General features: G+C 65.6%; 41 protein-coding genes and 1 pseudogene (2 of these 42 running past the window's edge). 26 read left to right on the top strand and 16 right to left on the bottom strand.

Annotation, left to right across the window (positions count from 1 at the left end; genetic code table 11):
- On the top strand, window positions 1-2,501 hold the 3' portion of the coding sequence (locus HZR81_RS08340; RefSeq protein WP_500127810.1) for an EAL domain-containing protein. It extends 139 nt beyond the left edge of the window; 2,501 of the gene's 2,640 nt are visible here — the last part of the coding sequence; its start codon lies off the left edge, out of view; it ends in the stop codon at window positions 2,499-2,501.
- A 54-nt stretch (window positions 2,502-2,555) separates the two neighbouring features.
- On the opposite strand, the gene hemH is transcribed toward HZR81_RS08340, so the two are convergent.
- Window positions 2,556-3,581, bottom strand: coding sequence for a ferrochelatase (gene hemH, locus HZR81_RS08345; protein WP_500127811.1), 1,026 nt, complete (start codon window positions 3,579-3,581; stop codon window positions 2,556-2,558).
- Between the two features lie 82 nt (window positions 3,582-3,663).
- On the bottom strand, window positions 3,664-4,566 hold the full coding sequence (locus HZR81_RS08350) for a TIGR01777 family oxidoreductase (protein ID WP_500127812.1): 903 nt from the start codon (window positions 4,564-4,566) through the stop codon (window positions 3,664-3,666).
- A 315-nt stretch (window positions 4,567-4,881) separates the two neighbouring features.
- Here HZR81_RS08350 and HZR81_RS08355 point away from each other — a divergent pair, with 315 nt between their 5' ends.
- From HZR81_RS08355 to HZR81_RS08395, 9 genes are read left to right on the top strand one after another with little or no spacing between them, the layout of a single operon-like run.
- Complete coding sequence (locus tag HZR81_RS08355) at window positions 4,882-5,841, top strand: YbgA family protein (RefSeq protein WP_500127813.1); 960 nt, start codon at window positions 4,882-4,884, stop codon at window positions 5,839-5,841.
- Between the two features lie 2 nt (window positions 5,842-5,843).
- Window positions 5,844-6,779 (top strand): MerR family transcriptional regulator, encoded by a 936-nt coding sequence (locus tag HZR81_RS08360; RefSeq protein WP_500127814.1) that lies wholly within the window; start codon window positions 5,844-5,846, stop codon window positions 6,777-6,779.
- The gene (gene phrB / locus HZR81_RS08365) at window positions 6,776-8,206 is read left to right on the top strand and encodes a deoxyribodipyrimidine photo-lyase (protein ID WP_500127815.1); all 1,431 of its coding nucleotides are present in this window, start codon (window positions 6,776-6,778) and stop codon (window positions 8,204-8,206) included. The genes HZR81_RS08360 and phrB overlap by 4 nt, the downstream gene beginning before the upstream one ends.
- A complete protein-coding gene (locus HZR81_RS08370) occupies window positions 8,203-8,631 on the top strand; it encodes a nuclear transport factor 2 family protein (protein ID WP_200599693.1) in 429 nt (142 codons plus the stop codon). The genes phrB and HZR81_RS08370 overlap by 4 nt, the downstream gene beginning before the upstream one ends.
- Window positions 8,628-9,395, top strand: a complete 768-nt coding sequence (locus HZR81_RS08375; protein ID WP_500127816.1) for an SDR family NAD(P)-dependent oxidoreductase — start codon at window positions 8,628-8,630, stop codon at window positions 9,393-9,395. Before HZR81_RS08370 ends, HZR81_RS08375 begins: the two co-directional genes overlap by 4 nt.
- Before the next feature lie 2 nt (window positions 9,396-9,397).
- Window positions 9,398-10,645 (top strand): NAD(P)/FAD-dependent oxidoreductase, encoded by a 1,248-nt coding sequence (locus HZR81_RS08380; protein ID WP_500127817.1) that lies wholly within the window; start codon window positions 9,398-9,400, stop codon window positions 10,643-10,645.
- A complete protein-coding gene (locus tag HZR81_RS08385; protein ID WP_102841216.1) occupies window positions 10,642-11,457 on the top strand; it encodes a DUF1365 domain-containing protein in 816 nt (271 codons plus the stop codon). Before HZR81_RS08380 ends, HZR81_RS08385 begins: the two co-directional genes overlap by 4 nt.
- A complete protein-coding gene (locus tag HZR81_RS08390) occupies window positions 11,444-12,733 on the top strand; it encodes a class I SAM-dependent methyltransferase (RefSeq protein ID WP_500127818.1) in 1,290 nt (429 codons plus the stop codon). The genes HZR81_RS08385 and HZR81_RS08390 overlap by 14 nt, the downstream gene beginning before the upstream one ends.
- 28 nt (window positions 12,734-12,761) lie before the next feature.
- Window positions 12,762-14,258, top strand: a complete 1,497-nt coding sequence (locus HZR81_RS08395) for a methyl-accepting chemotaxis protein (RefSeq protein WP_500127819.1) — start codon at window positions 12,762-12,764, stop codon at window positions 14,256-14,258.
- Between the two features lie 8 nt (window positions 14,259-14,266).
- On the opposite strand, the gene HZR81_RS08400 is transcribed toward HZR81_RS08395, so the two are convergent.
- The gene (locus HZR81_RS08400; protein ID WP_161611968.1) at window positions 14,267-15,595 is read right to left on the bottom strand and encodes an oxygen-independent coproporphyrinogen III oxidase; all 1,329 of its coding nucleotides are present in this window, start codon (window positions 15,593-15,595) and stop codon (window positions 14,267-14,269) included.
- Window positions 15,596-15,911: 316 nt separating this feature from the next.
- Between HZR81_RS08400 and HZR81_RS08405 the strand changes: the two genes are divergently transcribed.
- The 5 genes from HZR81_RS08405 to HZR81_RS08425 all read left to right on the top strand — a co-directional run bounded on the left by HZR81_RS08405 (window position 15,912) and on the right by HZR81_RS08425 (window position 22,761).
- Window positions 15,912-16,670, top strand: a complete 759-nt coding sequence (locus HZR81_RS08405) for an SIR2 family NAD-dependent protein deacylase (RefSeq protein WP_500127820.1) — start codon at window positions 15,912-15,914, stop codon at window positions 16,668-16,670.
- Between the two features lie 388 nt (window positions 16,671-17,058).
- Window positions 17,059-19,617 carry a nitrite reductase large subunit NirB gene (gene nirB / locus HZR81_RS08410; protein WP_500127821.1) on the top strand — a complete coding sequence of 853 codons (2,559 nt, stop codon included), beginning with the start codon at window positions 17,059-17,061 and terminating at the stop codon, window positions 19,615-19,617.
- Window positions 19,617-20,000 (top strand): nitrite reductase small subunit NirD, encoded by a 384-nt coding sequence (nirD, locus tag HZR81_RS08415; protein ID WP_500127822.1) that lies wholly within the window; start codon window positions 19,617-19,619, stop codon window positions 19,998-20,000. The genes nirB and nirD overlap by 1 nt, the downstream gene beginning before the upstream one ends.
- Window positions 20,001-20,167: 167 nt before the next feature.
- The gene (locus HZR81_RS08420; protein WP_270053716.1) at window positions 20,168-20,980 is read left to right on the top strand and encodes a formate/nitrite transporter family protein; all 813 of its coding nucleotides are present in this window, start codon (window positions 20,168-20,170) and stop codon (window positions 20,978-20,980) included.
- 59 nt (window positions 20,981-21,039) lie between these two features.
- Window positions 21,040-22,761, top strand: coding sequence for a bifunctional protein-serine/threonine kinase/phosphatase (locus HZR81_RS08425; RefSeq protein ID WP_500127823.1), 1,722 nt, complete (start codon window positions 21,040-21,042; stop codon window positions 22,759-22,761).
- Here the strand turns inward: HZR81_RS08425 and HZR81_RS08430 are convergent.
- Entirely contained in the window at window positions 22,758-24,722 is a 1,965-nt protein-coding gene (locus HZR81_RS08430; protein WP_500127824.1) for a UvrD-helicase domain-containing protein, read from the bottom strand. The genes HZR81_RS08425 and HZR81_RS08430 overlap by 4 nt on opposite strands.
- A 207-nt stretch (window positions 24,723-24,929) precedes the next feature.
- Between HZR81_RS08430 and HZR81_RS08435 the strand changes: the two genes are divergently transcribed.
- The gene (locus HZR81_RS08435; RefSeq protein WP_500127825.1) at window positions 24,930-27,923 is read left to right on the top strand and encodes a PAS domain-containing protein; all 2,994 of its coding nucleotides are present in this window, start codon (window positions 24,930-24,932) and stop codon (window positions 27,921-27,923) included.
- 22 nt (window positions 27,924-27,945) lie between these two features.
- Here the strand turns inward: HZR81_RS08435 and HZR81_RS08440 are convergent, their stop codons facing one another.
- From HZR81_RS08440 to HZR81_RS08465, 6 genes are all read right to left on the bottom strand, one after another.
- Complete coding sequence (locus HZR81_RS08440) at window positions 27,946-29,907, bottom strand: PhoX family protein (RefSeq protein ID WP_500127826.1); 1,962 nt, start codon at window positions 29,905-29,907, stop codon at window positions 27,946-27,948.
- A 29-nt stretch (window positions 29,908-29,936) separates the two neighbouring features.
- Window positions 29,937-30,767: an energy transducer TonB gene (locus HZR81_RS08445; protein WP_500127827.1), complete on the bottom strand. Its 831-nt coding sequence runs from the start codon at window positions 30,765-30,767 to the stop codon at window positions 29,937-29,939.
- Entirely contained in the window at window positions 30,767-31,228 is a 462-nt protein-coding gene (gene tolR, locus HZR81_RS08450; RefSeq protein WP_014820404.1) for a protein TolR, read from the bottom strand. Before tolR ends, HZR81_RS08445 begins: the two co-directional genes overlap by 1 nt.
- 11 nt (window positions 31,229-31,239) lie before the next feature.
- Window positions 31,240-31,953: a protein TolQ gene (tolQ, locus tag HZR81_RS08455; RefSeq protein ID WP_172883470.1), complete on the bottom strand. Its 714-nt coding sequence runs from the start codon at window positions 31,951-31,953 to the stop codon at window positions 31,240-31,242.
- A 69-nt stretch (window positions 31,954-32,022) separates the two neighbouring features.
- Window positions 32,023-33,939, bottom strand: coding sequence for a phytase (locus HZR81_RS08460; RefSeq protein ID WP_500127828.1), 1,917 nt, complete (start codon window positions 33,937-33,939; stop codon window positions 32,023-32,025).
- Window positions 33,940-34,015: 76 nt separating this feature from the next.
- On the bottom strand, window positions 34,016-36,499 hold the full coding sequence (locus tag HZR81_RS08465; protein ID WP_500127829.1) for a TonB-dependent receptor: 2,484 nt from the start codon (window positions 36,497-36,499) through the stop codon (window positions 34,016-34,018).
- Window positions 36,500-37,594: 1,095 nt separating this feature from the next.
- On the opposite strand from HZR81_RS08465, the gene HZR81_RS08470 reads away from it, so the two are divergent.
- The 5 genes from HZR81_RS08470 (at window position 37,595) to HZR81_RS08490 (ending at window position 43,752) form a co-directional block, all read left to right on the top strand.
- A complete protein-coding gene (locus HZR81_RS08470) occupies window positions 37,595-38,509 on the top strand; it encodes a GGDEF domain-containing protein (RefSeq protein ID WP_500127830.1) in 915 nt (304 codons plus the stop codon).
- Window positions 38,510-38,516: 7 nt separating this feature from the next.
- The gene (locus HZR81_RS08475; RefSeq protein WP_500127831.1) at window positions 38,517-39,554 is read left to right on the top strand and encodes an AraC family transcriptional regulator; all 1,038 of its coding nucleotides are present in this window, start codon (window positions 38,517-38,519) and stop codon (window positions 39,552-39,554) included.
- Window positions 39,555-39,599: 45 nt separating this feature from the next.
- Complete coding sequence (locus HZR81_RS08480) at window positions 39,600-40,502, top strand: LysR family transcriptional regulator (RefSeq protein ID WP_500127832.1); 903 nt, start codon at window positions 39,600-39,602, stop codon at window positions 40,500-40,502.
- 101 nt (window positions 40,503-40,603) lie between these two features.
- Window positions 40,604-41,407 carry a formate dehydrogenase accessory sulfurtransferase FdhD gene (gene fdhD, locus HZR81_RS08485; RefSeq protein WP_500127833.1) on the top strand — a complete coding sequence of 268 codons (804 nt, stop codon included), beginning with the start codon at window positions 40,604-40,606 and terminating at the stop codon, window positions 41,405-41,407.
- Window positions 41,404-43,752, top strand: coding sequence for an FdhF/YdeP family oxidoreductase (locus tag HZR81_RS08490; protein ID WP_500127834.1), 2,349 nt, complete (start codon window positions 41,404-41,406; stop codon window positions 43,750-43,752). Before fdhD ends, HZR81_RS08490 begins: the two co-directional genes overlap by 4 nt.
- A 3-nt stretch (window positions 43,753-43,755) precedes the next feature.
- On the opposite strand, the gene HZR81_RS08495 is transcribed toward HZR81_RS08490, so the two are convergent.
- The 5 genes and pseudogenes from HZR81_RS08495 to HZR81_RS08515 form a co-directional block, all read right to left on the bottom strand.
- Window positions 43,756-44,145 carry a GFA family protein gene (locus HZR81_RS08495; RefSeq protein WP_125872660.1) on the bottom strand — a complete coding sequence of 130 codons (390 nt, stop codon included), beginning with the start codon at window positions 44,143-44,145 and terminating at the stop codon, window positions 43,756-43,758.
- Between the two features lie 127 nt (window positions 44,146-44,272).
- Window positions 44,273-44,977, bottom strand: a complete 705-nt coding sequence (locus HZR81_RS08500; protein WP_500127836.1) for a potassium channel family protein — start codon at window positions 44,975-44,977, stop codon at window positions 44,273-44,275.
- The gene (locus HZR81_RS08505) at window positions 44,967-45,374 is read right to left on the bottom strand and encodes a potassium transporter TrkG (RefSeq protein WP_500127837.1); all 408 of its coding nucleotides are present in this window, start codon (window positions 45,372-45,374) and stop codon (window positions 44,967-44,969) included. Before HZR81_RS08505 ends, HZR81_RS08500 begins: the two co-directional genes overlap by 11 nt.
- Before the next feature lie 54 nt (window positions 45,375-45,428).
- Entirely contained in the window at window positions 45,429-46,070 is a 642-nt protein-coding gene (locus tag HZR81_RS08510; protein WP_500127838.1) for a potassium transporter TrkG, read from the bottom strand.
- A gap of 132 nt (window positions 46,071-46,202) precedes the next feature.
- Window positions 46,203-48,609: pseudogene (locus tag HZR81_RS08515) on the bottom strand (PAS domain-containing protein).
- Between the two features lie 451 nt (window positions 48,610-49,060).
- Between HZR81_RS08515 and HZR81_RS08520 the strand changes: the two are divergent.
- The 5 genes from HZR81_RS08520 to HZR81_RS08540 all read left to right on the top strand — a co-directional run bounded on the left by HZR81_RS08520 (window position 49,061) and on the right by HZR81_RS08540 (window position 57,461).
- A complete protein-coding gene (locus tag HZR81_RS08520; protein ID WP_500127839.1) occupies window positions 49,061-49,735 on the top strand; it encodes a TIGR04211 family SH3 domain-containing protein in 675 nt (224 codons plus the stop codon).
- A 328-nt stretch (window positions 49,736-50,063) separates the two neighbouring features.
- Window positions 50,064-53,183 carry a transglycosylase domain-containing protein gene (locus tag HZR81_RS08525; RefSeq protein ID WP_500127840.1) on the top strand — a complete coding sequence of 1,040 codons (3,120 nt, stop codon included), beginning with the start codon at window positions 50,064-50,066 and terminating at the stop codon, window positions 53,181-53,183.
- Between the two features lie 179 nt (window positions 53,184-53,362).
- The gene (locus HZR81_RS08530; RefSeq protein WP_500127841.1) at window positions 53,363-54,460 is read left to right on the top strand and encodes an endonuclease/exonuclease/phosphatase family protein; all 1,098 of its coding nucleotides are present in this window, start codon (window positions 53,363-53,365) and stop codon (window positions 54,458-54,460) included.
- A gap of 71 nt (window positions 54,461-54,531) precedes the next feature.
- On the top strand, window positions 54,532-57,042 hold the full coding sequence (glgP, locus tag HZR81_RS08535; protein WP_500127842.1) for an alpha-glucan family phosphorylase: 2,511 nt from the start codon (window positions 54,532-54,534) through the stop codon (window positions 57,040-57,042).
- A 65-nt stretch (window positions 57,043-57,107) separates the two neighbouring features.
- On the top strand, window positions 57,108-57,461 hold the full coding sequence (locus HZR81_RS08540; protein WP_014596560.1) for a YgaP family membrane protein: 354 nt from the start codon (window positions 57,108-57,110) through the stop codon (window positions 57,459-57,461).
- Between the two features lie 75 nt (window positions 57,462-57,536).
- Here HZR81_RS08540 and HZR81_RS08545 read toward each other — a convergent pair whose 3' ends face one another.
- Window positions 57,537-57,671, bottom strand: partial view of a LysR family transcriptional regulator gene (locus HZR81_RS08545; protein WP_014596559.1) — the final stretch only. 759 nt of this gene lie beyond the right edge of the window; 135 of the gene's 894 nt are visible here — the last part of the coding sequence; the start codon falls outside the window, past its right edge; its stop codon occupies window positions 57,537-57,539.

A 57,671-nucleotide genomic window follows, 5' to 3' on the forward strand; every position in this document is an offset into this window, starting at 1 on the left:
GCATCATCGGCATGCTGATGACCAGCGTCAGCGAGACCGGCATCATTCTCGACGCGCGCACCGTGGTGCTGAGCATGGCCGGCCTGTTTGGCGGGCCACTGGTGGCTGCCATCGCCGGCACGCTGGCGGCCGCCTATCGCCTGTGGCTTGGTGGGCCCGGCGTAGTCCCGGGAATCGCCAATATTCTGCTGCCGATCGCGCTCGGGCTGGCCTACTGCTGCGCGTATCGCAAGCGCCTGTTCGGCATCGGCTTCTGGCAGCTGCTCGCCTTCGGCGTGCTGCTGCATCTGGGTGTGCTGGCGCTGGTAGCGTTGATGGCACCCGGCGACCTCGGGCCCGCTGCGGTGCGAGAAATCGCCGTGCCGGTACTGCTGGCTCTGCCCCTCGCGACCGCAATCCTCGGCGTACTGCTCAAGGACCTGCTCGAACGCAGCCAGATCGAACAGGCACTCAGGCTGAGCGAAGCGCGGCTGCGCGCCATCGGCCAGGCAATCCCCGATCCGCTGCTGGTGGTCGACGAGGACGGCCATTGCCTGGAGGTCATCTGCTCCGAACGCAACCTGCTGTATGGCGACGCCATCCGGCTGCGCGGCAAGAAGGTGCAAGAAGTGATGCCAGAGGCAGAGCAGCAGCGCTTTCTTGACTTCATCCAGCAGACGCTCGAAAGCGACACGCCTCAACTAATGGAATACAGCCTGCCGACACGGGTGGGTCAGCGCGTGTTCGAAGGCCGTGCGCTGCCTCTGGAGCAACCGCCAGGATACAAGCGCGCGGTGGTCTGGCTGAGCCGCGACATCACCGAGCTGTTCAACACCGAACTGGAGCGGCGGATTGCGGCGATTGCCTTCGAGTCCCAGCAAGGCATGCTCATCACCGACGCGCAGAACCGGATTTTGCGCGTCAACGGCGCTTTCACGCGTATCAGCGGCTTCACACCCGAAGAAGCCATTGGCAACACTACCGCCCTGCTCGCTTCCGGCAAGCACGGCCGCGAGTTCTACCGGGCGATGTGGACCAGCATCGAGACGACCGGGGCCTGGGAAGGCGAGGTTTGGAATCGGCGCAAGAGCGGCGAGATCTATCCCGAGTGGCTGACGATCAGCGCTGTGCGCAATTCCCTTGGCGAGGTGACGCACTATGTGGCCGCCTTCACCGACATCACCGATCGCAAGGCGGCCGAAGAGCGTATTCACAACCTCGCCTTCTATGACCCACTCACCGGCCTGCCCAATCGTCGGCTGCTGCTGGATCGGCTGCACCAGGCAATGGCCGCCAGCCGGCGAAACGGCGAACTCGGCGCCCTGATGTTCATCGATCTGGACAACTTCAAGAACATCAATGATCTGCATGGCCATCAGACCGGCGACCAGGTGCTGCGCCTGGCTGCCGAGCGCCTGCACAAAGAGGTTCGCGGCAGCGATACCGTGGCTCGACTGGGCGGCGACGAGTTCGTGGTAATGCTCGAGAATCTCGGCCCCGACCCGTTACAGGCGGCCTCGCAGGCCGAACACATCGGCATGAAGCTGCTCAGTTCGCTGGATTTACCGTACCGTATGGACAACCTCGGTCTCTACAGCAGCGCAAGCATCGGCGTGGTGCTGTTCGGCACGGAGAGCAGCACCAGCGACGAACTGATGAAACGTGCCGACATGTCGATGTATGAAGCCAAGATATCCGGCAAGAACGCCTTGCGCTTCTTCGACCCGCGCATGCAACTGGCCGTGCAGGAGCGTCTGCGCCTGGAGGATGAGATCCGCCAGGGCTTGAAGAACGGCGAGTTCATCCTGCACTTGCAGCCCCAGCTGGAACAGCACGCGGGCATCGTCGGCGCCGAGGCACTGGTGCGCTGGCAGCATCCGCAGCGCGGGCTGCTCGCGCCCGGTGCATTCATCGCCCAGGCCGAACACGCCGGGCTGATCCATGCGCTGGACCAACAGGTGCTCGGCAAGGCCTGCGAACAATTGGCACTCTGGGAGAAACAACCGGCGTTCGCCGGGCTTACCCTTTCAGTGAACCTGAGCGCGCATCTGCTCTATCAGGACAGCTTTGTCGCCAACCTGCTCGAACTGTTGCGAAGCAGCGGTGCCAATCCGTCCAGGCTCAAGCTCGAACTGACCGAAACCCTGCTGCTGGACAACATGCCCGAGGCGATCGCCCGCATGACGCAGCTCAAGCAGCACGGCATCCGCTTCGCCATTGACGACTTCGGTACCGGCTATTCGTCGATGAGCTATCTGCAGCAACTGCCGCTGGATCAATTGAAGATCGACCAGACCTTCATTCGCGGCCTGCCCGAAGATGCCAGCAGCCTGACCATCGTACGCGCCATCTGCGCCCTGGCAGCCGGGCTTGGGCTGGAAGTCGTCGCCGAAGGGGTCGAAAGCGAGGCCCAGCGGACAGTGCTGCTCGGCAACGGTTGTCACCGTTTTCAGGGTTATCTGTTCGGAAGACCGATGGCGATGGACGAGTTCGAGCGAATGTTCATCGATCACGTGGCCTGAGCGGCACCGCCGGGCAATAAAAAGGCGCCCGGGCGGGCGCCTTCTGGCACGGGCTCAAAGCGCGAGGGGCGCACGGCCGCAGAGCTTGACCAGTGCCTGCACCCAGGCTTCATGGGTATTCAGGCAGGGCACCAGCACCAGTTCGTCGCCGCCGGCCTCGGTGAACTGCTCACGCCCGCGGTCGCCGATCTCCTCCAGGGTCTCGATGCAGTCGGACACGAATGCCGGGCACATCACCAGCAGCTTCTTGACGCCCTGCTCGGCCAGTTCGTCCAGTCGCGTCTCGGTGTACGGCTCGATCCACTTGGCGCGGCCCAGACGCGACTGGAAGGACACCGACCACTGATCGTCGCGCAGACCGGCGCGAGCGGCGAAGCCCGCCGCGGTACGCATGCACTGTGCGCGGTAACAGCTGGCCAGCACTTCACCTTCGGCGCGCTGACAGCAGTCGTCGCCCTTCAGGCAGTGCGCGCCGGTGGGATCGCTCTTGTGCAAGTGCCGCTCCGGCAATCCGTGGAAACTCAGCAGCAGGTGATCGAACGGCTGCTCAAGGTGCGAACGGGCGCTGGCCACCAGCGCTTCGAGGTACTCGGGCTCTTCATAGAACGGCTGCAGGATCGACAGCTGCACGCCCAGATCATGTGTGCGGACGACCCGTCGCGCTTCCTGAATGACCGTGGTGGTGGTGCTGTCGGCGAACTGCGGATACAGCGGCGCCAGGGTGACCTGAGTGATGCCCTGGGCCGCCAGGCGCTTCAGTGTGCTTTCGATGGACGGTTCGCCGTAACGCATCGCCAGCTCCACCGGTCCCTGCGTCCAGTGCGGACGGACCGCCTCCTGCAGGCGTCGGCTGAGCACCACCAGTGGCGACCCCTCCGGCCACCAGATGGAGGCGTAAGCATGCGCCGATTGTTCGGGGCGCTTGATCAGAATGAGTGAAACCAGCAGGCGCCGCAGCGGCCAGGGCAGATCGACCACATAGGGGTCCATCAGGAACTGGTTGAGGTAGCGGCGTACATCGGCGACTTCCGTGGAGGCCGGCGAACCCAGATTGACCAACAACAACGCCTGCTCTGTCATGCAACTTTTCCAACGACTGATGATTAGGATTGACGCCCGGCTCCAAGCGGCAGGCGCGCTATTTTCACACAGGGCCTCGCGTTCAGCGATGCGTCAAGAGATCGGCAAGCGCCTGATCCAGCTCGGCGAAGCGAAAGCGGTAGCCTTCGTCCTGCAGCTTTTTCGGCAGCGCGTGCTGGCCACCGAGCAACAAACCCGCCAGCTCCCCGAGGGTCGCCTTCAGCACAACCGCCGGCACCGGCAAGCACGTCGGCCGATGCAGGCACCGCCCAAGGCTGCGGGTGAAGTCGGCGTTGCGCACCGGCGCCGGCGCGCAGGCATTGTAGGGGCCTTCAGCGGTCGGCTGCCGCAGAACAAAATCAATCAGACCGATTTGATCTTCGATATGGATCCAGGGCATCCACTGTCGGCCGCTGCCCAGACGCCCGCCCAACCCCAGCCTGAAAGCCGGTAGCAGCCGATTCAGGAAGCCACCGTCGCGAGCGAGGACCAGCCCGGTACGCACCAGCGCCACGCGGATGCCCAGCACCGACGCTTCCATCGCCCGCTCCTCCCAGGCGCTGCACAGCTGGCTGGCGAAATCCGCGGTGACCGGCTGATCGGCCTCCGTCAGGCGATGCTCGCCGCCGTCACCGTACCAACCGACTGCAGAGCCGGAGATCAGCACGGCCGGCTTCTGCTCACGCTTGCCCAGCCAGTCGACCAATTGCTCGGTCAACTTCACTCGGCTATCCCAAAGCAGCGCCTTGCGTGACTTGGTCCAGAGCCGATCAGCGATCGGTGCCCCGGCCAGATTGATCACTGCGTCCAGCTGCACCCTGTCGAGCTGTTCAAGACTGCCAACGCCCTGGACCTCGGCGCCGCACAGCCGGGCGACGCGATCCGGCGTACGGCTCCAGACCCACAGTCGATGCCCCTCCGCCAACCAGCGCCGGCAAAGTGCTCGGCCAATCAGTCCGGTACCGCCAGTCAACAAGATATTCATGGTGAGCTCCTGTGCGATGCAGCCGCGCCCAACGGACAGCTACATTCAGCATACACCTATACAGACGAATGAAAACGTACAGCACTTTAGCCCTCACACCCCTGCCTTTCGCCGCCTCAAGACCCGTCTTCCGATCAAGACCGGCCCTCGCCAAATCGCTCCAGCGAAGACGGGACGACGGCACCAGACGTGTTCGACGGTTACTTTGTACAGGAAAGACAGCTTACTTGTACATCTGATATTGACTTGTACAACACCTGCAATATGATGACCTCAAGTTGTACATCAATCCTGTTTGTACAAGTGAGGTACGTCATGCACACCACACTCCCCACGCCCAAGATCGGAATCAGCGCCTGCCTGCTGGGCAATCCGGTGCGCTTCAACGGCGGCCACAAGGAATCGCGTCTGTGCAGCGAAACCCTCGCACAGCACTTCGAATTCGTGCCGGTGTGCCCTGAAGTGGCTATTGGGCTCGGTACGCCGCGCGAGCCTATTCGGCTGGTAGGTGACACCGAAACGCCGCGGGCGGTAGGCACCGTTCGACCCGAGCTGGACGTGACCGATGCACTGGCCGCCTATGGCCGGCAGATCGCCGAACAGCCGCACGACATCAGTGGCTACATCCTGATGCAGAAGTCGCCGTCCTGCGGCATGGAGCGAGTGAAGGTCTATGCCGCCAACGGCCATACCCTGCCCGGTGGCGGCACCGGCGTGTTCGCCCAGGCGCTGATGCAAGCGCGGCCGGACCTGCCAATAGAGGAAGACGGCCGGCTGAACGATGCCGTGCTGCGCGAGAACTTCCTGACCCGCGTCTACGCCTACGCCGACTGGCAGCGACTGCTGCACGGTGGACTGACGCGCCGCGCCATCGTCGACTTCCACTCCCGGTACAAGTACCAGCTGATGGCCAGCAATCCGTTGCAGTACAAGGCCCTCGGCCGGCTGGTGGCGAACCTGGCCGAGCACGATCTGGACGAATTCGCCGCGCGCTACTTCAGCCAGATGATGCAGGCGCTGAAGAAGCCTGCCACCCGCGGCACGCACTGCAACGTGCTGTTGCATCTGAGCGGCTACCTGAAGGATGCCCTGGGCTCCGAGGATCGCCGCGAGATGCGCCACCTCATCGATCAATACCGCGCCGGGGTGATTCCGCTGGTGGTGCCGCTGACGCTGCTCAAGCACCACTTCCGCCGCCATCCCGATCACTACATCGCGCGCCAGGCCTACCTGCAACCGCACCCGGAAAGCCTCAGCCTGCGCAACGGAATCTGACCATGCTCGAACCACTGGACCAGAGCCAGATGACTGCGGACGGCCTGTTGCCGATCCGCGAAGTCGCCCGCATCACCGGTGTCAACGCCGTGACCCTGCGCGCCTGGGAGCGGCGTTACGGACTGATCGTGCCGTTGCGCACCGCCAAGGGCCATCGGCTGTACGAAGAGGCGCATATCCAGCGCATCCGCGACATCCTCACCTGGCTCAACCGCGGCGTGGCGGTCAGCCAGATCAAGCCGCTGCTGGGCACCAGCACGCCCCCGGAACTGCCTCAGGCGAACCAGTGGTCGGAGCTACTGGACGAACTGCTGCAGGCCATCGAACGCCTCAGCGAACGGCGGCTGGACGATGCCTTCAATCGCGCCATGGCGCTGTATCCGCCACGCACGCTATGCCAACACCTGCTGCATCCGTTGCTGGATCGGCTCGACCTGCGCTGGCAGGGGCAGTACGGCGCCGCGCTGGAGCGGGCGATGTTCAGTTCCTGGCTGCGCAGCAAGCTGGGCACGCGCATCTACTTCAACAACCGCCAGCAGGCCGGCCGGCCGCTACTGATCGTCAACCTCGACGAAGAAGCCTTCAGCCCCGATCTCTGGATAGCCGCCTGGCTGGTTTCCAGCACCGACTGCCCGGTGGATGTCGTGGAATGGCCGGTTCCGCTGACCGAATTGTCCCTGGCGCTGGAGCGCATGCGGCCACGCGGCGTGCTCCTGCACGCCAGCAAGGCGCTGCCTGGCGACTGCCTGCAGCGCCAACTGCCACGCCTGCTCGAACACAGTGCCGCGCCGCTGTTGCTGACCGGGCCGGCTGCCCACATCCACGCGCTTGAACTGCGCCGCCACCGCGAGCTGCTGCTGGCCGATCACCCGCTCGGCGCACTGCAGCAGTTGCATGAAGCCGGCCTGCTGCCCGGTAGTGAAGGACGTTCATCATGACCCAGCTGCTCTGGCTGCGCAGCGATCTGCGCGTCAGCGACAACACCGCGCTGGCCGCTGCGATGGCAGCCGGCCCGACCGTCGCCCTGTACCTGATCACACCGTGCCAGTGGCTCGCCCACGACGACGCCCCGTGCAAGGTGGATTTCTGGCTGCGCAACCTCGTCGCGCTATCCGAGCAGCTGCACGCACTCAACGTGCCATTGCTGATTCGTGAAGTGGACGACTGGACGGCGGCTCCCGATGCCCTGCTCAGGGTCTGTCAGCAGCTGGACGTGCAGGGCGTGCATTGCAACGACGAGTACGGCGCCAACGAGCAGCGCCGCGACCAGGCAGTGGCTGAGCGCCTACAGGGCGCCGGCGTCAGCCTGCGCCGGCATCTGGATCAGCTGCTGTTCGCGCCAGGCACGCTGCGCACTCAATCCGGCGGCTACTTCAAGGTGTTCAGCCAGTTCCGCAAGGCCTGCCTGGCGCGGCTGAGCGTTTCGCCACCACTCTGTATCCCGCGCCCGGCGGCTCAGCCACCCTTGCCCATCGTCAGCGATCCGCTACCCACGGCAGTGGCCGGCTTCCCGCCGCCGACCGATTATCTGCGCGCACTCTGGCCGGCCGGCGAGGCCTTCGCCCAGCGCCGCCTGGCCTCGTTCGTCGAAGACGACCTGGAGCAATACCACCAGAGCCGCGACTTGCCGGCCGAACCGGGCACCAGCCAGCTTTCGCCCTATCTGGCGGCCGGCGTGATTTCCATCCGCCAGTGTCTGCATGCCGCTCTCTGCTACAACCGGGGCGAACTGGACAGCGGCGCCAGCGGTGCCACGACCTGGATCAACGAGCTGCTCTGGCGCGAGTTCTACAAACACATCCTGGTGGGCTACCCACGGGTGTCAATGCACCGCGCCTTCCGCCCGGAAACCGAGGCGCTGCCCTGGCGGCGCGCCCCGTACGAGCTGGAAGCCTGGCAGCAGGGCCGCACCGGCTTTCCCATCATCGATGCCGCCATGCGCCAGCTGCGTGAAACCGGCTGGATGCACAATCGGCTGCGCATGATCACCGCCATGTTCCTCAGCAAGAACCTGCTGATCGACTGGCGTGAGGGTGAGCGCTGGTTCATGCGCCACCTGATCGACGGCGACCTGGCCGCCAACAATGGCGGCTGGCAGTGGAGCGCGTCCACCGGCACGGATGCAGTGCCCTACTTCCGCCTGTTCAACCCCACCAGCCAGTCGCAGCGCTTCGATCCGGACGGGCAGTTCCTGCGTCGCTGGCTGCCTGAGCTGCAACACCTGAGCAGCCGGGACATTCACAGCCCGGCCACGCATCACAACCTGTTCGGGGTCATCGAATACCCCACGCCAATCGTCGATCTGGGGAAAAGCCGCGCGCGCGCCCTGGATGCCTTCCGCAATCTGCCGGAGGGTCGGACATGAGCGGCTTCCTGCAACGTTTCGCAGAAGAATTCGCCCGCCTGAACGCGGGCAATCTCGAGCGCCTGGCGGACCTGTACAGCGCTGATGTGCATTTCACCGACCCGCTGCACGAGGTGTGCGGCCTGGATGAACTGCAGCGCTACTTCAGCGAGCTGTACGCCAACGTCGAGCAGCTGCATTTCGAGTTCATCGGCCACGATCTGGTCGCAGACGGCCAGGGTTATCTGCGCTGGGTCATGAGTTACCGCCATCCGCGGCTCAATCGGGGCCGGCTGATCAGCCTGGAAGGCTGCTCGCTGTTGCGCTGGAACGCCGAAGGCAAGGTCGAGCGGCACCGCGACTACTTCGATGCCGGTGCGCTCATCTATCAGCATGTGCCGCTGCTCGGCAGCGCCATACGCTGGCTGCAGCGGAGACTCGCATGAACCTGTCACGCCGTATCTGGCTGACCGGTGCCAGCAGTGGCATCGGCCAGGAACTTGCGCGCCAGCTGTTGGCCGCTGGTCATTGCCTGGCCCTGTCGGCGCGGCGCGCGGAACCACTCGAGGCCTTCGCCCGGCGCTATCCGGGGCAGGTCCTGGCGCTCCCCGGCGACCTCACCGATCTCGAGCAGGTACGTGCCATCGGCGCGGCCATCGATTCGCATTGGGGCGCATTGGACAGCGTGATCCTCAATTCCGGCACCTGCGAGTACATCGAGGTACAGCATTTCGAAGCAGCTCTGCTCGAGCGCGTGATTCAGACCAACCTGATCTCGGCCGGGTACTGCATCGAAGCCGCGCTGCCCCTGTTGCGCCGGGGCGTGCGGCCACAACTGGTCGGCATCGGCAGTTCGGTCACCTGGCTACCGTTGCCGCGGGCTGGCGCCTATGGCGCCTCGAAAGCCGCGCTGCGTTATCTGCTCGAATCCCTGCGCCTGGACCTCGCCGGCGAAGGGATCGACGTCACCCTGGTCAGCCCGGGCTTCGTCGACACCCCGCTGACCCGCCGCAACGATTTCCCGATGCCCCTGCGCTGGCCGGTCGAAAAGGCCGCGCGGCATATCGCCAGGCGCCTGGAGCGTCGCCCGCTGAACATCAGCTTCCCCGCTGTATTCATCGGCGGCCTGCGCCTGCTCTCACTGCTGCCCGCGCGCCTGCAACTCGCCCTGGGCCGGCGAATGGCCCGCTCGCAGCTCAAGGAAGGATAAGCATGAAGATCGCCATCATCGGCAGCGGCATTGCCGGCCTCACCTGTGCACACCTGTTGCGCCGCCAGCATCAGGTCACCGTGTTTGAATCGGCCAGCTGGATCGGCGGGCATACCCATACCGTCGACGTCCGCGTGCACGGGCAGGACTATGCCGTGGACACCGGATTCATCGTCTTCAACGACTGGACCTACCCTAATTTCATCAAGCTGCTGAGCCAGCTGGGCGTGAGCTACAAACCGACCGAGATGAGCTTCTCGGTAAGCGACCCGATCAGTGGCCTGGAATACAACGGGCACGACCTGAACACGCTGTTTGCCCAGCGCAGCAACCTGTTTTCACCGGCGTTCTGGGGCATGATCCGCGACATCCTGCGCTTCAACCGCGAAGCTCTGGATGACTATCGCAACGGTCGCATCGCCCCGCACCTGACGCTGGGCGCCTACCTGCAACTGGGCCGTTACAGTCAGCGTTTCATCGACCACTACATCGTGCCGATGGGCGCGGCAATCTGGTCGATGTCGCTGGCGGACATGCTCGCGTTTCCGATGGAGTTCTTCATTCACTTCTTCAAGAACCACGGGCTGCTATCGGTCAGCGCGCGGCCACAGTGGTACGTGATCGAGGGTGGTTCGAGGGCCTATGTAGCGCCACTGACCAAGGGCTTCAGCGAGCATATCCGCCTCAACTGCCCGGTCTTCGAGGTGCTGCGCGATGCCCATGGTGTGACGCTGCACAGTCCCGCGGGTGCCGAGCGCTTCGACAAGGTGGTCTTCGCCTGCCACAGCGATCAGGCGCTGCGCCTGCTGGCCGAGCCGAGCCGCGCCGAACGGGAGATCCTCGGCGCGCTCGAGTACGCCAGTAACGACGTGGTGCTGCACACCGACACCCGCCTGCTGCCCGAACGCCGCCGCGCCTGGGCGAGCTGGAACTATCGACTCGGCGGGCCGAGCGAGCAGCCCGCCGCTGTGACCTACAACATGAACATCCTGCAGGGTATCGAGGCGCCGGAAACCTTCTGCGTCAGCCTCAACCAGACCCAGGCCATCGATCCCGAGCTGATCCTCGCGCGCTTTACCTACGACCACCCGCAGTTCAGCCTGGCTGGCGTCGCAGCGCAGGCCCGCGCAGATGAGCTGCTCGGGGCCAACCACAGCTATTTCTGCGGCGCCTACTGGGGCAATGGGTTCCACGAGGATGGCGTGGTCAGCGCCCTGCATGTGGCCGGCGCCTTCGGAGAATCGCTGTGAGCGGCGTCATCGTACACAGCGCGCTGTACCGCGGCTGGGTGCAGCATCGCCGCTTCGCGCCCCGTGTGCATGCGTTCAGCTACCGCATGGGATTGCTGTACCTGGACCTCGCCGAGCAGGACGCCGTGCTCGGCCTGTCCGCCCTGAGCGGCCGCGGTCGGTTCGCGCCGTTGTCCTTCCGCGAGCAGGACTATCTGCCCGAGTACACCCGCCAGGGCATCGCCCTGGCCGATGCCGTGCGTCAACGTGTCAGCGAGGCGCTGGGTCGACCGGTCAGCGGTGCCGTGCGCCTGCTGACCCAGCCGCGCAGCTGGGGCCTGTGCTTCAACCCGGTGAGCTTCTTCTACTGCTTCGACGAGCAGGAGCAGCTGACTGCCGTGCTCTGCGAAGTCAGCAATACGCCCTGGCGCGAACGTTATCACTACGTGCTGCCGGCCAGCGGCAATCGCAACCTGCGTTGCTCGGTAGCCAAGACCTTTCATGTGTCGCCGTTCCTGCCCGGCGACCTGGAATACCGCATGCGCTTCAACCCGCCCGGCCAGCGCATCGGCGTGCACATGGAGGACTGGCAGGGCGACCGCAAGCTGTTCGACGCCACCCTTGGTCTGCAGCGCGAGGCGCTGACCCGCGGCGCCGTATACCGCTACCTGCTGGGCTTCCCCTGGATGACCGGCAAGACGTTGCTGGCCATCTATTGGCAGGCCCTGCGCCTGTTGCTCAAGCGCACGCCGATCTTCACCCACCAGCCCGCCGCGACTTCTTACGGGCTGGCCGTCACGCAACCCTCCGGAGACCGTCATGAAAAGCCCTAGCCTGACCGTCAAAGCCCGCCCGCTGGCCGGCGTGGGCCTGGCCAGCAGCCTGCTGCGCCGTACCGTGCTGAATCAGCTCGAGCACCTGCGTCACGGGTTGCTGCGGGTGCAAGATGGCGATGTCTGCCGGTTGTTCGGTGATCTGGCGAGCCCGCTCAAGGCGGACATCCATGTCACCGACAGTGCCGCCTGGGGCCTGATCGCCGCGCGCGGCTCGATCGGCGCCGGCGAAGCCTATATCCATGGCTACTGGCACAGCCCGGACCTCACCGCGGTGATCCGCCTGTTCGTCGCCAACCTGGATGTGCTCGACAACATCGAGCGCGGCAGCCTGGCACTGTTCGGCCAACCGGTGATCAAGGCCCTGCACTGGCTCAACCGCAACACCCGCAGCGGCTCGCAGCGCAACATCGCCGCCCACTACGACCTCGGCAACGAGCTGTTCGAGCAGTTTCTCGACCCGACCATGATGTACTCGGCGGCGATGTTCACCAGCCCCGAGCAGGATCTGGAGCAGGCACAGCTGCACAAGCTCGAGCGCATCTGCGAAAAGCTCGACCTGCAGCCCGACGACCACTTGCTGGAGATCGGCACCGGCTGGGGCAGCATGGCGCTGTACGCTGCGACCCACTACGGCTGTCGCGTGACCACTACCACCCTGTCGCGCGAGCAGTTCGCCTACACTCAGCGACGCATCGAAGAGCAGGGCCTGCAGGACCGCATCACCCTGCTGCTGAAGGACTACCGCGATCTCGACGGCCAGTTCGACAAGCTGGTATCCATCGAGATGATCGAGGCCGTGGGCCACGACTTCCTGCCGACCTACTTCCGCCAGTGCGCGCGGCTGCTCAAGGACGATGGCCTGATGCTGTTGCAGGCCATCACCATCCGTGACCAGCGCTATGAGCAGGCACGGCGCAACGTCGACTTCATCCAGCGCTACATCTTCCCCGGCGGCGCCCTGCCCTCGCTGCAGCGCATGCTCAACGTGGTGTCGCAGGACACCGACATGAACCTGCTGCACATGGAGGACTTCGGCGAGCACTACGCGCGCACCCTGCGCCTCTGGCACGAGAACTTCCGCCGCGCCCGCAGCGAGCTGGAGCGCCACGGCTACGACGACTACTTCTACCGGCTGTGGGAGTTCTACCTGTGCTACTGCGAAGGCGGCTTTCTCGAGCGCGCCATCGGTACTGCGCAGCTGCTGCTGGCCAAACCGGGCGCTCGTCGGAAACCGCTGTACGTAGCGTCAAGCACCAGCGCCGAGACCCGATAACACCTGTGCCTACCTACCGGAGTCTTTCATGAGCAGCGAGAGCGTCACGTTGCAAGCCTATTACCTCAAGGCCGACCGCATCATGCTCGGCGTCATCTGGTTTCTGGTGGCGTACGGCCTGGCGATCGCGGTGTTCTATGAAAACTGGGCCCAGGCCCTGGTGATCGGAGGCCTCACCGGGATCGCGCTCACCGCGCTGTACCTGCTCATTCCCGGCACACGCCTGCTGCGCTGCCTGATCGGCGCCGCGTTCATGGTGCTTGCCGCGCTACACATCAACCAGGCCCACGGGATGCTGGAAATGCACTTCGGCATCTTCGCCCTGCTGGCGTTCCTGGTGTACTACCGCGACTGGCTGCCAATCGTCATCGCTGCGGCGACCATCGCGGTTCACCACCTCGGCTTCTTCGCCCTCCAGCAACAAGGTGCCGGTGTGTACCTGATCCCCGAAGGCAGCTGGGCTGTGGTATTCCTGCATGCCTTCTATGTCGTGCTGGAGAGCGCGATCCTGATCTACCTGGCCATTCGCGCCAACGCCGAAGCCCGTGAGGGCGATGCCCTGCTGAGCACCGCCGGAGCCATCAGCGCAAACCCGGAGCACATCGACCTGCGTCACCGCAGCGAAGTCAGCGGGCCGGTAGCGCGCCGTTTCAACCTGCTGCTCGACCAGCTCGGTGCCCTGGTGGGTGCGGTGGTACGCGACACCGGCGGCCTCGGCGGCACCGCCACCAGCCTGAGCCAGGCGACACGCCAGCTTCGCGACGGTGCCAGCCGACAGCTCGACGAAACCGCCTACATCGTCGAAGCCATGCGGCAGATGGCGGTAGCCATCGATGACGTCGCCGCCCATGCCGACCGCGCCGCACAGGCCGCGCAAGGCGCCAGCCAGCAGGCCGGTCAGGGGCGCAGTGCAGTGAGCGGCGTGCGCAGCGAGATCGGCACCCTCGCCGAACACATCGAAGGCACCGAACTCGTGGTGCAGGAGCTGGCCACGCAATCGGCACAGATCGACCGGGTGCTGGAAGTGATCCGTACGATTGCCGAACAGACCAACCTGCTGGCGCTCAACGCTGCCATCGAAGCCGCACGGGCCGGCGACCAGGGTCGCGGCTTCGCCGTGGTCGCCGACGAAGTGCGCAACCTGGCGCAGAAGACCGCTGCCTCCACCATCGAGATCCAGGAAATCATCAGCCGCCTGCAGCACGGCAGTCGCAAGGCCACCGAGGCCATGCAGAACAGCCGCGCAAGCGTCGCCCGCTGTGTCAGCAGCAGCCAGCAGACCACCGCGCTACTGGATGCTATCGCCAGCGAGGTCGAAGCGATCAGTCGGATGAACGAGATGATCGCCGCGGCCACCCACGAACAGACTGCAGTATCGGCCGATGTCGGTCGGCACCTGCATAGCGTGCAGCAGGTCGCCGAGCGCAATGCCGACGGTGCCAGTCAGCTAGACAACGACGGCCGCCAACTGCATGAACTGGCCGCCCGTCTCGGAAGCCTGGGCGCCCGCTTCATCGTGCAGTGAGGCCGCGCTCAGCTGTGCCAGCCGCGCCCAGCCGAGCTGCCGATGGCTTCGGCGTCGAACTGTTCGAAGGCGGCAAATACCGCGGCCACCAGCAGGCGCGCATGGGACGGTATGCGTAGCCCGTAGTCGTTCAGCTCGATCACGCCATCGGCATGCAGTCGCCGCAGCGCGGGCCAGTGCCGCGCGTAGCGCTGGCGGACATCGACGCCGTGCTGTGCGGCGAGCGCCGCGAAATCCAGTTCGAAGGTGCAGACCAGACGCTCGAACAGCGCGCGGTGCAGACGGTCCAGATGAAGCGGGTGCAGCCCACTGGTGCTGGGCAGCTGGCCCTGCTCGATGGCTCGTTGATAGGCGGGCAGCGTATCGGCGTTCTGGCAGTACAGCTCGCCAATGCGGCTGATGGCACCGATGCCAATGCCGAGATGATCGCAGTCGCCATGCAGCGTGTAGCCGGCGACGTCGTGGCGCAACACGCCGATTTCCTGGCCCATGGCCAGGTCATCGTGCGGCAGAACGAACTTGCCCAGGCCGATGTAGCGATAGCCGGCCGCGCTGAGCTGCTCGACACCATGCCGGTACATCGCCAGGGTATCGGCAATCGAGGCCAACCCCAGACGGCTGCCGCCCACCGGCGCGACATCACGGTAATCGAACATCGTCACCTGATCGGGCGCGAGTTCGATGATCGAGGCCAGCTTGCGGGCGAAGCTCGCCAGTGTCTGCCAGGACCGGCCGTAGCCAAGATCCAGGTTCACCGAGCGATAGTGCAGCGCGTGTGCCGCCTCGATCACCGCACGAATACGCGCGGAGCTGCGGAAGTAGGCCACCGTGCCACCGTCGTCGGCGCGCAGGTCCGGAACGCTGACGCTGAGTTGGTTGAAGCCCAGCTCATGCAGGGCACCGATCAATGGCCAGTCGGCGTGCGCCAACTCGATCTCGGCGGTGAAACTGGCCGCGCCACTCTCGGCCAGCTGGAAGCGGGACTTGAGCACGCCGACCAGCCGGCGCAGCGCCGCGATACCCAGCGTGCCAACAGACAGGTGCAACTGCTCGACCTGCTGGGACGGCCCGACATGGCAGGCAAGCTGTTCGATCTCATGCTGCAGGCTCAGCTGATACGCAGCCGCATCGTCGGCCGGCAGGGCTGCCCCGACGGGCTGCCGGACCGACAGCGACAACGGCCGACCGGCGCGCCGACTTTCTCGCAGCGCGCGTAGCAGGTCCAGCGGCGCGATGCGGTCGGTGAAATCGAATACGGCCGGATAGCCGCATTGCAGCTGACCGATCTGACCGTAACGTTGCACCAGGCCGTCGTCCCAGTTCACTGAGCCAAGCATAAGAGCCTCCCGGCATCGAATAGCGCTTTTGCAGCCGTTGAAGTTTCATCGCCAGCCGCATTGCCACAGCTGGTGCCTACGCCGGTGGTGGCGTTTCAGGCCAGCGCAACAACGCTCACGGCCGCCTTGGACGCATCATCCGTGAGCCGCCACGGGCGGCGTTGACCCCCGTCAAGTAGGTGACAAATGGCGCCAACCGTCTGCCGGACGGTCAGAAAGCCGGCGACACCCCACCCATTCGGCGCTGGCCGGCGGGCTTTGGGAAACGCGCGGCAGGTGGTATTGGTAGCCCCTTCTCTGCTGACAGGAGCCGAACATGCAAGCAACCGAGCTGCCAGCGGCGCTGGCTGCGGCGACCCGTGTCGTCGTCTTCACCGGGGCCGGCGTCTCTGCCGAAAGTGGCATCCCGACCTTTCGCGACGCGCTCAGTGGGCTGTGGGAGCGCTTCGACCCCGCCGCGCTGGCCACACCCGATGCCTTCCGTCGCGACCCCGCGCTGGTCTGGGGCTGGTACGAATGGCGGCGCATGCAGGTGGCCAAGGCACAACCAAACCGGGCGCATCAGGCTATTGCCGAGCTGGCCCGCCATGTGCCGCAGCTCACGCTGATCACACAGAACGTCGACGACCTGCACGAGCGCGCCGGCAGCCGCGAGGTGATCCACCTGCACGGCAGCCTGCACCGGCCGCGCTGCTTCGACTGCGCCCGCGAGCCGGCCGAGCCGCTGCCCGTGCCGGACGAGCCGGAAGGCGGGCGTCGTCTCGAGCCGCCACGCTGCACTCATTGCGGCGGATCGCTACGGCCGGGCGTGGTCTGGTTCGGTGAGAGCCTGCCGGATGATGCTTTGCGCGCCGCCTTCGCCGCCGCACAAGACTGCGACCTGTTGCTCTCGGTCGGCACCTCCGGAATGGTCTACCCCGCCGCCGAGGTGCCACATCGGGCGCGCGACGCCGGCGCCACGGTGGTGCATATCAACCCGCTGGGTGACGCGCCGCAGGGCCGCCGCGAACACCTGCTCGCACTGCCCGCCGGGCAGGCATTACCGCAGCTGCTCCGCGAGGCCTTCGGTAGCTAAGGCAGCATGCAGATCGCCCCAAAGCAGTGAGCGTATAGCGCCTGTCGCACCGAAGTGGTTCAGCCGCCTCGTGCGGCAGGCTGCGAAACACCCCCCCAGACAAACCCGCGCGGGCCCGCCAACTGTGGCCTGCAGCGGTGCACCAACGCAGCTGGCACGCAACCTGCTAAATCCCTTGCAACAGCTGCCATCACGGCAGCACGTCCCAGGCGGTCACCGACGACCGCCCGCCAGCAGGCACGGGACCGGGTGACGCAGGCAACGACGCCAGGCCAATCGCCCCCACACATATTTGAAACCAGGCAAAGGCGCCTGGAGCTGATACCAGCTCCAGGCGCCTTTTTGCGTTTTGCCGGCCGCGTGCCGCAGCCGCTCGAGAGGAAAGGCTATGAGTTCAACCGTCACCCCGCTCAAGCACGAGACATTGGTCATCGTCGGTAACGGCATGGTCGGGCACCACTGCATCGAACAGCTGATCGAACAGGACGCCCTCGCCCGCTACGACGTGCACGTCTTCGGCGAGGAACAGCAGCGCGCTTACGACCGCGTGCACCTGTCCGAGTACTTCGGCGGCCGCGATGCCGAATCGTTGGCGATGTGCGAAGCCGACTACTACAGCCACCACGGCGTAAAGGTCCACCTGGGCGAGCAAGTGCTGGAGATTGACCGCGAGCGCAAGGAAGTGGTGACCGGCAGCGGTCGCCAACCCTACGACAAGCTGATCCTGGCCACCGGCTCCTACCCCTTCGTACCTCCGATTCCAGGTGCCGAGGGCAACTCGCGACTGGTCTACCGCACCCTCGAGGATCTTGATGGCATTCGCGCTGCCGCCAGGGGCGCACGCCGCGGGGTGGTGGTCGGCGGCGGCTTGCTCGGCCTGGAGGCGGCCAACGCGCTGAAGTCGCTCGGCCTGGAAGCCCATGTTGTCGAGTTCGCCCCACGCCTGATGCCGGTGCAGCTGGACGATGCCGGTGGCGCGGCGCTGAAGGCGCGCATCGAGGCCCTCGGCGTTGGCGTGCACCTGTCGCGCGCCACCCAGGAAATCGTCGCCGGCGAGCAACACGCCTACCGCATGGTTTTCCAGGATGGTGAGTTTCTTGAAACCGACCTGATCGTGTTCTCCGCCGGCATCCGCCCGCAGGACGCCCTTGCCCGTACCTGCGACCTGGAGATCGCCCCGCGCGGCGGCATCGTCATTGACAGCGAATGCCGCACCTCGGACCCGGCGATCTTCGCCATCGGCGAATGCGCCAGCTGGAACGGCAGCGTGTTCGGCCTGGTCGCGCCGGGCTACAGCATGGCGCGCAGTGTCGCCGCGCAGCTGGCCGAGAAACCGCATGAGCCCTTTTACGGCGCCGACATGTCGACCAAGCTCAAGCTGCTCGGCGTGGATGTCGGCTCCATCGGTGACGCCCATGGCGCGACTACGGGCAGCCGGAGCTACCGTTTCATCGACGAGGCGACCGCCAGCTATCGCCGTTTGGTGGTGTCCGCCGATGGCAAGACCGTGCTCGGCGCGGTGCTGGTCGGTGACAACAGCTACTACGACACCCTGCTGCAGTACGCGCAGAACGGCATCAAGCTGCCGGCCGATCCGTCCGCGCTGATCCTGCCGCAGACCGAGGGCGCTCCGACCCTTGGCCCGGATGCCCTGCCGGCCAGCGCGACCATCTGCTCCTGCCACAACGTCAGCAAGGGCGCGGTGTGCTGCCAGGTCGACGCTGGCGTCACCGACCTCGGCGAGCTCAAGGCCGCGACCAAGGCGGCCACCGGCTGCGGCGGCTGCAATGCCCTGCTCAAGCTGGTGTTCGACGCCGAACTGGCAGCGCGCGGCGTGGCGGTGGACAAGAGCCTGTGCGAACACTTCGCCTACACCCGCCAAGAGCTCTACGGCATCGTCCGCGTCGAGGGCATCCAGAGCTTCGCCGAACTGCTGGCCAAGCATGGTCGCGGGCATGTCGGTTGCGACATCTGCAAGCCGACGGTGGGTTCGATCCTCGCCTCGTGCTGGAACCAGCCGATCACCGATCCGGCGCTGATTCCGCTGCAGGACACCAACGACACCTTCATGGCCAACATGCAGAAGAACGGCACCTACTCGGTGGTGCCGCGCATTCCAGGCGGCGAGATCACCCCCGAGGGGCTGATTGCCATCGGCCAGGTCGCGAAGAAATACGACCTCTACACCAAGATCACCGGGGGCCAGCGCATCGACCTGTTCGGCGCCCAGCTGCACGAGCTGCCGGACATCTGGGGCGAGCTGATCGCCGCCGGTTTCGAGACCGGTCACGCCTACGGCAAGAGCCTGCGCACGGTGAAATCCTGCGTGGGCAGCACCTGGTGCCGCTACGGCGTGCAGGACAGCGTCGGCATGGCGCTGCGCCTGGAGGACCGCTACAAGGGCCTGCGTGCGCCGCACAAGATCAAGTTCGCCGTATCCGGTTGTACCCGCGAATGCGCCGAGGCGCAGAGCAAGGACATCGGCGTGATCGCCACCGACAAGGGCTGGAATCTCTACATCTGCGGCAACGGCGGCATGCGCCCGCGGCACGCCGATCTGTTCGCCACCGACCTCGACGACGAAGCGCTGATCCGCACCATCGACCGCGTGCTGATGTTCTACGTGCGTACCGCGGACAAGCTGCAGCGCACCTCGGTCTGGCGCGAAAGCCTGGAAGGCGGCCTGGACTACCTCAAGGCCGTCATCCTCGACGACAGCCTGGGGTTGGCCGCCGAGCTGGAAAGCCAGATGCAGCACGTGGTCGACAGCTACCAGTGCGAATGGGCCAACGCCATCAGCGACCCGGAAAAGCTCAAGCGCTTCCGCACCTTCGTCAACGACGGCCGCGGCGACCCCGACATCCATTTCGTCAAGGAGCGCGGCCAGCGTCGGCCGGTACGCGCCAGCGAACTTCACCTGATCCCACTTACCCAGGAGGTGCTCTGATGAGCCAGTCCAACGTCGTTCGTCTCGACTCCCGTTCCGCAGCCCCGGCGGCCTGGCAGGCACTGTGCAGCCGTGCCGATCTGGTCGCCAATTCCGGTGTAGTAGCCTGGCACGAAGGCGCCCAGGTGGCGCTGTTTCACCTGCCCGAAAATGCTGAAGGCGAGCAGCTGTTCGCCATCGACAACCGGGACCCCAAGTCTGGCGCCAACGTCATCGGCCGCGGCATCGTCGGCAACCTCAAGGGTGAGCTGGTGATCGCCTCGCCGCTGTACAAGCAGCACTTCCGCCTGGCCGATGGCAGCTGCCTGGAATACCCCGAACAAAGCCTGCGGGTCTGGCCGGTACGCCTGGAGGGAGACGTGGTGCAAATAGCCGTCGGCTGATTGCCATCGTTCACTCGCGCGGCTCCCCGCTCCCAAACCGGGCCGATCCGTGGGAGCGGTCTTGGCCGCGAACCTGACCTCGATTCCCCAGCAATTCACATCGCTCAGCCAGCGCCTCGCGACCGCCGCCGGGGCCTGGCCCCTTACTGCCATTCAGAGAGACCGACATGTCCTACATCATCCCCTCCGAGTTCGTCACCAAGATGGTGGACGCCGGCGAATCGAAGATCTTCATGTCCACCCGCGACACACTGATCCGAGCCTTCATGGCTGGCGCCATCCTCTCCCTCGCCGCGGTGTTCGCCGTGGCCGTGACTGTGCAGACCGGCTCGCCGCTGGTCGGCGCGATGCTGTTTCCGGTCGGCTTCATCATGCTTTACCTGATGGGCTTCGACCTGCTCACCGGTGTATTCATGCTCACCCCGCTGGCCCTGCTCGACCGTCGTCCTGGTGTGACCGTGAATGGCATCCTGCGCAACTGGAGCTGGGTGTTTCTCGGCAACTTCGCCGGTGCGCTGGTGGTCGCCTTCATGATGGCCTTCGTCTTCACCATGGGTTTCTCCACCGAGCCGGGGCCGATCGGCGAGAAGATCTCGCACATCGGCGAGGACCGCACACTGGGCTACGCAGAGTTCGGCGCGGCGGGCTGGGCGACCATCTTCCTGCGCGGCATGCTGTGCAACTGGATGGTCTCGATGGGTGTCGTCGGCGCGATGATCTCCACCTCGGTCAGCGGCAAGGTGATCGCCATGTGGATGCCGATCATGCTGTTCTTCTTCATGGGCTTCGAGCATTCGGTGGTGAACATGTTTCTCTTCCCCTCGGCGATGATCATGGGCGGCGACTTCTCGGTGATGGATTACATGCTGTGGAACGAGATCCCCACCGCTTTGGGCAACCTGGTCGGCGGCCTGGCCTTCACCGGCCTGACGCTCTACACCACCCATGTGCGCACCGCACCCAAGCGCACCGTCTACTGACCCTGGAGTGAACGAAGGCCCCGGCTCGCATGCGCGCCGGGGCTTTTGCGCAGATAAACATGCCCAGCCAACTCGCCATTTCCCTCGGCCAGCATTCGGACCGCGGACGCAAACCGGCCAACCAGGACTTTCACGGCGCCTGCGTGCCGGCTGACGCCCTGCTCACCAGCAAGGGCATCGCCATCGCGCTGGCCGATGGCATCAGCAGCAGCGAGGTCAGCCATATCGCCAGCGAAACCGCAGTGGCGAGCTTTCTTTCCGACTACTTCTGCACCTCCGACGCCTGGTCGGTGAAGCAGTCGGCGCAGCGGGTGCTGGTGGCGATCAACTCCTGGCTGCATGCGCAGACCCGCCACAGCCCGCACCGCTATGACCGCGACCGCGGCTATGTCTGCACCTTCAGCGCGCTGGTGCTCAAGTCGGCCAGCGCGCACCTGTTCCACGTCGGCGATGCGCGCATCTATCGACTGCGCGACGGCGGCCTGGAACAGCTGACCGAAGATCACCGTGTGCGCGTTTCGGCGGATACCAGCTACCTCGGCCGCGCGCTGGGCATCGACCGGCACCTGGAGATCGACTACCGCACCCTACCGCTGGCGGTCGGCGATCTGTTCCTGCTCGCCACCGATGGCGTCTACGAGCACATCGGCGCACGGGAGGTGGCGCAGCTCGTTGCCGAGCATGGGGACGAGCTCGACCTGGCGGCGCGCCGGATCGTCGAGCGGGCATTGGCCAATGGCAGCGACGACAACCTCACCGCACAGCTGGTGCGCATCGACAGCCTGCCGGAGCAGGCCGTCGACGACGTGCAGCGGCAACTCGGCGAACTGGCGCTGCCGCCACTGCTGGAGCCGCGCATGCAGTTCGACGGCTACCGCATCGTCCGTGATCTACACATCAGCAGCCGCAGCCATGTGCATCTGGCCGTCGACGAAGCCAGCGGCGCGACCGTGGTGCTGAAGACACCGTCGATGGATCTGCGAGGCGACGCGGCCTATCTGGAGCGCTTCCTGCTGGAGGAGTGGATCGCCCGCCGCCTGGACAATCCTCATGTGGTCAAGGCCTGTCCGCCACCGCGGCAGCGCCGCTACCTGTACACGGTGAGCGAATTCATCGATGGCCAGACGCTGGCGCAGTGGATGCTCGACCATCCACTGCCGGACCTGGAAACGGTGCGCGGCATCGTCGAGCAGATCGCCCGCGGCCTGCGCGCCTTTCACCGCCTGGAAATGCTGCATCAGGACCTGCGCCCGCAGAACCTGCTGATCGACGCCACCGGCACGCTGAAGATCATCGACTTCGGCTCGACACGGGTTGCCGGGCTGACCGAGCGCAATGCGCCGGGTACGCAGGACAACCTGCTCGGCACCGCCGCCTATACCGCCCCGGAGTACTTCCTTGGCGAGGCGGGCTCGCCGCGTTCGGATCAGTTCTCCCTCGCGGTGATCGCCTACCAGCTGCTCAGCGGTCGCTTGCCCTACGGCGCCGACGTCGCCAGGGCACGTACCACTGCAGCGCAGAAACGCCTGTGCTATCAGCCGCTGCGCCATGCGCAGCGCGATATCCCCGCGTGGATCGATGAAGTGCTGGGCAAGGCGCTGCATCCCGACCCGGCGCGGCGCTATGCCGAACTGTCGGAGTTCGTCTTCGAGCTGCGCCAGCCCAACCCGGCGTTTCTCAACCGGGCCCGCCTGCCACTGCTGGAACGCAATCCGCTGCTGTTCTGGAAGGGCCTGTCGCTGCTGCTGGCCGGTACAGTCGTTGCACTGCTGCTGCGCTAGCCGCGCGGGCGCAACAGTGCCGTCGCGCCCTGCGCCTTGCGCGTGTACCAGAGCACCCGGCTGACGCCGCGGGTGATGGCCACATAGGCCAGGCGCAGACTCTCGTCGGCCATCGCCTGGTCATAGCTGTTGCGAAAGAACCCGCAGTACGCATACAGCGCATTGCGCAGCGGGTGCGGCTGCACCGGGGCGCAGTCGTCGATGATGATCGCCACCTCGGCCTGCAATCCCTTGGCGCGGTGGATGGTGTAAGCCTTGACCGGCAGCTTGCGGTCCAGCTGCGCCTGAATGGTCCGCAGCGGCTCGTTGCGCCGGCTGAGCAGCAGCACGGCAGTGCGTTCGCGGCTTTGCCGTTCGGCCACATGGGCGCACTGCGCGTTGATCGCCTCGATCAGCTTCGGCAGGCCCTTGTTCAGCTCGAAACCGGTGACCAGCTTTACCCCGTGGTCGCCGGGCTGCGTCGGTTTGCATGGCCGGCTGGTCTTGGCCTGTTTGAACTGAACGCCGGCCAGCACCGCCTCGCCATCGCGAATTACCGGCTCGATGGAGCGGTAGTTGGTCTCCAGCAGCAGCGTCTCGCTGCCCTTGGCGCCGCGCCGCGGGAAGTACTTGTCGAAGTCCATGAACAACTCCGGCGAACTGCCGCGCCAGCCATAGATCGACTGCCAGTCGTCACCGATGGCCATCAGACTCGGGCCGACCTTCTGTCGCGCCAGCTGGCGATGCAGCGCTTGTAGCCACTGGACGATCTGCGGGGAAATGTCCTGAAATTCGTCGATCAGCAGGTGCTCGAACGGGGCAAGGCTGGCCTGTGGCATGTCCGAGCCTGAGCCCAGGCGCTCGGTGAGCTGCTGAAAGGCCTCGTTGAAGGTCATCAGCCCCTGCTCTCGCAACGCCGCTCTGAAGTAGCCATGAAAGCTCACCAGCGCCTCGATGAAATCCTTTTCACGCGACGCGCACTGCAATCTGGCCGCTTGCAACTGGTCGATGCGAATGCCGATGCTCTCGATAAACCCAGCCTGGGCGTAGAAGGCCTCGTACAGCGGCAGTGGCGTGAACTCGCCGGCCAGGGTGAAGGCATCCCCTGGCGCTTTCGGGGCAGCGCGCTTGCCCTGCTCGCTCTCGGTTGGCGGCGCAGGCAAGTCGAGCAGCCGATGCACCCGTTCGCGGAATGTCGCCTGCTCGGCGTAGCACTGCTGATAGGCCTGCTTGAGCAGGCGAACTTGCGCCGGACGCAGGCGTGCGGTGGCCAGCGGGTTGTCCAGCTCGTCCGCCGCGGCGGCCTTGTCGTCCAGCTGCTCGAACCACACCGGCCGGGCCAGCACCTCACGCGCCAGCTGCGCCATGGCCGAATGGAAGGTGCGCACGCACTGGCGAGCCTGCTGCGCATCGAACGGCACCTGCCAGCAGCCGAGCACCCGCACCAACTGTTCGCGCAGCTGCGCGCAAGAGGCATTGGTGAACGAGATGACCGTCAAGCGTCCGGGCTCGACGCCCATGTGGCAGAGCATGAACACCACCCGCAGCAGCAAGGTGGTGGATTTGCCGGAGCCGGCGCCGGCGAAGATTCGCGTCACCGGGCTGCGGCTGAGGATCATCGCCCATTGCTCTTGCGACGGTGCGCTGATGATTCCGGCAGCCACCGCCTGCTCGACGCGGTCACGCATCGCCTGGACCTGCGCATCCTCAACCTTCAGTTGCGCAGCCGCATAGATGCCCTGAGCGGCGGCCTTGCGCGGCTTGGCGGCAGCACGTGCCGGCCCTTCCGACTTGCTCTTTGATTTGGTGGCAGGTTTGCCCCTGCGTTTGCTGGCCGTGGCCTTGTTCGCCTTGCCGGGCGCACCGCCCCAGCGACGAAACAACAGCTCGCCCTCATCACGCAGATGGGCCGAGGTACGTGGAAAACAGCGCTGCAGCACCCCGGCGACCAGAGCCCTGTAACGCTTGACGGCAGAAAACATCGGAAATCACCGTGGGCATTGCATATCGTTGATATGGTACGGGTTTTTCCCTGTACGCTGGCCGCTGCAAGGACGAACAGCAGCGAATGGCACCAGTAATCGCCTGCCTCGCCGGCACGACTTCCCGGGCAATCGGCTGTCCGAGCTGAACCAGCTCTCGCCGGTACAGCCCTGCCCTGTCTTCACACCGGATACGGATCGCTACTGATGGACCCAGCAGCAAACCTCGCGCCTGACGACTCGAGCCTCGCATTTCTCCCCGCCGGCGGTGCGCTCGGCGCGCTGATTCGCCGCTTCGACTGGTCGCAGACGGCGCTGGGACCCCTGGCGGAATGGCCGTCGAGCCTGAAGACCGTCACGGCCATGCTGCTGCTTTCGCCGACGCCCATCGCGCTGCTCTGGGGCGAGCGCGGCGTCATGATCTACAACGACGCCTATTCAGAGCTCGCCGGCAGCCGACATCCGCAGTTGCTCGGTTCTGAAGTACGCGAGGGCTGGCCGGAAGTCGCCGAGTTCAACGACAACGTGATGAAGGTCGTCCTGGCTGGCGGCGCGCTGTCGTACAAGGACCAGGAACTGCTGCTGTACCGCAGCGGCCGTCCCGAGCGCGCCTGGATGAATCTGGACTATTCGCCGGTGTTTGATGATCAGGCCCGGCCGGCCGGCGTGATCGCTCTCGTGGTGGAAACCACCGAGCGGGTAATGGCCGAGCGCGAGCTGCAGCGCCAGCAGGCACGCCTGCAACAGATGTTCGAACAGGCACCGGGGCTGATGGCGATGCTGCGCGGCCCGGAACATGTCTTCGAGATGACCAACCCGGCCTATCTGCGGGTAGTGGGTGAACGCGATGTCATCGGCAGGCCGGTACGCGAAGCGCTGCCGGAGGTCGAGCGGCAGGGCTTCATCGACATTCTCGACCAGGTCTATCGCAGCGGCACGGCCTTTGTCGGCTCCGGTATCCGCGTTGGCCTGCAGCGCATCCAGGGAGAGGCGGAGGAAGAGCGCCTTCTGGATTTCGTCTTCCAGCCGGTGACCGATGCGAATGGCGATGTCTGCGGCATTTTCGTCGAGGGTCATGACGTCACCGAGCGCGCCGAGGCCGAACAGGCCCTGCGCGAAAACGAACAACGCCTGCGTTTCCTCGACGCACTGGCCAAGGAAACCGCCCGCAGCGTCGACGCCGACGCCATTCTGGCCACCACCACACGCATGCTCGGCGAGCATCTGGGCCTGTCCAGTTGCGCCTACGCCGACATGGAGCCCGACCAGGACAGCTTCACCATCCGCGGCGACTGGTCGGCGCCGGGCTGCATGAGCATTGTCGGCCATTACCAGCTCGCCGCGTTCGGCAGTCTGGCGGTACAGAAGCTGCGCGCCGGCGAAGCCTTCATCGTCGACGATCACCTCGCCCGCCTGCCCGCCGCCGACGCGGCGACCTTCCAGCAACTGGATATCGCCGCCACCATCTGCCTGCCGCTGGTCAAGGAGGGCCGGCTGACCGCGCTGATGGCCATTCACGACCGCGTGCCTCGCGTATGGAGCGCCTGCGAGCTCGCCCTGCTCAGAGAAGTCACCGATCGCTCCTGGGCGCACATCGAGCGTGTGCGCTCTGCGGCAGCGGTCAGGCAGCGCGAGCAGTGCTTCCTGGAACAGCTGGAAGCCAAGGTCGCCGAGCGCACCGCAGCGCTGGCCCGCAGCGAGGCGAACATTCGTGCGGTGCTGGAAACCTCGCACCTGTACATGGCGATGCTCGCACCGGATGGCGCGATTCTCTATGTGAACGCCACGGCGCTGGCGGGCATAGGCGCCCGCTTCAACGAACTGGCCTACCTGCCATTCTGGGAATCGCCCTGGTTCGCCGCGACACCCGGCATGCCAGAGAGGGTCCGCGAGATGACGCGGCGGGTGGCGGCCGGTGCCACCGAGCGCGTGACCATGACCCTGAACATGCCGCAGGGCGTACGCGTCTTCGATTTCTCCGTGCGCCCGGTCACGGGCGAGGACGGCAGTATCTTCGCCCTGGTACCCGAGGCGCTGGACATCAGCGAACGGGTGAATGCCGAACAGGCACTGCAGCAGCTGCACAAGATGGAGGCGCTGGGCAACCTCACCGGCGGTATCGCCCACGACTTCAACAATCTGCTGATGGCCGTGCTCGGCAGCCTCGACCTGCTGCGTCGGCGCATGCCCGCCGACCCCGCGCTGCTGCGCCTGGTGGACAATGCCAGGGCCGGTGCCGAGCGCGGCGCTTCGCTCACCGCGCGCATGCTCACCTTCGCCCGCAAGCAGGAACTGCACAAGATGCCGATCGACCTGGCGCAATTGATCGCAGGCATGAAGGAACTGCTGCACAGCTCACTCGGCCCGACCATCCAGCTGCAGGTCGAGCTGCCGACCCGGCTGGCGCGGGTGAAGACCGATCCCAACCAGCTGGAAACCGCCCTGCTCAACCTCGCCGCCAATGCGCGTGACGCCATGGCCGGCGTCGGCCACATCCGCATCGCCGCCGAAGAACTGACCTTGACCGAGGAGCAGAACGGCTTGCCCGCCGCACGCTACGTGCGCCTGGAGCTCAGCGACAGCGGCGCTGGCATGGATGAAGCGACCCTCAAGCGCGCGGTCGAGCCCTTCTTCACCACCAAGGGTGTCGGCAAGGGCACCGGGCTCGGGCTGTCCATGGTCCATGGGCTGGCCGAGCAATCCGGCGGCCGTCTGGTGCTGCGCAGTTCGCCCGGCGCGGGCACCACCGCCGAGATCTGGCTACCGGCCCTGGCGGCGGATAACGCGCCTGCATCGGCGCCTGTCTCCACGCCGGCACCCGATGAAAGCCCCCGGCGCACGACGAAGCCGCTAACCCTGCTGGCGGTGGACGACGACGAGCTGGTGCTGTTCAGCACCGCCGGCATCCTGGAAGCAGCCGGACATCGAGTGCTCAGCGCTCGTTCGGCCGGCGAAGCGCTGGACCTGCTACGGGTCAACCAGGTCGACATCCTGGTCACCGACCACGCCATGCCGCTGATGAGCGGCGCGCAGCTGGCGGCCGTGGTGCGGGAAACGCGCCCGCAGCTGCCGGTTCTGCTGGTGTCCGGTTACGCCGAACTGCCCTCCACCACACCGGCGCTAGCGTTGCACCGGCTGGCCAAGCCCTTCACCCCGGACCAGCTGCTCGACGCCATCGAGCAGCTGCGTGGCAGCTCTTGAACAGATGGCGCCGGCGTGATCGTCAGCTGCCGATCACGCCGCCGTCATCCTTGGTGATCAGCACCGTGGACGAGCGCGGGCGTGACTGGCCGTCGCTGGCCGGGAAGCTCAGCCCCGGGTGCTGCACGTTGATCCACATGGCGCGGTAGTCCGGACTCCAGGTGATGCCGGTGATCTCGCAACCCCGCGGCCCGACCAGGAAACGCCGCACCTCGCGCGTTTTCGGATCGGCGCAGAGCAGCTGATTTGTGCCCATGGCCTGCATCACCGATTCGTCATCGTCGAAATCGGTTTCGATCCACAAGCGCCCGTCACGATCGAAGGCCAGCCCGTCCGGCGAGGAAAAGCAGTCGCCGTCGATGGTGCCGATCAGGTTGGCGGCAACCGGCCGGCCCTGGGCATCGCGCGCACCACGACGCTCGCCGGCGAGCAGGAAGACTTCCCACTGGAAACGCGTCGCCGCGGGGTCGCCGCCCTCCTCCTGCCAGCGCAGGATCTGCCCGTGCAGGTTGTTCGGTCGCGGGTTGGCCTTGTCCAGCGGCTGCTTGGTGCCGCGCCCGTCATTGTTGGTCAGGGTGACGTAGACCTCGCGGGTATTGGGATGCACCGCGACCCACTCCGGCCGGTCCATCGGCGTCGCGCCGGCGCGGTCGGCGGCGGCGCGGGCATTGAGCAGCACCTCGGCCTGGCTGGGGAAGCCGTTTTCCGCAGTCAGGCCATGCTCGCCGTGCACCAGCGCCAGCCACTGGCCACTGCCGTCGGCATCGAAACGCGCGACATACAAGGTGCCCTCATCCAGCAAGCGGCGGTTGGCCGCATCCGCACCGGGCACGAAACGGCCGCTGGGGACGAACTTGTAGACGTACTCGCCCTTGGTGTCGTCGCCCGAGTAGAAGGCCATGCGCCCATCCTCGCCCAGCGACAGCACCGAGCACTCGCGGCAGTAGCGGCCGAAGGCGGTGCGCTTGACCGGCGTGCTCTGCAGGTCGAACGGATCGACCTCCACCACCCAGCCGAACCGGTGCGGCTCGTTGACGAAGCCGCCATGGGGGTGACCGGCCTGGGGCGTGGCATCGAAACGCGGATCGACCGTGCCCCAGCCGTAGAGCTTGCTCATGCCGCTGCCGGCGATGCCGTAGCGGTTGTGCGAGACGCGCGCGGCAAGGTCGTCGGCGTCGTGGTTGACGAAGTAGTTGTGCCAGTTCTCCTCGCAGACCAGATAGGTGCCCCAGGGCGTAAAGCCGCTGGAGCAGTTGTTCAGCGTACCGAGCACCGTCCTTCCTTCCGGGTCGTCCATGGTCTGCATCGCTGCATGGCCGGCCAGCGGCCCGGCGATGGCCATCGGCGTCATGCCGGAAATGCGGCGGTTGTAGGGTGAATCCATTACTCGCTGCCATTGGCCCTGCGCATCCTTGCGCACCTCGATGACGCTCAACCCGTGGGCCGCCTGCTCCTTGCGCACCTGGTCCAGCGGGCGCCGGCCGTCGACCACGCTGATGCCGTCGGGATGCAGCGTCGGGTTGACGTATTCATGGTTGATGGCCAAGAGACCACGGCTGTCAGGCGCGTCGGGGAACGGGAAGAAATGCATGCCGTCGTGGTTGTCGCCGGCCTGTTTGAGCTGGGCGTGCCAATCGTCGCTGGCATCCGGCTGCCACTCGGGTGCGTCGGCATGCACCGGATCGCCCCAGGAGAAGAACACCCGGGCGCTGTAGCCCGGCGCCACTTCGATCCGGTCGAAATGCGGGTCGAGCTGGGTCGGAATGCCCTCGAAGCCGAGCAGCGAGTCGCCCCGGGTTGCGGCTCGCGCGCCGGCCATTCCGCCGCCGAGAAAGGCGATGCCGGCCAGGCCGAGTCCACCCTTGAGCAGCCCGCGCCGGCGTTGATCGATCGCCTGCTGCAACGGCAGGTTGCCGCTCGGATTGACCGGCTGGTCGTCATGAGCGCCCACGCTCGCGTGAAAATCAGTGAAATCCTGTTTCATCGAAAACGGTTCCTGAGTTCGTAACGGCATCACTCGATGCGGTAATGGAAAGTGTTCTTTACGTCGGGCACGGCAACCGCGCGACCGTCGACGATGCGCGGCTGGTAGCGAAAGCTCTTGGCCGCGGTGAGTGATGGGCGGATGAACAGCGGATGGCAGTCGCCGACCACTTCGGGCGAGCGCACTCGACCCTGCACATCAACCGTGTAGCTGACCGTGCAGGAACCCTGAAGCCCGGAGTCCAGCGCCCGTTGCGGGTAGACCGGCGGCTTCTTGGTAATCGGCAGGTATTGCCGGCTAGCTGCCTCGGCCGCTGCAGCCTGTCGTGCGCGCTCAGCCGCTTCCGCGCGCGCCGTTGCCTCGGCTTCGCGCGCCGCCTGCAACCGTGCCTCTTCCTGAGCCATCCGTTCCCGCTCCTGTGCCTGTTCCTGGCGGCGTTGCTCGTCGCGCTGACGCTGCTGTTCGCGCTGGCGTTGCAACTGCTCGCGCTGCTGCTTCAGCTGCTCGGCCTTGCGCTCTTCTTCGGCGCGCTTGAAGGCCAGCTCGGCCTGCTCGAGTCGCTGCTGCTGGGCGTAGGTATCGACCTGTGGCTCGCGCGGCGGCGGTTCGACCGCGGGCTCGACGGGCGGTTCGACCGGCGCTGCGCTCTCGGTTGGCGCCGGCGGCGGCAGACTGATCAACTGGGTCTGCATCACCTGGGTGGCGACCGGCATTTGCAGCGCTGGCGACCAGCTGCCGAGCAACAGCGCGAACAGTCCGGCGTGCATCCCGAGGGTCAGCAATGCAGCCCCAGCCGGCCCCATCCACTGGCGCGGGACAACTTCGCTGCCGTGCGCGGCGGGCGTGCTGAAGGTCATCATCACGGCTGCTCGACTCCGGCCGGCGCCTCGGTGATCAGGCCCAGGTTGACCACGCCGCCGCGTTGCAACTCAGCGATACCGGCGACCACGCGACCGTAGTCCGCCGCCTCGTCGGCACGGACATAGACCTGGGTGTCGCCGCGCTCGGCGATGATCGCGCCGACCTTGGCCTGCAGCTCGGCCAGGTCGACGGCGCTGTCGGTCTGGTTGTCGATGTCCAGCTCGCTGCCCAGATTCCAGTAGAAGCCGCCATCGGCCTTCACCGAGAGCGTGAGGATCTGCCGCTCGTTCTCCACCGGCAGCGCTTCGGCTGCGACCTTGGGCAGCTCGATCTTGACGCCCTGCACCAGCATCGGCGCGGTGACCATGAAGATCACCAGCAGCACCAGCATCACGTCGATGTAGGGCACCACATTCATTTCCGCCTTGGGCCCGTGTTTGTGCTGTGGCCTGACTAGCATGGCTGTCCTCCTCAGGCGGCTGCGGCGACGTTGGGTGAAGCGGCGTGCAGGCGCCGATGCAGGCGCGCCTGCAGCTCGTTGCCGAAGGCGTAGTAACGGCCGACCAGCGTCTGCCCACGGGCAGCGAAGCGATTGTAGGCCATCACCGCGGGAATCGCCGCGAACAGGCCGATGGCCGTTGCGATCAGCGCTTCGGCGATGCCCGGCGCGACGGTCGAGAGCGTCGCCTGCTGCACCTGGGACAGGCCGAGGAAGGAGTTCATGATTCCCCACACGGTGCCGAACAGGCCGATATAGGGGCTCACCGAACCCACGGTCGCGAGAAACTGCAGGCCCTTTTCCAGACGCTCCTCCTGCTCGGCGACGGCCACGTAGAGGCTGCGCTCGACACCCTGCGCCACCACATCCGGCTCGATCCCCGGCTGGCGTTGCAGCTGGGCGAATTCGCCGTAACCGGCGAGGAAGATGCGCTGCAGCGCGGCCTCGTCCGGCAACGGCTGCGCCTGACCTTCGCGATAGAGCTGGGCGAGATCGCCGCCCTGTCGGAAGCGCTGCAGGAAGCCGCGCTGCAGCCGTTCGGCGCTGCGCAACGCCACGCTGCGACGGATGATCAGGTACCAGCTCGAAACCGAGGCCAGGACCAGAATCATCATCACCGCCTGCACCACCAGGCTGGCTTCGCTGATCAGGCCCCAGACGGACATGTGCTCGAGAGTCGTTTGCATGAATCGTTTCCTCCTGCCCCGACTGGGGCAGCTGCTATTGGATGGCGGGCCGGTTACCGGGCGATGACGTCAATCCAGCCCCAGCGCATCGGCGACCGCCGACCAGGGCAGGTACTTGTAGTTCTGCGTGCCTTCGGGCATGCGCTTGCGGCCGTCCTGCACCACCAGCATTCCACGGTTCCAGATGCCGCCGAGGTCTGCCGAGGTGACTTCCAGCCCATCGGTCTCGGACGCGCCGTCGATGCCGCGTTCGGCGTTCAGGCCGATGCGGAAGGCGCCGCGCACGGCATAGGGCGCCAGGGCATCGAGCACCACGTAGCTGTCGTTGCCCTGGCTGGAAATCACCAGGTAGTCGCCGCGCTCGCCGTGGTAGATGGCCAGACCTTCGATGTCGTCGTAGACCGGCCCGCCGACACCGATGACCTGTTCCGGCATTGCCGGCACTTCGGCGCGGGCATCGACCGCCCACACCGCGACGTCTTCCTCACCGACGAACAGCCGCTCGCTGCGGTCGTCGGCCACGCAGCCCTCGGGCTGACTGTCCAGCTTGAAGCGCCGCACCAGCTCGCCACGCGGCTGGCCGGAGCTGCCATCGAGGCGGTACTGCAGGAAGGTGCCGTCCTTGTCGTTGGCGATGGCGTAGGTGGTGCCCTGGCGATCCTGGAACATGCACAGGCCATAGATTTCGCTCAGCGGAGTGGCGACCTCGCCGACATCGCGGAGCACCCCGCTCGCCCGGTCGATGGCGAACAGGTGCAGGCTGTTGTGATCGCGATTGCTGGCCACGGCCAGGTCCACGCGCTTGCTGCCGAGGCGGAAGCCGCTGCGCACATCGACGTTGTTCAGCCGGCCGGCGCGCAGGTCCTGCACCTGCCTGCCGTCGAGGTCGTACACCACCAGGCCGCCCTTCTTGTCGGTGCCGAGCACGCGGCTCCCAGCCGGATCGCGAGGATGGACCCAGATCGCCGGATCATCGGCGGCATCACCCAGACTCGGCACCGGGCCGGTCTCAACTGCGGCCGGCAGGCTGACGATCGGCTCGGGCTGCGACAGCGCGGTCGGCTGCCAGTCCAGACGGGCCGACTGCAGGCCACGTTCGTCCGCCAGCAGCAGCTCGACGCCCTCAGCACTGCGGCGGGCGCTGATGCGCTCCGGTTCGTCGAAACCGTCCAGTGCGATGACCTCATCGGCTTGCCAGCCGGCTTCGTTCTGCCGGTACAGATGCAGCACCGAGGCTTCGGGATCGAGCGCCAGCAGTCCGCCCGGCACCAACGTCATGCCCGCTGCGGCACGGGCCAGGCTGCCGAAAGGCTGGCGCAAATCGACCGGCTCGCGCTGCAACGGCGCCTCGGCGTCGGCCGGGTAACGCCAGAAGCCGACGGACTCCTCGTTGACATAGAGCTGCCCACTGGCATCGTCCGTCTGGCAGAAGGCGCTTTGCGGCGGCAGGCTGAGCCCGCGCACCCGCCGCGCCTCATCGAGCAGACGGCCCTGGCTGCCGACCAGCCATTGCTCGCCGACACCCTCCTCGCCGAGCAGGAACAGGAAGTCGTTGCGCGCGCTGTCGCGGTACAGGCACAGCCCCTCGATGGCGAATGCGGTGCGCGGCAGGTATAGCGGCTGGCTCCAGGCACGCGCGGCATTCAGGCCGATCAGCATCGCTTGCTGGCGCTTGCGCTCGACCGTGGCAAGCAGCAGGCCCTGGCGGTCGACGCGATGGTCCAGTCCTTCGAAGCGCCCGGCGTGGCGCGCCAGGCTGTTACCGGCGGCGTCCAGCAGCTGCAGGCCCTGGTCATCGACCTGCACACAGTCGGCACCGGCCCAAGGGGTGTCGCCGTTTAGCAGCTGGGCATACTCGAGGCCGGCCAGCAGCGGTTCACTGATGTTCAGCTGGGCCGACTTCGCCGGCGTATCTGGTTGCGTGGACTGGCAGGCCGCCAATGCGATGCACAGGCCGAGCAACAGGGTTTTGGGTAATGCGTTCATGGTGTATCCATTCAGGCTGCCGCGGGCCGGAGCCCGGCCGTAAAGGGGAACGGCGGGCACCGGAGCGGCATAGGGGTCAGAAGTGGGTCAGGGTCAGGCCGAGCTTGTAGGTCGGGCCGTACTCTTCGTACTGGGCGTTGTAGGCGTGGCGACCGCTGTAGACGTAGTAGGTCTCGTCCGTCAGGTTCAGCGCCTCGAAGGTCAGCTGCAGGCTCGGCGTGATGAAGTAGCCGGCCTTGAAGTCAACGAACAGCTGATCGTCGACGTAGAGGTCGTGCGCCTCGTCGTCGATACCGGCCACCTCGTAGAGGTAGTCCGACTTGTAGTTGGCAGCCAGGCGCAGGTTGAGCCGGTCGTTCTCCCAGCCGAGCATCAGGTTGCCAACCGTATCGGAGTGGTTCGGCAGGTCGATGCTGCGCTGCATACCCTGCCCCTCGATGTCCGCGTCGGACTGGCTGAAGGTGGCGTTGGCGCCCAGCAGCAGGCCATTCCACGGCGCCGGCAGCCAGTCGAGCTTCTGCGAGTAGGCCAGCTCCAGGCCGTAGAGCTTCGCGCTGCTGCCGTTCTGGAAGCTCAGCGCTTCGTCGAACGCGGCCCACTGGCCGGTGCCGGCCAGATCGGTGTTGTAGATGAAGTTGTCGATGTCCTTGTAGAACAGATAGGCAGACACCACGCCGGCGCGGCCCATGTAGTGCTCGATGCCGAGGTCATAGTTGATCGACTCCAGCGGCTTGAGATCGGGGTTGCCGAACTCGGCGTCGTCACCGTCGATGACGAAACCGGGCGCCAGTTGGCCGAAGGTCGGGCGCACCACGCTGTTGGTCCAGGCGGCGCGGATCATGGTGTCGTCGGTCAGTTGGTAGCGCACATGCAGGCCGGGCAACCAGTGGTGGTAGTCATTGCTGCTGGAGATGGACTCGAACTGACCGTCGCGCAGCCCGGTGCCCTTGGCGCTGAAGCGCGTGCCTTCGTAGCGCAGGCCGGCGATGACGCGCCAGCGGTCGATATCCACGGTGTTCATCAGGTAGGCGGCGTTGATGTCCTCGTGCATGTCGAAGTCATTGATGCGCGACTCCTCCTCATCGTAGAACTCGCTGGCATCCAGACCGCCAATCGCGCCCTCGATGGCCGAGGCGCTGATGCCCGGGCCGAAGCGGCCGAGCGCATAGTCGACGTTGCCGCCCTGGAAATCGGCCAGGGTCAGGTCGTCGAAATCGTCGTATTTCCAGACCTCGTTATCGTTGTCCTTGTGCCGGCGGCTGAGCTTGCCGCCGAACTTGGCCTGCGCGGCGTAACCCTGGATGTCGTACTCGCGCGCCAGGTCCAGACGGATGTTCTTCTCGCGGTCGCGGGTGTCGCTTTTCTCCCACTCCACTTCATCCAGCTCGAAGGACGCCGGGTCGTAGAAGGACGAATCGATCGTCAGGCGCGGCTTGCGGCTACTGGAAAAGCCGGCATCGGCGAAATTACCCTCGAAGGTCGCGCTGGCGATACCGCCCGGATTGCGCTCGCGCGACTGGCTGTAACCGGCCTGCCCGCTCAGGGTCCACAGGCCCATCATGCGTTCACCGCCGAACACGTAGGACTGCACGGTCTGGGTGTCCTCGCGGGACTTCAGCTCGCGCCAGCCCTCGGCGTCACCGGTCTCGCCCGGCAGCTGCGAATCCTCGAAGGCGACACCGGCGGCGTTACGCGTTTCGGTGTCCTTGAAGCGGCTGTACAGCGTGCGCAGGTAGTAGCTGCTGACATCGTCCGGCTTGTAGTCGAAGTTCAGCCCGAAGCCGGTGCGCTCTCGGGTGATCTCGTAGTCGCGCTGCTCGAGTTCCTCCAGCCGCGCGCCGTCGTCGGCGAAGTCCCACTTGCCGCCGGTCTCGACGTTGTCCGAGCCGAAGTCGCGCTCCTGCCAGCTGACGGCCGCGGCGACACCGAAATTGTCGACGCCATCGCCCAGGCTGAAGCGGTCGCTGATGGCGCCGGAGAATTTCGGGCTGGTCTTGTCGACGTTGTCGTCATAGCTGCCCTCGCCGCTGAGGCTGTAGAACAGCCCGTCATGGTCGAAGGCCGACAGGCTCTGTACCTCGATGGTGCCGCCCAGGGAATTGGCATCCATGTCCGGCGTCAGCGTCTTGACCACCGACAGCGACTGCACCAGCTCCGATGGCAGCACGTCGAGCGCCACGGCACGGCGATCGCTCTCCGGCGATGGGACCAGCGTGCCGTTGATGGTGACGCTGTTCAGATCCGGCGCGATGCCGCGCACGCTGACGAAGCGCCCTTCGCCCTGGTCGCGCTCGACCGAAATGCCCGGAATGCGCTGCAGCGCCTCGGCGGCGTTGTCGTCCGGCAGCTGGCCGATGCCGTCTGCATGCACCACGCTCTTCACGCTGTCGGAATTGCGCTGGTCCTTCAGTGCTTCGTCGATGCTGACCGCCTGGCCGATGACTTCGACGTGCTCCATGACAAGCGGCTCCTCGGCCCACGCCGAACCGGCGCTGACGGCCAGGGCCAGCAGGCTGATGCGGAATCCTGCATGGCGGATGCCGCTGCGGTATGTGCTCATGAACAATCCCCCGAACGGTGTTTACCGGGTCCATCCCGGAACTGCAGCGGACGGTAGGTGGGGGATATGGCGGTTCTGTGACAGGGGATTTGGGTAGGGGTTGGAAAGGTGGGTTTTGGGGGATTTTGGAGGTGGGGTTGAGCTGATATGACCTGTTTTCAAAGCGAGCTGCGCGCCAGAGCCGTTTTTTGAAGGGGGCGAAAGATCCTGTTTCGCCCTGCTGGGCGAGTCACTTTTTCCAGACGCGCCTGCCCGGCCGGGAAAAAAGTGACCAAAAACGCTTTGCCACTGCATACGGCCCCGCGCTACGCGCGGGGTTCGTTCGCTACATCGCTGCTCCAGGGGTCGGCGTACAAGGGCCATCCATGGCCCTTTAAGCCTTTCGCCGCATCCATGCGGCTCACCCCCTTACACAGCGATTCCGCTCACCCTCCTGAAGGGGCGTCGGGTGTCGCCTGATGGTCACTGCAAGTAAAAGCCGGGGAGCACTCCTTGCAATCCGATCCAAGCTCCTACGAGGAGAACCTGCGCCAATCATGGCGCTGGAAAACCAAAGTTTGACCTCCAGCACCGGAGCGTGGGATCCACAAACCAGTTGATACCGCGCCGCTTCGGGACATTGCACTGACTAAACAGCAACGCCAATCGCCCCTTTCAGGAGGCTGAGTGCAATCGTTGCGTAGGGGAGCGAGCGGCATGCATGCCGCGAGAGGCGTAAAGGGCCATGGATGGCCCTTGTACGCCGGCCCCCGGAGCAGCGATGGAACGAGGGGAGTCGAGCGCAGCGAGACCCGGATGGTGGGGCAAGACCTTTTGGTTCCTTTTGGGGCGACTGCCAAAAGGAACTCGCCCAGCAGGGCGAAACCTGAATCGCCAGGCAACTCGGCAATCGGCATCGACTCGATGCCAGCAAGCCCCTCGTCCAGAACTGATCCAAATCCAGCAGGGCAAACCACATCCCTAATCTCACCCAGCAAATCAACCAAACCAAAAAAACCCTGAGCCAATTCAACCCCCACCCCATTCATCCAACCGTCACATCCATCTGTTTCCGTGCCCTCACGCACTGGCGCGATCCCTCGCCACGGAGACCCGATGAAATCCCTGCTCAAACTCCACACCCTCACCCTCCTCGGCCTCGCCCTGGCCGCCAACGTCGGTCTGCAGCTGCTGCTCGCCGTCGGCACGGTCAAATCCTGGGGCGAGATCGACTGGATGGACGTCGTCGGCGAAGGCGGTTGCGCAGCCCTCGCCCTCGCCTGGCTGATCATGCTGCTGCACAGCCGCCCGGCCGGCCGGGTGACGCGGTTGCTGGCGCTGGGTCTGGCCTGTATCTGTTTTTCCTGGTGGATGGACCTGCTCGATGAGTTCATCCAAATCCCCGCCGGCATCGCCTGGGACAACTGGCTGGAAACCGCGCCCATGCCGGTGGGTCTGTTGCTGCTGACCTTCGGCATCTACCACCTGAACCAGGAACAGCGCGCCATCAACGCGCAGATGCACAAACGCGAGCGGCTCTTCCGCGAGCATCGGCTGTTCGACAACCTGACCCCGCTCGGCACCGCCGAATACCTGCGGCGGCAGCTCGATCAGGCCCTGCGCCAGGCTGCCGACGAGCAAAGGCCGCTGTCGCTGTTGGCGGTGGACCTCGACGAGTTCAGCCGGGTCAATCAACGCTACGGCCAGGAGGAAGGCGACATGGTGTTGCAGGCCGTGGCGCAGTTGCTGGTGCTCAACCTGCGCCATCAGGACCTGCTCTGTCGCCTGGCCGGGGATCGCTTCGTCGTGCTGCTGCCCGATACCGCCGAACAACAGGCGCGGCAGCTTGCCGAGGAGTTGCAGACCGCCGTCGCCAGCCTCGCGCACAAGACCCGCCAGCACGGCGAACGCCTGCATCTGCGCGCCAGTACCGCAGTGGTAATGGCCTTCGACGACGATGCCGAGCAGTTGCTCAAACGGCTCAACCTCGGTTTGGCCAAGGCCAAGCAGTCACTGCCACGCTGCGCCTGAGGCGACCATGGAAAGCCCGTTACGCTGGTACGAATGGGACACCCGCTTCATCGCCGCCCACCACCAGCCGGCGGTGTTGCTCGACCTGGCGCTGTCGCGCGGTATCGACAGCCATGCGCTGCTGCGCGGCAGCGGGCTGTTCTACGAGGACGTCGCCAGCGGTCGTGCCCGCGTCAGCCCGGAGCAGCTGCTGACGCTCATCGGCAACACCGATCGCTTGTTGGGTGCTGCGGACAGCAGCTTTCTGTTCGGCCAGCGCTTGCTGCCCGGGCATTACGGCGATGTCAGCCTTGCCTTGGCCAACGCCGGCAACCTCGAACAGGCGCTGGAGCGGCTTAGCCAGTTCCGCGCCCTGCTCTGCCCGCTGCTGGCGCCAAGGCTGCTGCTGGACGAGCAGCAGCTGCACATCTATTGGCTGGACAATGGCAGCGCCGGCCGCCACCAACGGTTTCTCATCGAAGCGCACCTGACTGCCATCGTCGCGCTGTGCAAGCGCGGCAGCGGCCTGCGCCTGCCCTGGCGCTTCCAGTTTGCCTACCCGCAACCGCGCCATGTCGAGCAGTACTGGGTGCACCTGGGTGACGCGCTGCAGTTCGACCGCCACCTGACCCTGCTCAGCCTGCCTCGCGAGTACCTGCATCAGCCCTGGCCGGATGCTTCGGCCACGGTAGGCCAGGTCGCGCAGCAGGCCAGCCAGCAGCAGATCGAGGCGCTGGAAGGCCCCTGTGCGTTTCTCGATGCGTTCTACCAATACCTGCATGACAACATCCGCGAGCCGCTCAACCTGGAGCGCGTCGCGCTGGCGTTCGCCATGAGTCCGGCAACGCTCAAGCGCAAGCTGGCCAAGCACGGCACGCATTTCCAGGAACAGCTCGATCTGGTGCGCACGCACGTCGCGCTCTACCTCTATCAGGCCCGCGGCCTCGGCAATGAGGCCGTGGCGCGGCACCTCGGCTTCAACGACACCACCAACTTCCGCCGCGCCTTCAAGCGCTGGACCGGCGTGGTGCCCAGCGGGCTGCAGCCGCTGTTCGACGCCCCCTGACGGCGTGCTAAGGTGCCGCCCGCACTACCTTCGAGGCGAGCGGGCATGGATATCAAGCAGCTGAAGTTTCTCGTGGCGCTGGATGAAACGCGTCATTTCGGTCAGGCCGCGGCGCGCTGCCATGTCACCCAGCCGACGCTGTCGATGCGCCTGCGTGGTCTCGAAGACGAACTCGGCCTGCAACTGGTGATCCGCAGCCAGCGCTTCGAAGGCTTCACCGCCGAAGGCGAACGCATCCTGGCCTGGGCGCGCAGCCTGCTCGCCGCACAGGACGGCCTGCTGGCCGAAGCCGCCTCCTGCCGTGGTCAGCTGGTCGGCACCTTGCGCCTGGGCGTGGTGCCGCTGGCCGGTTTCGACCCGATGCAACTGGTACAGGCCTTCGGCGAGCGCCACCCGAATCTGCGCTTCGAGCTGTTCGCGTTGAGCAGCGATCAGATTCTCGAACGGCTCAATCGCAATCTGCTGGACCTGGGCCTGTCCTATCTGGAACGGCTGGACGACGCGCACTTCACCAGCCCGCCACTCGGCGAAACCCGCATGGGGCTGTTGCATGACGAGCGCCATTTTCGCTTCGACGCGCCATCGCTGCGCTGGGATGCCCTGGCCGATCTTCCGCTCGGTCTTTTGACCGGCGGCATGCACTTTCGCCAGTCCATCGACCACGCACTGCGTAGCCGTGGCCTGAGCCTGGCGCCGCGGCTGCAGACCGATGCCGTGCACCATCTGCTGCAGGCCGTAGGCGCCGGACTGTGTTGCGCAATCATGCCGCTGGATAGCGGCCTCGAAGCACTGGATAGCCGGCTGACCCTGACGCCCATCGACGATGCCAATACCCTCGCGCCGCTGGGGTTGATCCTGCGGCGCGACTCGCCGCGCTCCGCGCTGGGCGAGGCCTGTTTCAACGAGGCACGCGAGCTGTTACAGCGGCAAAGACCTGTCATCCCCTGACGAACGATCGATACGCTCGATCACCCAATCGAACATAGCGATTGGACGATCCATCCCGGCGCTCCTAGGCTCCCTGCGTCGACCTGTCGCAGGCCATCGCCATGCAATACGCCACCCTCAATGCCCCAAGCGCCAACGCTCCGGACCTCGGCGCGGCGCCCTTGGCTGACGAATGCGCCCTGGCTATCAGCTACAACGGCCTCAATCAGGCCGTGATGATGGTGACGCCGCTGGATCTGGAAGACTTCGTTATCGGCTTCAGCCTGAACGCCGGCTTGATCGAGCGCATCGATGATCTACGCGATCTGTGCTTGCGGGGCGATGGCAGCGCGCAGCATGCCGAAGTTCAGGTGAGCCCGCGGGCGTTCTGGCACATCAAGCAACAACGGCGGCAATTGGCCGGCCACAGCGGTTGTGGCCTGTGCGGTGTGCAGGCGCTGGAGCAGGCATTACCGCAGCTCGTACCACTTTCGCCAATCGATCTGCCACCCGAAGGGCATTTCCATGATCTGCGCCAGCGCATCGCCAACGCCCAGCTGCTGGCCCGCGACAGCGGCGCACTGCACGCGGCGCTGTATGTCGACGGCAACGGAGAGATCGCCCTGTGCCGCGAGGACATCGGCCGGCACAACGCCCTGGACAAGCTGATCGGTGCGCTGACGCTGCAGCGCCATACGCCAAGCGAAGGCTTCGTCGTGGTCACCAGCCGCTGCAGCCTGGAGCTGATCCACAAGGCCGTGCGCGCCGGTATCGGCACCCTGGTCAGTCTGTCCGCGCCGACCCACCTGACCGTCGAGTGGGCGCGTCGGCATCACCTCAATCTCATTCACCTGCCCCACCACAGCGCGCCGCGGGTCTACAGCCCGGCGCCCGCGCTGCCCGACCAGAACGGATGCCACCCATGAGCCGCACGTCCCGCTTCCATCCCGCCACCCGTTTCCAACCCTACGCCGGCCCGGCAGGCGGCTGGGGCGCGCTGCGCAGCGTGGCCAGCGCCTGGCTCGGCAGTGGCAACGCGCTGAAGAACATCCGCGCCATGCTGCGCACCAACCAGAACGGCGGCTTCGATTGCCCCGGCTGCGCCTGGGGTGACTCGCCGGAAGCCGGCGCGGTGAAGTTCTGCGAGAACGGCGCCAAGGCGGTGAACTGGGAAGCGACTCGGCGTCGGGTGGACGCCTCCTTCTTCGCCCGCCACAGCGTCAGCCAGTTGCGCGAGCAGAGCGATTACTGGCTCGAATACCAGGGCCGCCTGAGTGAACCGGTCCGTTACGACGCCGCCAGCGACCGCTACCTGCCGATCAGCTGGGACGATGCCTTTGCGCTGATCGCACGACACCTGAACGGCCTGGACAGCCCGCACCAGGCAGCCTTCTACACCTCCGGCCGGGCCAGCAACGAAGCGGCCTATCTCTACCAGCTGTTCGGTCGCAGCTTCGGCACCAACAACTTTCCCGACTGCTCGAACATGTGCCACGAGGCCAGCGGCGTCGCCCTGAGCGAATCCATCGGCGTCGGCAAGGGCACGGTGACGCTGGAGGATTTCGCTCACGCCGATGCGATCTTCGTACTTGGCCAGAACCCCGGCACCAACCACCCGCGCATGCTCGAACCGCTGCGCCAGGCGCTGGAGCGCGGTGCCCAGGTGGTCTGTTTCAATCCACTGCGCGAACGCGGCCTGGAACGCTTCCAGCATCCGCAGAAGCCCATCGAGATGCTCGCCAACCAGGACGCGCCGACCCACAGCCTCTACCTGCGGCCCAATCTCGGTGGCGACCTCGCAGTGCTGCGCGGCATCGCCAAGTACCTGCTGCAATGGGAGCAGGAAGCCCAGGCCAGCGGCGCGCCGGGGGTGTTCGATCACGCGTTCCTGGCTGAGCACAGCCACGGGCTGGACGCCTATCTGGCCGAGGTCGAAGCCACGTCCTGGGCGCTGATCGAGCAGCAGTCGGGGCTCGACCGCGAAAGCATTCGCCACGCCGCCGCGATCTACCGCAACGCCGAAAAGGCCATCGTCTGCTGGGCGATGGGCATCACCCAGCACCGTCACTCGGTGGCGACCATCCAGGAGATCGCCAACCTGCTGCTCCTACGCGGCAACCTCGGCAAGCCCGGCGCTGGCGCCTGCCCGGTGCGCGGCCACAGCAACGTGCAGGGCGACCGCACCATGGGCATCAACGAGCGGCCGCCGCTCGCGCTGCTCGATGCACTACAGCGCCAGTTCGACCTGCCGATGCCGCGCCAGCCCGGCTACAACACCGTGGAATGCATCCAGGCCATGCTCGCCGGGCAAGTCAAGGTGTTCATCGGTCTGGGTGGCAACTTCGCCCAGGCCACGCCGGACACCCCGCGCACCCAGCAGGCGCTGCGCAACTGCGCGCTGACCGTACAGATCAGCACCAAGCTCAACCGCAGCCACCTGACCATGGGCCGCGACGCGCTGATCCTGCCGTGCCTCGGTCGCACCGACATCGACCGCCAGGCCTGCGGCCCGCAGGCGGTCACCGTGGAAGACTCGTTCAGCATGATCCACGCCTCGCGCGGTCAGCTCGAGCCCGCGTCCGCCGAGATGCGTTCGGAGCCGGCCATCGTCGCCGGCATCGCCGCCGCCACGCTGGGCAAACACCCGGTGGACTGGCTCTGGCTGGTGGAGGACTACAGCCGTATTCGCGAGCTGATTGCGGCCACCATTCCCGGTTTCACCGGCTTCGACCACCGCCTGCATCGCCCTGGCGGCTTTTATCTTGGCAATGCCGCTGCCCGGCGCGAATGGAACACCGCCAGCGGCCGCGCCGAGTTCAAGGCGCACCCGTTGCCGGCCGATCTGCTGCCCGAACAGGCCCGCCATGACGGCGTGGAGGCCGACCTGATCCTGCAGACGCTGCGCTCCCACGATCAGTACAACACCACGCTCTATGGTCTGGATGATCGCTATCGTGGGGTGAAAGGCATGCGCGATGTGGTGTTCGTCAATCCAGTCGACATCCAGCGGCTGGGCCTGGAAGCCGGCCAGCAGGTCGATCTGCTCTCGCTCTGGGACGACGGCATCGAGCGCCGCGTGCGCGGTTTCACCCTGCTCGCGTACGACACTCCGCTCGGCCAGGCCGCCGCCTACTACCCGGAAACCAATCCGCTGGTACCGCTGGAGAGCTTTGGCGAGCGCAGCCACACGCCGACTTCGAAATTCATCGCGATTCGCGTGCTGCCGAACACGCAGAAGACCGAGCAGCCGCTGATCGCCAGCGGGCAATGACGTTCATTCGAAGCGGCTGGAGTCGTCGCGATCGTGCGGGTAGCGCCGGTTGAGGGGAAACGGCGGCAGCCAGGCTTCGCGGCGCACGGTCCAGCATTCGTACGTTGGCGTCAGCTGGTCGGGCGCATCCAGTGCGCCGAGGTGTACCTCGATCTCATCGGCGAAACGGGAAAAAACCGATGAGCCGCAGCACGGGCAGAAATACCGTCCGGCGTATTCGGCCGTCTCACCCTCGACGGTCACCGCATCCTGCGGGAACACCGCAGCGGCGTAGAACAGCGCGCCATGATGCTTACGGCAGTCCAGGCAATGACAGATGCCGACTCGATAGGGCTGCCCCGCCGTCACGATGCGCACGTTGCCGCACAGGCAGCCACCGGTTAATGAGTTCACCTTGTGTTTCCTCCGTCAGTGCCGAAAGCACCGGGCCAGGCCAGCGAGCGCACGGCCGTGGCCCGACCGCCCGTGAAGCGTAGTTGCCTCAGGAGCGCCGCACCAACAGAGCACGTCGACCCAGGCCTCAGCTTCCCTTGCGCACCTGGCCAGCGAAACGCTGGATGTCATGGGTCGGCCCCGAGACGATCAGCAGATCGCCCGGCAGTACCTGGGTGCTGGGCGTCGCGTGCTGGAAGTCCTGGTTGGCCCGCTTGAGGCCGACGACCGTCACGCCGAATTTTTCGCGCACCCCAGCCGCAGCCAGGGTGCTGTTGTGGATGCGCTCGGGCGCATGGATCTTGGCGATGGCGAAGCCGTCGTCAAACTCGATGAAATCCATCATCCGCCCGGAGATCAGATGGGCAACCCGCTCGCCCATGTCCGCCTCGGGATAGACCACATGATGCGCACCGATCCGCGTCGCGATCTGTCCATGCTCGGTGGTCAGCGCCTTGACCCAGATGTCTTTGATGCCCAGTTCGGTCAACGCCATGATGGTCATCAGGCTCGCCGCCATGTCCGAGCCGATACCGACAATGGCGTGGGGGAAATCGGCGACGCCGAGCTGCCGCAGCGCCATGACATTGGTGGAATCGGCCTGCACCGCATGGGTCAGCAGATCGGCCCAGGCATGCACGGGCTCGGCGGCCTGATCGATGCCCATCACGTCATGGCCCAGGCGCGTCAGTGAGCGCGCCACCGAGCTGCCGAATCGCCCCAACCCGATGACCACCACACTGTCGCCTTTGGAAAAAGAGAACTGCTCAGAAAACAGCAACTTAGCCAACAATTGGGTGTTCCTCCGGATAGCGGTATGGCATGCGGTGCTCGCCCAGCGCGAGTGAAGCCGCAAGGGTGATGGTGCCGACCCGGCGGCCGAACGCTTCGGTGTCGGCCCTGCCGCGGATCTCGGCGATCACCAGCAGCGCCAGGATGGCGACTGTTCCGACCTTCACCCCGCCGGCAGTACCGGCGCTGCCGCCGCCGATGAACATCAGGAAATAGTGCAACGCCCAGCTTTCATGCGTCAGCGCGCCGATATCGAGCGCATTGAAACCGGCCGTACGCGCCGAGACCGAAACGAAGGCAGCCGAAAGAACCTTGTCGGCCCAGGCCATGGGCCCGAGCGTGCCCGGGTTGGACCACTCGAACAGCAGCACCGCCATGAAGCCGCCCACCAGCAGCACCGCCGTACCGGACAGCGTCAGCTTGGTGTGCAGCGACCAGTGACGCGGGTCCGATCACCTGCGGCGCAGATCGTTGAGAACCGGAAAGCCGATGCCGCCGATGACGATGGCGCACATGATCGGCAGCAGAATGAATTCATCGGTGGCGTAGCGCACAAGGCCATCGCCATGAATGGAGAATCCCGCGTTATTGAACGCCGATACGGCATGGAACAGGCCGCTCCAGGCGGCCTCGCCCCAGCCAAGCCCGTACGACAAATGCAGGCGCAGGGTCAGCAGCAGCATGACCGCCAGCTCCATCACCAGCGTGACGACCAGCACCAGTTTCGCCACGCTGCTGATGTCGCCCAGACCCAGTACATGGGACTCGGCCTGCGCGATCAGCTTGGCCCGCAAGCGGAACGATCGGTTGACCAGCAATCCCAGCAAGGTCGCCAGGGTCATCATGCCGAAGCCACCAAGCTGGAACAGCACCATGATCACCACCTGGCCGAAGGTCGACCAATAGGTGCCGGTGTCGACCACCACCAGGCCGGTCACGCAGACCGCCGAGACAGCAGTGAACAATGCAGTAACCCAGGGTACTGGCTCGCTCTGCACGTGAGCGGCCGGCAGGGACAGGAGAGCGGCACCACAGAGGATGGCGAACAGGAATACGAGCGCGACAGCCCGACCCGGATGCAACAGTGATTTCATTCGATCCGCACCGACGGAACCGAGAGGTTAGAGCCATCGGAATCGGCGGCCCTGGAAAGCAGGGCGAGAGGCTAGGCGCATTGCCGCGGTTATTCAACAGCCGCCGAGAAATCATCCTGGGCCGCCATGGCCTTAGCTGCTGAGCAGTTCCAGTACACGAGCGGCGAGGATCTCTATCGCGAACGGCTTGGTCAGGACCTGCATGCCCTCCCCAAGCGAGCTGTTGCCCAGGGCTGCGCTTTCCGCATAGCCGGTGATGAACAGCGTCTTGAGACCTGGTCGGACCTGTCTTCCAGCGTCGGCCATCTGCCGCCCGTTCATTCCGCCCGGCAACCCGACATCGGTGATCAACAGATCGATCGCAACATCCGACTGCAGCAGCTTCAGCCCAGCGAGGCTGTCCGCCGCCTCGATCAATGTGTAGCCGAGATCGCCAAGCACATCGGTCAGCAGCAGGCGTACAGTCGGTTCGTCGTCGACGATCAGGATGGTCGCACAGGCTCCGGCCAGGGTCGCGCCGCTGCCGCCCGGGGTTGCGGCAGCGGCGCCTGCCTGACCGTGATAGCGCGGCAGGTAGATGGTCATCGAGGTGCCTTGGCCCACTTCCGAGCTGACACGCACCTGCCCCCCCGACTGTTTGGCGAAACCGTAGATCATCGAAAGCCCGAGCCCTGTGCCTTCACCGATCGGCTTGGTGGTAAAGAACGGATCGAACGCCTTGGCCATCACACCAGGCGTCATTCCCGTGCCGGTATCGCTCACCGACAGCGAGAGGTATTGCCCGGCGGGCAGCTCTTGCGCCTGCGCAGCGTCCGGCCCGAGCCAGCGATTGGCCGTCTCGATGGTGATGCGTCCGCCGTCTGGCATGGCGTCACGCGAGTTGATGCAGAGATTGAGAATGGCGTTCTCCAGCTGGCTGGCATCTACCGACACGGGCCAGAGAAAGGGAGCGCTGATGGTCTCGACGAGGATGCTCGGGCCCACCGTGCGCTGGATCAGCTCGGTCATGCCATCCACCAGGACACTCACGTCAAGCGGCCGCGGATCCAGAGTCTGCCGCCGGGAGAACGCCAGCAGCCGGTGGGTCAGCGCCGCGGCACGCTTGGCCGCGCCCTGGGCCGCCAGCATGTACCTGTCGATATCGCTCAGCCGGCCCTGGGCGATCCGCATGCTCATGAGTTCCAACGCGCCGCTGATGCCCGCCAGCAGGTTGTTGAAGTCATGCGCCAGACCGCCAGTCAGCTGCCCCACCGCCTCCATCTTCTGCGACTGGCGCAGCTTTTCCTCGGCGTGGATCAACTCGGCCGTCCGTTCGGCGACGCGCTGCTCAAGGGTGTCGTTCAGCGCTCGCAGCGCTGCGGTGGCACGGTCACGCTCGGCCTTGATGGAGCGTCGGTCCTCGACATCGATGAGCACGCCCGGAAAGCTCAGCGCAGTGCCGTCCGGGCCATGATCGACACGGCCATTGGCCTCGATCCAGTAGTAACGACCATCGGCGCGACGTACTCGGTATTGGTGTGCGTAGGCCCCACCGCGGGCAATAGCCTCGTCGATTGCGGCGAGCAGCCCCGCTCTGTCTTCCGGATGGACCGTCGTGATGACCTGTTCCAGGCCGAGCCCTTCGCGGCCAAGCCTAGGATCGAGGCCGAAGGCGCGAGCAAAACCGTCATCGACGGTGAACTGGTCCGTCTGCAGGTCCCAGTTCCAGGTGCCAATGATCGCCCCAGCCGCCAACGCCAGCTGGACGCGCTGGACGTTCTCGCGTGCCAGCGCTTCGCTGATGCGCAGACGATTCTCGGCATCCCGCCGCTCGGTAACGTCGTTGAACAGGATGGCGATCCGTCGCTCGCTGGGATCGCCGACCCGGACCGCCCGCACATCGAACCAGCGCTCGAACGCCCGCGCGTAGCTTTCGAAGTTGGCCGGCTCACCGGTCTTGGCGACATGGCCATAGGCTTCGAACCAGAACTGCTCCAGCTCCGGCGCGAATTCGGTGACCCATTTGCCGCGCAGATCGACGCCTGTCTGGCGTTCGAAAGCCGGGTTGACCTCGACGAAGCGGTAGTCCACGGGGCGGTCATCGGCGTCGAACTTGACCTGAACGATGGCAAAGGCCGCTTCGATGGTCTGCAGTATCGCGCTGAAACGCTCTTCGCTCTGGCGCAACGCCGCTTCGGCGGCACGTACGCGGGTCAGATCGAGCATTGCGCCAATCATGCGCACCGCCCGGCCCTGTGCCGTACGAATCACATGGCCGCGATCGAGGATCTCCGCGTATGTCCCATCCAGGCGCTGAAAACGATACTCGTCGGTCCAGGTCGTGCCACCGCCGTCGATGATCGCGTGGATCGATCGCCTGATCCGCTCACGATCCGCCGGGTGGATCTGCTCCAGCCACCATTGGCCGGACGTGTCGACAAACGCCAGCGGATACCCATAGGCCTGTTCCAGCGCCTCATTCCAGAGCACATGATCCGACTCGAGATCCCAATCCCAGACGGCATCACGGGGTGGCCTTGGCTGCCAGGCGATAGCGCATTTCGGAATCATCGGTGGTGCTGTCATTCAGCTTGGCGCGCAAGCGCACCACCTCAGCTACGAGCTCCTCGCGGGTAAGATTTTCCAGAAGTGTTCCCCTCGTCGATATCCATGATCAAGGGCGAACCGCTACCCATAATGTGGCGGCAATCAAAGCAAAAAAGGCCAGGTTTTGCACATCCGATATCGCCGAAAGCCGCTCATCGACTGGCGCAGCGCGCGCGAACTTTTCGCCGCAACGGCTGTCATTCAGCTGATGCGCCATACGGAGCGGCGACTGCGCGCTCGATTTCCGCGCCTTGTGTCTCGGGCTCCCGACTAGGGTCGCCGCCCCGCCGGCTGTGTCCAACGTGCCTGTCGTCCGGTATCGACAGCGCCCCAAAGGGCCAGGTGCAGCCAACCTCAGTGCCCCGCCCCGGGACTAACTCTTATTTCAATATCGCGAATCCTTCATGCCCATATCTCTTCATCCTTCTGCCCTGCTTTCCCGCCTTACCTCCTCCCGGTCGTGCAAGTGGATCGGCGCCGGCCTATTCGGCGCCATGCTGGTCGCCGGGCCGGCCCATTCCCAAGAGCCCACCGACAACACACGCTGGGTCAGCGACAGCCTGAACACCTATGTACGTAGCGGTCCAACCGATGGCTATCGCATCGTCGGTACGCTGACCTCCGGGCAAAAGGTCGAACTGATCAGCACCCAGGGCGACTACAGCCAGGTCCGCTCGGAGTCGGGCTCAACCGTCTGGATTCCCAGCAGCGAGTTGCAGGAAGTCCCGGGCCAGGCCGAACGCCTACCGCAGCTCGAGCAACAAGTGGCTGAGCTGAGCGAAGAGCTCAAGACCATCGATGACAGCTGGCAACTGCGGGTACAGGGCATGCAGGAGACCCTCGATTCGCGCAAGGCGCTGATCGACGAGCTCGAAGCCCGCCGCGCCGCGCTCGAAGCGTCTCTGACCGAAACCCAGTCCGAACTGCGCGCAACCCAGGCCCGTCTCGGTGACGAGAACAAGCAGATGCTCATGCAGTACATGATCTATGGCGGCAGCATCGCCGGTGCCGGGTTGCTGGTTGGGCTGATCCTGCCGTCGCTGACCCGCGGCCGCAAACGCAACGACCGCTGGCTCTGAGCGGGTCAGGCCAGGTAAGTGCCAAGCAGGTAGTAGAGGGCAGCCGCGAGCAGCGTGCTGCCTGTTACCGTTGCAGCGGCATTGACTTGGCATACCTGCCCGCCCATGGCGGTCGGTCATTCTTGCGGCAGACGGACCGTGCAGCTCTGTAGCTGGCAGGAGCCGCCCGATTCGGCACCGATTGCCCTAGCCAGCTGGCGGAGCCAAACGATCTGCAGCCTGCCCGCCCGGGCGCATTCTTGAGCCGCTCCGTTCGTCAAACCGCCATCGCTTAAGCCCCACGCGCCGACTATGCTTTGCTCAGACACTGCTAGGAAGCCAGGCACACATGGGCGCAGTATGGCGGTCCGACAAGACATCCCAGGATGGGCGTTATCAGCGCGCCCCCTCACCGGCCTCATCCCGTAACTCAGCCAAATCCCGCCGCAAGACAGCACGGCGGCTGGCGCTGGTTGTCGGGGGTTTTCTGCTGGCCGGTGGCGGCTACCTTGGCTGGCAGGAGCTGGAAAGCTCTCGTTGGCAATCCCATTGGCTGAGTCGCTACGCAGCCGATCTGGATTACAGCGTGCGACCCGGGCCCAGCGCCCGTATCCAGTTTCCGACGGATGGCCCCTTCGATCGCCGGCTGGGTTACGTCGACCTGCCGCACTTCATCGAGCGCCTGGTGCAGCGCAATTTCCGCATCGAGGAGCAAGCCCGCTTCTCGCGCGCGCTGCTGGATTACACCAGCCGCGGTTTTTTCCCGCCCTACCCCGAGCAATCCCAGGCCGGACTGACGATCAACGACTGTCGTGGCGTACCGCTCTATACCAACAGCTATCCGCGCCAGTACTACGAGCGCTTCGAAGACATTCCGCCGCTGGTGGTGATGAGCCTGCTGTTCATCGAGGACCGCGGGCTGCTGGACGCCAGCCGGCCGAACGCCAACCCGGCGGTGGACTGGCCGCGCTTCACCAAGGCGGCCATCAGCCAGCTGGAAAAACGCCTGGGCCTCGGCGGCCAGGCGGCGGGCGGCAGCACCCTGGCCACTCAGGTGGAAAAGTACCGACACTCCCCCGAAGGGCGCACCGGCGACCCGCAAGAAAAGATCCGGCAGATGATCTCGGCCAGCATCCGGACCTACCGCGAAGGGCCGCAGACGCTCGCCACCCGCCAGCGCATCGTGCGTGACTACCTCAACAGCGTGCCGCTTTCCGCCGCGCCGGGGCACGGCGAGGTGCACGGCATCGCCGACGGCCTGCGGCTGTGGTTCGGCGCCGACTTCCGCGAGGTCAACCGCCTGCACGATCCGCGTGCCGTCAGCGTGGTCGATCCGCAGGCCCGCGGCCTCGCCCTGCGCCAGGTGCTCTCGCTGCTGATCGCCCAACGCCGGCCGTCGTATTACCTGGGCGCCGGTCGCGAGGAGATGGCTGATTTGACCGACAGCCACATCCGCCTGCTGGCCAATGGCGGTATCGTCGACCCGGCGCTGCGCGATGCGGCACTTGCCCAGCGGGTGGTGGCCGACAACCCCAGCCGTGAGGAGGCGATTCGTCCCGTCGAGGCGACCAAGGGGATCACCGTTGCGCGCATGCGCCTGGCCGGCCTGCTCAGTCTGCCGCTGTACGACCTCGACCGGCTGGACCTCACGGCGAGCACACCGCTGCAGGGCGACCTGCAGCGGCAGATCAGCGAATACCTGGTGCGCCTGGCCGATCCTGCCTTCGCCGAATCGGTCGGCCTGTTTGGCGATCGCATGCTCTCGCCGGAAAAGACCGCTGATGTGCGCTACAGCTTCACCTTGTTCGAGCGCGGCGATGAAGGATTCCGCGTGCGCGTGCAGACCGACAACACCAACCAGCCATTCGACATCAACGAAGGCAGCAAGCTGGAGCTGGGCTCGACCGCCAAGCTGCGGGTACTGACTACCTACTTGGAAGTCATCGCCGAGCTGCACCAGCGCTATTCCGAACTCAGCCCGAGCGAACTGCGCAAGATCGATGCGCGTGCCAATCTCAGTCGCTGGGCCATCGACTACCTGGCAACCAACAGCGACCGCAGCCTGGACCGCATGCTCGATGCCGCACTGGAGCGCCGCTACTCGGCGAGCCCGGCCGAGCGCTTCTTCACCGGCGCCGGCATGCACCGTTTCGGCAACTTCCGCCGCGAGGACGACGGCCGTATTCCCACGGTGCGCGAATCGCTGCGCGAGTCGATCAATCTGCCGTTCGTGCGCCTGATGCGCGATCTGGTCAGCTACAGCACTTACGAGACCATCAACAGCGCCGAGCTGCTCAAAGACGACAAGGACCCCCGCCGCCAGGAGTACCTGACCCGTTTCGCCGACCGCGAGGGCTCGGTGTTTCTGCAGCGCTTCTGGAAGAAGTACCGCAACAAGAGCACCAACGAGCGGATCGAAACCTTTCTCCAGGGCATGCGCCCGACGTCCGTACGCCTGGCCGCCGTGCATCGCTACCTGATGCCGGACGCCGAGCGCGAAGTATTCGATCACTTCCTCAGGCAGCACCTGCCGGATGCCGATCTCAGCGACAAGAAGCTGGATGAGCTCTACACGCGCTATGGCCCAGGCGCCTACAGCCTGCCCGATCAGGCCTATATCGCCCGCACCCATCCGCTCGACCTGTGGCTGCTCGGCTACCTGATCGCCAACCCGCAGGCGACGCTGTCCGACGTGGTCACCAACAGCCGCGCCGAACGCCAGGAAGTCTACGGCTGGCTGTTCCGCAGCCGGCACAAGAGCGCACGCGATAGCCGCATCCGCATCATGCTGGAAGTGGAAGCCTTCACCGATATCCATCGCCGCTGGCAGCGCCTGGGCTATCCGTTCGACAACCTGGTGCCTTCGCTGGCCACCGCGCTTGGCAGCTCCGGAGACCGGCCGGCGGCGCTGGCCGAGCTGATGGGCATCATCCTCAACGACGGTGTCCGCCTGCCCAGCGTGCGTGTCGACAACCTGCACTTCGCGCAGGGCACGCCCTACGAGACACGCCTGGGGTTCGTCGCCGGCAACGGTCAGCGGGTGATGCCGGTGGAAGTGGCGCGCGCGCTGCAGGACGCACTGGCCAATGTGGTCGAAGGCGGAACGGCGAGGCGTCTGCAAGGCACCTTCGTCACCGACGATGGCACTCCCCTGCGCCTCGGCGGGAAGACCGGCACCGGCGACAACCGCATCCAGAGCGTCGGCGCCGGCGGACGGCTGATCAGCTCGCTGGCGCTGAACCGCACCGCGACCTTCGTGTTCTACCTGGGGCCACGTCACTTTGGCACGCTGACAGCCTACGTGCCGGGGCGCGCCGCCGACAGTTTCCGCTTTACCTCGGCGTTGCCGGTACAGACGCTCAAGGGCATGGCGCCGATCCTGCAGCCGTACCTGCAAGGCGCGAACAGCCTGTGCCAGCCCGAGCATCTGCCGGCGCTGACCAGCGGCATGCTTTCAGCCGAGCACTGACGCACAGGGGAACGCCGGCGACCAGCTCAGCCCTCGGCAGCTCGTATCGCGCCGATGCACATGCAAACCCGCGCTCGTCCGCACGCTTCGCCTGTCAGCCTGTCGAACGCCATGGCGCTTGCACTCCAACAGGAGTGCAAAGCCGGTTCGCCGAACTGATCGATCACCAAGAGAACGCCATGCTCGAAGGAATCTTGCTGGCCAGTACAGGCCTCCTGGCACTCGTCACGCTGCTGCCGCTCTGTCGGTACCGCGTCTGGTGGATACGGGTCTGGGAGTTTCCACGTCTGCAACTGGGCGCCCTACTGGCGCTGCTGCTGCTCGCGCAGGTGCTGTGGCTGGACTATGGCCAACCCTGGCATGGCCTGATGACGGCCGTGACCGTAGCCTGCCTGATCTACCAGCTGGCCTGGGTCGTACCCTACACACGCCCCTGGCGCAACGAGGTGCGCCGGGCCAAGGCGGACGCCACAGGGCCGCGCATTCGGGTGATGTCATCCAATGTGCTGGGGCCGAACCGGCAGTCTGATCGGCTGCTGGCACTGGTTCGCGAGTATCGCCCCGACGTGCTGGTGACCCTTGAGTCGGACCAGTGGTGGGAAACGCAGCTGGAGCAGCTGGCCGAGGAGTATCCGCACAGCATCCGCTGTCCGCTGGACAACCTCTACGGCATGCACGTCTTTTCACGTTTACCGCTGGAAGAACCGGAACTGTGCTATCTGGTGGAAGACGACGTCCCCTCCATGCATGCTCGGGTGCGTGTCAGCGACAACCTCGCGGTGCGCATGCATTTTCTGCATCCGGCACCGCCCAGCCCCACCGAGAACGACGAATCCACCGAGCGCGACGTCGAACTGCTGGTAGTGGCCAGAAGCATCCAGCACAGCGATGACCCGATCATCGTCTCTGGCGACCTCAACGATGTCGCCTGGTCGCCGACCACCCGCCTGTTCCGCAAGATCAGCGGGCTGCTGGACCCACGCGTGGGCCGCGGCATGTACAACACCTTCCATGCCCATCACTGGTTCCTGCGCTGGCCGCTGGACCACTTCTTTCACAGTGCGCACTTCCGTTTCGTCCGCCTGCTGCGCCTGCCGGACATCGGCTCCGATCATTTCCCGGTGTTCATCGAGGTGCAGTACGACCCGAAGCACACTGAAGAGCAGCAAGGGCTCGAGGCTGATCGTGATGACCAGCGGCAGGCCGCCGAGACCATAGCCGAAGAACCGGCAACGTCGCAGGATGTGCCACAACCCGAGGCCGGGCCGCGCCGCTGAGGGTTATCCCCGCTACGCGCAAGGCCTATACTGGACGAGACAGCGCTCACCGGTTCAGAAGAGAGGTTCCTTTGGCACCTGCATCCGATCGCCCCGCCATCACACCCGACACCCTGCGCGAACTGGCTTTCGACCAGTCGATTCGCTGGACCAGCCAGAACGATGACCTCTGGCAGCTGATCGACAACGACCTCTGGGCGCTGACCCGCAATCCCAGCCTGATCCTCAGCACAGTGCCGGAGCAGAAGCTGGAGGCGCTGCTGCGCCGCGTCGACTGCCACCGCCTAGTGGACGGCATCGTCAAGGCGCGCCAGGCGCGGCTGGAGCAGCCAACCTGGTTCGCCAGCCAGCAGTACGGCGAACGCCTCGCGCGAGTCGCCTACTTTTCCATGGAATACATGCTCAGCGAAGCCTTGCCGATCTACTCCGGCGGCCTCGGCAACGTCGCCGGGGACCAGCTCAAGGCCGCCAGCGACCTCGGCGTGCCGGTCACCGCGGTGGGCATGCTCTGGCAGCACGGCTACTTCCGCCAGAGCATCGGCCCGGACGGCCGACAGCAGGCGCTGTACCCGGTCAACGACACCCGGCAGATGCCCATCGAGCCGCTGCATGACGCCAGCGGCGCGCCTCTGAGGCTGGCCATACAGCTGCCGGGGTTGCAGATCTGGCTGCGCGGCTGGCAGGCCCGGGTCGGCCTCAATCGCCTGCTGCTGCTCGATACCAATGACCCCGCCAATCCACCCATCGCGCGGCTGATCGCCAGCGAACTCTATGGCGGCGACAACGAGATGCGCCTGCGCCAGGAACTGGTGCTGGGCATCGGCGGCTGGCGCTTGCTGGAAGCCGCCGGCCTGCAGCCCGATGTGCTCCACCTGAACGATGGCCATGCAGCATTCGCCGTGCTGGAGCGGGCGCGCAGCCATATGGCCCGGGAGCGGGTCTCCTTCGCCGTGGCCCTCAATGCGACGCGCGCCGGCAATCTGTTCACCACCCATACACCGGTCGAAGCCGGCTTCGATCGCTTTCCGCCCGAGCTGGTGAGCCAGTATCTGGAGCGCTATGCCGAATACGAGCTGGGCATTTCCATGCAGACGCTGCTGGCCATGGGGCGCAAGCAGCCGCAGGACTCCCACGAGCCGTTCAACATGGCCTACCTGGCCACCCGCGGGGCGGGCGCAGTCAATGCGGTCAGCCAGCTGCACGGCCATACCAGCCGCTACATCTTCCGCGAGCTGTATCCGCGCTGGCCTCTGGCGGCGGTACCGGTCGGGCACGTCACCAATGGCATCCACCTGCCGACCTGGGTATCGCCGGATGCCGAAGCACACTGGTACGAATTGCACGGCGACGAGATTCCCTGGCGCGGCACCGACGCGTCCTCGGTGGACGAACTGCTGGCCCGGGTCGACGACCGCTGGCTGTGGCAGATCCGCCAGCATGCTCGCAACGAACTGCTCGGCTTTGTGCGCAGCCATCTGGCCCGCAGCCTGGCCGTGCACGGCGCTTCACCGGCAGAAATCGAGGTAGCCGGTTCGCGCCTGCATCCGGAGCATCTGACCCTCGGCTTCGCCCGCCGCTTCGCCAGCTACAAGCGCCCGAACCTGCTACTGCAGGACCCTGAGCGATTGGCGCGCATCCTCAGCCATCCGGCCTATCCGGTGCAGCTGCTGGTGGCTGGCAAGGCGCACCCGGCCGACCGCGCCGGGCAGGCATTGCTCTCCGATTGGCAACGCTTCGCCGCGCGACCGGACATCGCCGGTCGTGTGGTTTTTCTCGAGGACTACGACATGCGTATCGCCCGGCACATGGTGCAAGGCGTCGATGTCTGGCTGAACACGCCACGGCGGCCATGGGAAGCAAGCGGCACCAGCGGCATGAAGGTGCTGGCCAACGGCGGCCTGAACCTGTCGCAGCTCGACGGCTGGTGGGCCGAGGCCTACGCCGCCGACCTCGGCTGGGCCGTGGGTGACGGCCTCGAACACCCAGCCGAACACGACGCAGTCGATGCCGAACAGCTTTACGCGCTGCTGGAAACCCAGGTGATCCCCAGCTTCTACGCCCGCGACACGGAAGGCCTGCCCACCGCCTGGGTGCAACGCATGCGGCGCAGCATGAGCGCGCTGGTCGAGCGTTTTTCCGCCGATCGAACCGTGCGCGAATACACCGAACGCTACTACTTGCCCATGGCGACGACCTTTCGCCGTCGCTGCGCCGAAGGTTCGGCGCTGGCCAGCGAGCTGGCGCACCAGCTCACCGGTCTGCGCAGCTACTGGCATGAACTGGCCTTCAGTGAGGTGCAGTGGAGCTGCGAGAACGGCCAGCTTCAGGTCGACGTCCGTCTGCATCTCGGCCATCTGGAACCGCGACAGATTGCCGTGCAGCTCTATGCCGAAGGCCGGGGCGAAGCTCCCGCCGAGGTCCATCCGCTCAACCTCATCGAACACGACGGTGCTTTCGCCAGCTACCACGGCCACTTGCCTGCCGACCGCTCGGCGGCGGATTACACCGCGCGGGTCATCCCTGGCAGCCAACTGGGGCTGTCTGTGCCGCTGGAGCTGGGGTTGATTCACTGGCAGCGATGAACGCCCGGAACGCCAGCGCAGCGGCGCAGTCCTCTATTAACCACTTGCCCTTCGAGGATGCGCAGATGATGAAGCAACTGTTCGATAAATCCGCCCCACAGAACGTCCACGGCTGGGAACGCGCCGCCTCGCTTGCCGGTGGGCTGGTAATGATGGGCAAAGGACTGCGTCGGGGCGGGCTGATCGGCTTGGCGGAGCTGGCCATGGGCGGCATGGCGCTGGCCCGTGGCATCAGCGGACGCTGCGAAGCCAAGCGCATGTTGACTGAAATGGAGAGCAAGCCAGCCCTGCCGAGCCAGCGCTACAGTCATATGCCGCTGGATTCGGAAGTCCACAGCCCGGACTTCAAGGGTGACAACGTGACATTGCCCGACAGCACACCGATGGGTCACGAGACGCGCGGCACGCCGCAGGTCTGAACCTCTGCAAGGTGGGCTGAAGCCCACCCTTTGCGCGCCGGGAGTCGGCGCCTGCCTCGCCGTACCGACGCCCGATCAAGCCTGCCCCAGCAACCGCCCCTGATTCTGCTGTGCCATCTCCTTGAGGTAGTCCCAGGTGGTGCGCATGCGCGCCAGGTCCTTGAACTCGATGGGCATCAGCATCCAGAAGGTGCGGGTAAAGCTGACCTC

The organism is Pseudomonas sp. LM13, from assembly GCF_041381355.1.
Taxonomy (GTDB): domain Bacteria; phylum Pseudomonadota; class Gammaproteobacteria; order Pseudomonadales; family Pseudomonadaceae; genus Stutzerimonas; species Stutzerimonas frequens.

Excerpts from the sequence above, each read along its gene's own strand:
- hemH (WP_500127811.1), bottom strand. The coding sequence starts at position 3,581 with ATGACAGAGCAGGCGTTGTTGTTGGTCAATCTGGGTTCGCCGGCCTCC.
- HZR81_RS08350 (WP_500127812.1), bottom strand. The coding sequence starts at position 4,566 with ATGAATATCTTGTTGACTGGCGGTACCGGACTGATTGGCCGAGCACTT.
- HZR81_RS08355 (WP_500127813.1), top strand. The coding sequence starts at position 4,882 with ATGCACACCACACTCCCCACGCCCAAGATCGGAATCAGCGCCTGCCTG.
- HZR81_RS08360 (WP_500127814.1), top strand. The coding sequence starts at position 5,844 with ATGCTCGAACCACTGGACCAGAGCCAGATGACTGCGGACGGCCTGTTG.
- phrB (WP_500127815.1), top strand. The coding sequence starts at position 6,776 with ATGACCCAGCTGCTCTGGCTGCGCAGCGATCTGCGCGTCAGCGACAAC.
- HZR81_RS08370 (WP_200599693.1), top strand. The coding sequence starts at position 8,203 with ATGAGCGGCTTCCTGCAACGTTTCGCAGAAGAATTCGCCCGCCTGAAC.
- HZR81_RS08375 (WP_500127816.1), top strand. The coding sequence starts at position 8,628 with ATGAACCTGTCACGCCGTATCTGGCTGACCGGTGCCAGCAGTGGCATC.
- HZR81_RS08380 (WP_500127817.1), top strand. The coding sequence starts at position 9,398 with ATGAAGATCGCCATCATCGGCAGCGGCATTGCCGGCCTCACCTGTGCA.
- HZR81_RS08390 (WP_500127818.1), top strand. The coding sequence starts at position 11,444 with ATGAAAAGCCCTAGCCTGACCGTCAAAGCCCGCCCGCTGGCCGGCGTG.
- HZR81_RS08395 (WP_500127819.1), top strand. The coding sequence starts at position 12,762 with ATGAGCAGCGAGAGCGTCACGTTGCAAGCCTATTACCTCAAGGCCGAC.
- HZR81_RS08400 (WP_161611968.1), bottom strand. The coding sequence starts at position 15,595 with ATGCTTGGCTCAGTGAACTGGGACGACGGCCTGGTGCAACGTTACGGT.
- HZR81_RS08405 (WP_500127820.1), top strand. The coding sequence starts at position 15,912 with ATGCAAGCAACCGAGCTGCCAGCGGCGCTGGCTGCGGCGACCCGTGTC.
- nirB (WP_500127821.1), top strand. The coding sequence starts at position 17,059 with ATGAGTTCAACCGTCACCCCGCTCAAGCACGAGACATTGGTCATCGTC.
- nirD (WP_500127822.1), top strand. The coding sequence starts at position 19,617 with ATGAGCCAGTCCAACGTCGTTCGTCTCGACTCCCGTTCCGCAGCCCCG.
- HZR81_RS08420 (WP_270053716.1), top strand. The coding sequence starts at position 20,168 with ATGTCCTACATCATCCCCTCCGAGTTCGTCACCAAGATGGTGGACGCC.
- HZR81_RS08425 (WP_500127823.1), top strand. The coding sequence starts at position 21,040 with ATGCCCAGCCAACTCGCCATTTCCCTCGGCCAGCATTCGGACCGCGGA.
- HZR81_RS08430 (WP_500127824.1), bottom strand. The coding sequence starts at position 24,722 with ATGTTTTCTGCCGTCAAGCGTTACAGGGCTCTGGTCGCCGGGGTGCTG.
- HZR81_RS08435 (WP_500127825.1), top strand. The coding sequence starts at position 24,930 with ATGGACCCAGCAGCAAACCTCGCGCCTGACGACTCGAGCCTCGCATTT.
- HZR81_RS08440 (WP_500127826.1), bottom strand. The coding sequence starts at position 29,907 with ATGAAACAGGATTTCACTGATTTTCACGCGAGCGTGGGCGCTCATGAC.
- HZR81_RS08445 (WP_500127827.1), bottom strand. The coding sequence starts at position 30,767 with ATGATGACCTTCAGCACGCCCGCCGCGCACGGCAGCGAAGTTGTCCCG.
- tolR (WP_014820404.1), bottom strand. The coding sequence starts at position 31,228 with ATGCTAGTCAGGCCACAGCACAAACACGGGCCCAAGGCGGAAATGAAT.
- tolQ (WP_172883470.1), bottom strand. The coding sequence starts at position 31,953 with ATGCAAACGACTCTCGAGCACATGTCCGTCTGGGGCCTGATCAGCGAA.
- HZR81_RS08460 (WP_500127828.1), bottom strand. The coding sequence starts at position 33,939 with ATGAACGCATTACCCAAAACCCTGTTGCTCGGCCTGTGCATCGCATTG.
- HZR81_RS08465 (WP_500127829.1), bottom strand. The coding sequence starts at position 36,499 with ATGAGCACATACCGCAGCGGCATCCGCCATGCAGGATTCCGCATCAGC.
- HZR81_RS08470 (WP_500127830.1), top strand. The coding sequence starts at position 37,595 with ATGAAATCCCTGCTCAAACTCCACACCCTCACCCTCCTCGGCCTCGCC.
- HZR81_RS08475 (WP_500127831.1), top strand. The coding sequence starts at position 38,517 with ATGGAAAGCCCGTTACGCTGGTACGAATGGGACACCCGCTTCATCGCC.
- HZR81_RS08480 (WP_500127832.1), top strand. The coding sequence starts at position 39,600 with ATGGATATCAAGCAGCTGAAGTTTCTCGTGGCGCTGGATGAAACGCGT.
- fdhD (WP_500127833.1), top strand. The coding sequence starts at position 40,604 with ATGCAATACGCCACCCTCAATGCCCCAAGCGCCAACGCTCCGGACCTC.
- HZR81_RS08490 (WP_500127834.1), top strand. The coding sequence starts at position 41,404 with ATGAGCCGCACGTCCCGCTTCCATCCCGCCACCCGTTTCCAACCCTAC.
- HZR81_RS08510 (WP_500127838.1), bottom strand. The coding sequence starts at position 46,070 with ATGAAATCACTGTTGCATCCGGGTCGGGCTGTCGCGCTCGTATTCCTG.
- HZR81_RS08520 (WP_500127839.1), top strand. The coding sequence starts at position 49,061 with ATGCCCATATCTCTTCATCCTTCTGCCCTGCTTTCCCGCCTTACCTCC.
- HZR81_RS08525 (WP_500127840.1), top strand. The coding sequence starts at position 50,064 with ATGGGCGCAGTATGGCGGTCCGACAAGACATCCCAGGATGGGCGTTAT.
- HZR81_RS08530 (WP_500127841.1), top strand. The coding sequence starts at position 53,363 with ATGCTCGAAGGAATCTTGCTGGCCAGTACAGGCCTCCTGGCACTCGTC.
- HZR81_RS08540 (WP_014596560.1), top strand. The coding sequence starts at position 57,108 with ATGATGAAGCAACTGTTCGATAAATCCGCCCCACAGAACGTCCACGGC.